The sequence below is a fragment of the Maridesulfovibrio sp. genome, from assembly GCF_963676065.1.
Lineage (GTDB): Bacteria > Desulfobacterota > Desulfovibrionia > Desulfovibrionales > Desulfovibrionaceae > Maridesulfovibrio.
In genome coordinates, this window is sequence record NZ_OY780933.1 from 3,956,201 (window position 1) to 4,013,871 (window position 57,671).

Below are 57,671 nucleotides of genomic sequence, written 5' to 3' on the forward strand. Positions count from 1 at the left end.
ATCCATCCTTGCCGATCTCGACCCGACCCTTGGCGGAGATTTTTCCATGCCGTCAGCAATAGCCAGTGAAGCATACAATGCTCTTGTCTGCGACGACTCTCCCACCATTCGTGCAATGCTGGATCAAAGTCTCGAACAGGCCAATTTTTGCCACACAATTGTTCACAACGGTCAGGAAGCTCAAAATACCCTGAAAAATATCAAAATGATGGCCAGTCAGCAAAACCGTCCGGTCAAAGATTTTGTAGAGATTGTCATTTCCGATATTGAAATGCCACTTATGGACGGATTCACCCTTGCCAAATGGATTCGCGAAGACCCCGATCTGAAAGATCTGCCCATCATACTTTATTCCTCAATCATAACTAAAGAACTGCGCCATAAGGGCGACTCAGTTGGGGCGGATGAACAAATTTCAAAACCGGATCTGCATTTGCTGCCCGAAAAAGCAATCAGGTTAATCGAAAGCAAAAAAAATAATTAACGTTCTGATTAAGAACGCCTTTAGCTTCTCCAGCGGTCTGCATTTTTTGCAGGCCGTTTTTGCTTGCATGAATTTTAATGTACCAATATCTTCCTGGTTCGCAATTTAGCTTATAAGTCATTACCCATTACGGAGAAACACAATATGGAAGATGTAAGAGTATATGGAGACGTAAAAGGTCTGTCTCCAGAAGATTTTGAAGACCTGAAAACGGAATTGCCCTTTGAAAAAGTAGTCTACAAGGACAAAGTCCTGAACGTTGATTACGAAGGTCACTACATCGACATCGATGATTTTCTTGAAGAAATGGTCAAGCGCCTCCCCCCCGAAGGATGGGCCAAAGTTGATTATATTGATCACGTAGATTGGAAACTGACCCGTTATGAAATAGAAAACAACAAGCTGACTTCACGTATTATTAATATTGATGCTGTCCTTGAACCTACAAAAAACGAAGCCGGGCAAAGGTAAGTTCTCGCCAGATGAGAATTCACCATTTTATTTTTTCGCTGAGCGTAAAAAAGCCCGCCTGTCCAAGGACAGGCGGGCTTAAATTTTATTTATCGAAAACTAATAATTTATAATTCGGACGTCAGTGGCTTTCGGCGCAGTGTCTTCGTCTATGACTTCAAAGACAACCTTCTCGCCTACGTTGAGGGTCTTGAAACCGTCGCGCAGTACTTCGGAGTAATGGACATAAATATCCCGCCCGGATTCATCTATAATAAATCCGAATCCTTTGATATCATTGAACCAGCTGACCACACCTTTTAGACTCATAAACTCCTCATCAGTCGGATCAGGATTTAAATCTTCCGCAATATTTATTTTATACGGAAGGTAATCCGACCACGGGTAAGATCATACGGTGAAAGTTCCACTTTTACACGGTCGCCCGGTAGAATACGGATATAATATTTGCGCATCTTACCTGAGATATGCCCCAGAATAATATGCCCGTTTTCAAGCTCGACCTTGAACATAGCATTAGGTAATGCTTCCTGCACAACACCTTCTACTTCAATACCTTCTTCTTTAGCCATGGTTTCCTCCGTATCCAACCACCACTCCAAGAATCGTATCAGTACTATTGCTGCAAAAAATTTTACTAATTTACGGAAGCTAAAGCAATCACTAATGAAGCAAAGCTACGGCGCAGCCTGAAATTTATGCCCGAGTTTTTCGATGGCCTCCAGTATTTCCTCTACCAGAACATTTAAAGAACGACGGTCCACCGCGCTTGTAGGAATTCCGTGAGGGTACGTATTGCGCATTAGTTCACGCTGCTCATCATCCAGCTTATCCCATTTATTGAGCACGAGGATAGAGCTGACTTCACCCAGCTTCATATCGGCGATAATATTATTAACTGCCGCAATCTGCTCGTCCACTTCAGGATGAGAGGAATCGCAGACATGGATCAAGACATCTGCAGCTTCCAACTCTTCAAGAGTCGCCCTGAAGGCTTCTTTCAATTCAACAGGAAGTTGACGGATAAATCCTACCGTATCGGTCAGGATAAGTTCCTGCTCACGGGGAAAACGAATACGCCTGCTTGTAGGATCAAGGGTAGCAAAAAGTTTATCTTCCGCCAGCACTCCGCTATTGGTCAGAGTATTCAGCAAAGTTGATTTGCCCGCGTTGGTATATCCCACCAACGAAACAACCGGTACACCGGCACGAGCACGTCGTTCCCGGGTGAATCCCCGCTGGCGACTCACTTTCTTAAGTTCATTGCCCAGCTTGGTCAGCTTGTCTTTAATGCGTCTACGGTCGATCTCCAGCTTGGTTTCACCGGGACCTCGACCACCGATACCACCCATGAGCCGTGACATAGCACGATTCTTACCCACAAGACGCGGCATGGTGTACTTCAGCTGCGCCATCTCAACCTGCAATTTACCGGCGCGAGTAGTGGCGTGCTGAGCAAAAATATCCAGAATAAGCTGGGTGCGGTCAATAATTTTACGCTCGGTAAGTCTGGCAAGGTTGCGCATCTGGGCGGCAGAAAGTTCCTGATCAAAAAGAATTACTTCCGCATCAGCCTGCAGGGCGATAACTTCCAGTTCGGCTAGTTTACCCTTACCCATAATGAACTTGGGATTAAGCTTGCGTATACGCTGAACCAACCGCCCTTCGACCTTAAGCCCCGCAGTGTCGGCAAGATCTTCCAGTTCATCAAGGGACCGTTCCTGCACAGACTTGGGGTCCTGCGAGACGCTGACAACAATGGCCCGCTCACGTTTGTCCGTGGTATCACGGGTACGATCGGCACGGCGGAACTCATCTTCAAGGGCTTTGATGTGAGCCGGAAGATCCATTTCCACGCGATCCCAGCGCACAGGCGGCAACTGTTCATAAGGTTTATCCCCCGCTCCGGGAGGAAGCAGGTAGGCGTACTGCACAAAATCAGGTTCACCATGCGGATCAGAAGCGACAACTGTTACGCTGTCCAGACGGAGAAACACCATATCCATGAGATCTTCTTCGGACAGGTTTTCCCCTGAAATATGAGTATGCAGAAGCCGTAACCCCCGCAAACGGCCTTCGGACTGGCGGGCACGTGGCAATTCAGGAATGTAAATGGAACCGGGATCACCGACAAGAATCATTTCCGGCTTGCCCTGCCTGTTGATCAGCAGACCTATCTGGCGTCCGATTTCATGACTGAGAAAAGAGAGCTCACGGGCCTGCTCGTTAGTGAATCCGTTGGGATCATTGTATCTGCGGTCCGCAAGGCGGTTGATGCGTTTCAACTCACTGGGTTTAAGCCCCTGAGTATTACCTTTGGCTTTAAGAGCTATGGGAATTCTCCAAGTATGTTGCCTCCGGCGGCTTTAACTCTTTTAAAAAAGGGTTAAAGAATCCCAAAATCTTTTATTTAGGCTTCGCCACTGGTGACTTTAAAATTATTTATTAATGAAGATCTTAGCAAATTTTGCCTACCTACGCCAAACCCCTAAGACAAAAACTATTAACACGTTTGGGAAGGGATGAAGCATTCAGGCGAGAGGGCAAAAAGATAGAGCGCGTCATGAATATGACGCGCTCTGTAAAATACTAAGCGTCGTGATCCGCCAGATATTTGGCGATCATGGAATCGTATTCAGAGACAAGCGCAAAAGTTTCCGCAGCCAGATCCTTTCTGAGTGCGAGAGATACTTTTCCGTCATTCTTTTTCATATCTTCAAGAATACGGGGATAATGTACCGGACTGGGTACAACCAGTACGGAATGAAAATTTTTCGCTGAAGCGCGAAGCATAGTGGGGCCGCCGATATCGATCTGTTCGACAGCGTTTCTCAGATCCTGCCCTTCGCTAACAGCCTTGGCAAAATTATACAGGTTAACACAGACCATATCGATGGTCTCGATGCCGTGCTCTGCAAGAGTTGCCAGATGTTCCGGGTTATCTTTATCCGCAAGGATTCCGCCATGAACACTGGGGTGCAGGGTCTTCACACGGCCGCCCATAATTTCAGGAAAACCGGTAACATCACTAACGGATTTAACATCAAGACCGGAATCAAGAAGCATTTTTCTTGTACCACCGGTGCTGATTAATTCCACACCGAAGCCAGTCAACTCAGCCGCAAATTCAGCAAGCCCGGACTTATCAGTTACACTGAGTATTCCGCGCTTTACAGGCAACATATCCATAACACATCTCCAGATAATTGTTTTTTGTGGAGTTGTGCCGGATTTATGCCGTAAAGGCAAGTTCCGGACCGCAGTTTCTCTCCGGTAGCTGGTCCCCGCCCCTGAACCACACGATCAGAGACGGGACCAACCGGGAGGGGATTCGGCTATATATAATGGACCTGTATGAGCTAAATCTGGCTCAGCAGTTCCTTAGCCGCTTCATTTGCGGGATCCTTCTCGAGGATCATTTCAAGTTGCTCAACAGCTGCGTCCTTCTGGTCCATGCAGACATAAAGGCCTGCGAGAGAATAGCGAACTTCATGCTTTTCGGGATCAACTTCGAGAAACTTCTCAAGGTAAGGAATGGCTTCAGCCATTTTCTCAGCCTCGTGACCGATTCTGATGATGCCGAAAAGCGCAACCATGTTGCTGATATTCATGTCGAGCGCCTTGGAAAAGTTTTCAAAGGCTTCTTCCTGGCGGGAAGTTTCCATCTGGATCAGCCCCATACCGGCAAAACTCTTATCAGTGACTTCCACTTGATGAGCTTTTTCATACAGAGAAATAGCAGTTTCATACTCCCCGCGCTGAACAGCGATGGTGGCAAGACCGATGTACGGGTCAGGATGCACGCCGTTAGATCCGGCAGCCTTCTTGTAGTAATCTTCAGCCTTATCCAGTTCACCCATGAACAGATAACACTCACCGAGTTCCTTGTTAATTTCATAATCTAAATGGCTCATAATTCCCCTCCGGAAATTTTATTTACCGCCGGACAATCCAAAGCGGCATTTTTTGCGACCCCTGAGAGTCTGCCCAACTTTATGCATTTGGTGTGCCAAAACTAAAAGTTGAATTCCTACATTATATATAAGGCTTAAATTTAATGTGCCTGATTTCCGACGCTCACCAGCAGCTGGGCTTATTCATGCATAAATTATATAATAATTTTAAGCATATACAAAGATGGAACACCTTTTGCTAGATAGGGAGCACAAACAAAATCTCAAATTTCCCACCCGGCAGGGACACAGGGAATTTTTTGCAGGAGGATATAAAATGAAAGGACTTTTTGAAAACCACATCGATTTGACAGGTAAAGTACTCGACCTGAGACTCCAGCGTCAAAACCTCGTCTCCTCCAATCTGGCTAACGTCAACACTCCTGGATACAAGGAAAAACGCCTTGAATTCGAGGACGACCTTCAAAAGGCCATGGGGCTCGACGCCAAAGGCAAAATGACCAGAACCAGCAAAATGCATATCCCCACCGCTTTTGATTCAGACAAATTTCAAGGGGACGTTCTTTCCAACTTCGAGCCCAGAGTTATCCATGGTGAAAACCGGGTCGATATGGATAAGGAAATGGTCGCCATGGCCAAAAACACCCTTTACTATAATGCCCTCTCCCAGGTTATCGGGAAAAATTTTCAGGGCATGAATAAAATTATCCAGAGTGGAGCCAGATAATGAACTTCTTCACAGCACTTGATATCGGAGCTTCAGGCCTTAAGGCTCAAAGAGAGTACCTGAACGTTGTGTCCATGAATATGGCTAACGCCAGGACGACAAGGACAGCCGAGGGCGGACCCTACCGCCGCAAAAGTGTTTCCATGGAGTCCAGCCCGGTTCTTTCGCCATTTGAAACTGCCATGGATCAGCAGATGAATCAGCAGCTCCGCGGCGTAACCGTAAGGGGAATTGTTACAGACACCCGCCCCTTCAAAGAAGTTTACGAACCCAACCACCCTGATGCGGACTCAAAAGGCATGGTCAAATACCCGGACATCAACGTGGTTGAAGAAATGGTCAACATGATCAACATCAGCAGATCTTACGAAGCCAACGCGCAGTCAGTGGACTCCGCCAAAAAGATGTTCAACCGCGCACTCCGCATAGGAATGGGTCAGTAGCATCGGGCTGAGTAGTCAGCGACGACTTTCCGACTTTTGAAAAGGAGCAAAACATGTCTATTAAAAACGTAGCAATGCAGGCATACACCAATGCCATTCAGAATCAGCAGCAGTTCGATAAAAAGTTCGACAAGAGTATGAACCTCCATAAGGCGGACCCGAACTCTTTCTCGAACACCCTTACCGATTCACTTAAAGGTGTAAACGACCTGCAGACACAGAAAAAAGAGATGATCTCTGAGTTTGCTGCCGGCAAAACCCAGAACGTACACGAGTTGATGATTTCTCTGCAGAAAGCCAGCGTTGCTATGACCATGACCAGCACAGTACGCACTAAAGTAATGAGCGCCTATCAGGAAATCATGAAAATGCCTTTCTAAAATTGACAGACCTGCTCCTTTACCTGTCAAAAAAAATATCGCTACCATGGGACCTCCGCCTTGAAGGACTCCCATGGTAGCTTTTATACGCTCCGTTTCGAGCCGACATTTTTTTGTCACTATACATTCAGCCTCTTTAAACACCCCCCCATCTACATCATAACTACCACATATAAATTAACTTTTTTCAAGTGGCCCGTACCTTGCTTAAACTATTGAAAAATCGTCAGGAGTTTAAGTATGCCAAATTTCATTGTTGAGTATCTGAGTAAATTTCAAAATTTCTGGTCTGACCGTACCGTCTCCCAGAGAATCATGATCGGTGGACTAGCGGCCACAGTCGTTATCTCATTCATCCTTATGGTTTTCTGGCTCAACCAGACTGAGTACCGTGTGCTCTACACAAAACTGTACTCAGAAGACGCTTCCCGCGTTGTTTCCATCCTGCAGTCCACCAAGGAACCTTACAAGATCGAAGACAACGGTGCCACCATTCTGGTACCCGCTGACAAGGTTTACGATCTGCGCCTGAAAATCGCCGGTGAAGGTGCCCTTCACGGACAGGGAATCGGTTATGAAATTTTTGATGAAGTTCAGATCGGACAGACTGACTTCATTCAGCGCATCAACTACCAGCGCGCCCTCCAGGGTGAATTGGCACGTACTATAAGCGAATTTCCGCAGGTTGAACGGGCCAGAGTGCATCTGGTAATGCCTTCCAAATCCCTCTTTATTGAAGAGCAGATTGAGCCTTCAGCTTCGGTAGTGCTTAAGCTCAGAGAAGGTGAAAAGCTTTCCGACAAGCAGGTCAAAGGTGTTCTTAACCTCGTTGTTATGTCTGTTGAAGGCTTGAAGCCCGCACACGTAACCATTACCGATATGCGCGGACAGGTTCTCTATCAGCCCGAAGATGACGGCGGACTGGGCCTGAACATCACCAACAGCCAGCTTGAATACAAGTCCGGCCTTGAGTCAAAAATCGAACAGCGCATCCAGCGACTGCTCATGCCCATCGTAGGCCCGGACAAAGTTATCGCCAAAGTTAATGCCGATCTTGATTTCAGACAGCGTACCATTAAAAAGGAAGCATACGATCCTGACGGACAGGTAGCACGCTCTGAACAGACCAGTGAGGAAAGCACCCGCGGTACTGCCAACGTTGACGGCGGTGTTCCCGAAGCCAACTTCAGGGGTGACGGATTCACAGGAACCGCTACTACTCAGGACTCAAACCGTGAAACCCGTACCACCAACTACGAAATCAACAAAGAAGAACAGCAGATTATCGTTCCGGTCGGTGAACTGAAGCGCCTCAGTGTTGCCGTTATCGTTGACGGAACATACGAGAAGAATCCTGACACAGGTGAAATGACATACGTTCCCCGCTCCGAAGAAGAAATGCAGCGTATCCGTGAACTGGTCAGCTCCGCAGTTGGATATGATGAAGTACGCGGAGATACCGTAGAAGTCTCAAACATGTCCTTCGGCATGCAGGATCTGTTTGGCGACGAAGGCCTCATGCGCACCATGCTTGAATACGCACAGCGCCTTGGTAAACCTTTTCTTAACGGCCTGCTTATCTTCCTCTTCCTGATCCTCGTTGTTCGCCCGGTTGTCATGGCCCTGATCAAGCCCCGTGTGGCTGAAGAGGAAATTGACGAAGTTGCAGGACTGCCCGAAGCAGGAGAAAGACTCGCAATTGATGACAGCGACCTTGACGAAGAGGCTCTTGATACGGCACGTAGACTGGAGAACGCCAAAGCTCAGGCTCTGCAACTTTCCGAGAAGAATATGGATCAGGCTGTGCAGGTACTGAAGAGTTGGCTGAAGCAGGAGGCAGCTTAAATTGTCAACGCCGTTCACCGGTAATCAAAAAACAGCAATCGTACTTCTTGCCCTTGGGGACAAGTTTACTGCTGAATCATTCAAACGCATGAACCGTCAGGAAATTGCCGACGTGTCAAGAGCCATGCTCGAGATGGATTCAGTCCCTAAGGAACAGGTTCTGGAAGTACTAAAAGAGTTCAACGAAACTCTGGCATACGGAGCTGAGCTTCTCATGGGCGGAGCAGATCAGGTCAAAAGACTGCTCAGCAAATCACTTGACGAAGAAACCGCAAAATTCATTCTGGATAAACTCGATCTCGAAAGCGGGCCTGCCCCGTTTCAGGAACTCCAGAATGTCAGCCCGAAGATTCTGGCTCAGATTCTCAGGAACGAACACCCGCAGACACTGGCCCTCATTATCGGCCATCTGCACCCGGATCAGGCAGCGGACCTTATATCCAACCTGCCCGGCGGCGTAAGAGCCGAAGTGCTCATGAGACTTGCCAAGCTGGAAGCTGTGGCTGAAGAGATGCTCATGGAAGTGGACAGGGTACTGCAAAGTCAGCTTATCGCCATGGGCGGCAAGGAAGGCAAGAAAGTCGGCGGCGTACCTGCTGTAGCAGAAATCCTCAACGCCGTAGACAGATCCACAGAAGAGGAAGTTCTTTCAGAAATTGAGGAAGAATCCACCCAGATGGCTGAAGAAATCAGAAACCTCATGTTCGTTTTTGAAGACATCAAGGGACTGGACGACCGCGCGATCCGCGAACTGCTTAAGGAAGTTTCAAACGAAGAGCTCACCACCGCACTCAAGGGTGCTTCCGACGATTTACAAGAGCTTTTCTTTAAGAACATGTCCGAACGTGCTTCAAACATGATCCGCGAAGACCTCGAAATTATGGGACCTGTGAAACTTTCCGATGTGGAAGGTGCACAGCAGAATATCGTTAAAAACATCCGCCGTCTCGAAGATGAAGGCCGGATTATGATCAGTAGAGGTTCAGGAGATGTCTTTGTCTAAAGCAGAAGACAATAAGTTCTACACCGGTAGGGTTATTATGGGCGTTGATTCAAACAACAAGACCCAGGAAATGACCATACAGGAAATGGAAGGCAAGAAACAGCCGACCTGGAACGAAGACACCGACCGCGAATACTATGAGCGGGTCAAAGTTAAAGCCCAGAACATGGCTAAGGAAATTATTTCCAAAGCCATGGCTGAGGCCGAAACGATAAAAGCCAATGCTCAAGCTGAAGGATATGCCGCAGGCCAGCAGCAGGCCGCCAAGGAAGCCGAGCAGCAAATGATCGGTTTCAGTCAGAACTTGGGCCAGACTCTCAAAGCCATACAGGATCAATCACATAATATAATGATGGCTCAATCAGCAGATGCCATCAGTCTGGTCTTCATGGTCATAGAAAAGACTCTCGCAGTGGAGATGGAAAGCAGAAGACAGGAAATTCTTGGTGCTCTGCTGGACGAAGCTTTGCAACGCATTGATTCACTGACCCAACTGATCATCAAGATATCCCCTGCCGATAACGAAATTATCGGTCCCCTGCTCGAACAGGCTCAGACCGAATTCCCGGACCTCGCCAAATGGCGCATCAAAACAGATCCTGCCATTGAAAACGGCGGAGTCATTGTTGAAACAGCCGATGCCATGATTGAGAACACCGTCACTTCCCGCTGGGAAGGCGTACAGCAGATTCTCGGTCAATTAGCCCCCGAGACAGGAGAATAGCCATGGCCGACATGAAGGGCTGCACTCAACTCCTTTCCTCTCTTGACCCCTGCCGCGGTTATGGCCGCGTAAGTAAGGTTGTCGGCCTCATTGCCGAAGGTAAAGGCATTAAGGCCCCGCTTGGATCGGTCTGCCAATTGATACCGGAAGATGCGGACTCCCCCATCGCAGCGGAAGTCGTCGGGTTCAAAGATGGTGCCTGCCTGTTTATGCCCTACGGCGAAATGCACGGCATAAGCCCCGGAAGCCTGATCGAAAACTCAAAAACACCACCCAAAGTCCCGGTAGGCATGAACCTTCTCGGACGCGCAGTGGATGCGTTCGGAGAACCGATTGACGGCAAAGGGCCGATTATCCCCGAAGCATACAACCCGCTGCACCGCGATCCTCCAAATCCACTGGAAAGACCACGCATCAACGAACCTCTTGATGTAGGGGTTAAAGCCATAAACGGGTTATTGACACTGGGCAAAGGCCAGCGCATGGGTATCATGGCCGGTTCAGGCGTCGGTAAATCGACACTACTCTCCATGATGGCCCGCTACACAGTGGCGGACATCAACGTGATCGCCCTTATCGGTGAGCGTGGACGTGAAGTAGTGGAATTCATCGAACGCGATCTGGGCCCTGAAGGATTGGCTCGCTCCGTACTGGTCATCGCAACATCGGACAAAAGCCCGCTCATCCGCATGCGCGCGGCCTACACCGCGACTGCCATCGCAGAATATTTTCGCGACCTGAACAAAGATGTCCTTTTAATGATGGACTCTGTGACCCGATTTGCCATGGCCGGACGCGAAGTCGGCCTTGCTGCTGGCGAACCGCCCACACGTGGAGGTTACACCCCATCTGTTTTCGCCCAACTGCCGAAATTACTTGAACGCGCAGGAAAAAACCCCAACGGATCTATTACCGGAGTTTATACCGTACTTGTTGACGGTGACGACTTTACCGAGCCGATAGCAGATGCCGTCCGTTCAATTCTTGACGGCCATATCGTGCTCACCCGTGATCTTGCTGACCAAGGACACTACCCCTGTATCGATGTGCTCAAAAGCGTCAGTCGTGTGCGTGGTGATATTGTTCAGGGAGAAATAGTCGCCGCAGGACGTAAGGTCCTTGGGCAGCTTGCAACTTTCAGAAAAGTAGAAGACATGGTCAATATCGGCGCATACCAGAAAGGCGCAAATCCGGAAATCGACACGGCAATAACAATGGTCCCGGCCATCAATGAGTTTCTGCAACAGGTGGTAGAAGACAAGCAGACTATAGAAGAAAGCTTTACCAAACTAATGGAACTCGCATCTGCAAGCTAAAAAAGTGCCTACTCACTCATGCATTTTGATCACACAAGGACCAGCGCAAGCAGATTATTATTGAATTTTTTATAGATCAATATAGATTTTACTGCTAAAAAACATGCATCATTAAACCTGAACATAATCAATGGTGCATGGTGCAATGTTAAAACGATTCCGCGACATTTTTCTGCTGCTTGCTGTCATTATCTTCTTGCCTCCACTTAGCACCGGTTATGCTGCTCCCCTGACCATTACCATGTCTTCAGAGATGCCCCCGTTATCTTTCATCAACAATGAAGGAGAACCTGACGGCCTGCTTGTTGAATTCTGGGAAAAATGGGCAGAAAAGTCCGATACGGAAATTACTTTTAAGCTTCAATCATGGCGTAAAACTGTTGAAGATACTGCTTCCCAAATAAACTATATTCACGGTGGCTTGTTCTACTCTGCAAAACGAGCCCGTAATCTACTTTTCGGCGATTACATTTTTCCCATGGAAGGGGCTCTTTTCGCCTCATCAGAATTAGCCGGCGAAGATAAAATTGACATGCAGCAGATTTCCTGCGGAATAATTAGAGGAGGATACGGCAAAGAATTCATGGCCCGCGAGCAGACCTTTACATCCCTTACTATATTTGATGCAATTTCTAATTTATTGAAAGCGGTTAAGGAAGGACGATTGTCACTTTTCTTAATGGATTATCCTGTTGCGATGTGGCAGCTGGAAAAAATGGGACTTTCGGATTCCTTTGTATGCATAAAGAAACTATACAAACTCAATATATATCCCGCTGTCAGCAAGAAAAACCCTGAGCTAATCAGAAAGATAAACCTTAATATGGCAGCCATCCCGCAAAAAGAAAAACAAGCCATCATAAATAAATGGCTGTATCTCCCTCCAAAAACTAACGACTACCGCACTACCGCGTTATTGCTCACGGGACTGGTCCTCATACTTATGGTTTGTTTTCATCGAAACGAAATAAGAACCATGGCAAAAAACATAAAAAAGCACTTCTGCTCAAAGCTACCCGGAAATTGAACCTGACCAATCAATTGAAAGCGCTGTAACATCGTCATCAAAAACAGGACGGACCCCGGTCTTCTCTTCCAAAATATCCTCAAGAGAATCAAGCTGTATAGATTTTTCAAGCATAAGCTCTTTAGCAATTTCCACAAAAGGATCTATGCTGAAAAAATCATCATTCATACGCCATTCATAACATCCGTCAGTAAATAAAAACAATCGCAAAGAAGACGAGAACAAGCACTCACTGAGATCTATATCAACCGGAAAAAAACCAAACGGCGGAACTTTGGCAGCGAGCGGATCGCCCATCTTGCCATCCAGCATAACTAAAGTCGGACAATGTCCGGCATTCATGTACTTCATCACGCCTTTTTTAAAATCAATATCAGCCGCGAAAAGAGTGACAAAATAGCTATCCGAGCCGATCAAATCCAGCAAGTGGGAATTGATCTGGTCCAGGCTGTCGGCAAGGTCGTTATGTTTCTTACCGTCCGCTTTGAACAGAGTACGCACGATAGCCATAATAAAAGCGGCCTGCGGACCGTGCCCGGAAACATCCGCCATGATGACCCTGATGACCCCTTCGGAAACACTGAAGACATCATAGTAATCACCACTGGCCCTTCCTGATGGGCGGTACATACTTTTGATCTCAAGACCTTCAATAACCGGCACTTTCGTGGGAAGGAGTTTGTCCTGTAGTCTGGCGACAAGCTTAACTTCCTGATCAATTATATTGTAAGCCTTCTGCAGACTTGTATTGGTTTCCTGCAACTGACGGGTAAGCATAACCTGCCGGATAGCAACCCCGACTCTGGCCTTAAGCTCAACAACGTGAAAAGGCTTGGTGAGATAATCATTAGCTCCGCTATTTAAAGCCCGGGCTTTAATCTCCTGCTCGTCCTGTCCCGTAAGGACAATGATGATAACTTCCTGATCACCAATAACATCGCGTATTTTTTTTATAACATCAAAACCATCCATCCCCGGCATCACAAGATCCAGGAGAATAACGCTGGGCTTAAAATTCATATATTGTGTAATGCACTCAACACCATTGGAGGCCGTATCTACATCATAGTCGTCTTCAAGAACACGGATCAAAAAATTACGCATGGTTCCTGAATCATCAACTACTAGAATCTTGGGATTTTTTTCATCCAACTTCATAAGAGAATCTGGGCTCACCTGAAACCTCCGAAAAATAATTGGGCGATATCAAACACAAAACATTTAACCCGATCAGATTACCACAACTTCAAATAGAAATGTAGTATAATCAAGAGCATATTCAAGAACCATGTTCCCCTGATTTATCCGGCAATATATTTGAACAGACACTCCAGCAACTGTCTGCCGCACCCGAGGACCTAAGCGCAAGCAATCGTGTCAGATAAGCAAGTCCGCAATGATTTACATCTCTCCCTTCAGAATCATGACACTCAATAGAGTCGCTGATAAAGCCAAGAGCCTCTGAAATACTATTTATTTCTGCAACAACGTCTTCAAAACATTTATTCATACATATTCCTCTCTATTAAACTATCTAATTAACACCGGAAGCATGCGTAGAAATATATACAAAAAACTATTTTGTCTACATGAATCTGATTTTTTTCCAATAGAGTAGCCTATTTGCAGGACTTTATGCAATCTAATATTTATAAAAGTTTTGATAATTAAAAGATAAAAAATAATCATACACATTTAGTAATCACAAATAAGGCAAAAAATAAACATTTAATACAAACACAACAGTAATAAACATCCACATACAACCACACACACAATAAATACAATAGAAATAAGATAAAATCTTATACATAACCACAATAATATGAGAAAGATAAACAGATTATATAAAATTATAAATCAAATACAACAAGTTCTAGTCTAAAATTTACAATATCTATATATGAACATTCTTTTTATAGATGCATTTAAAAGTCCGGAGCACGTTTTCAACATGTTCCGGACTATTCAAGAGAAAATATTCTTGCAAAAGAATAAATTTCCAATTTATATATTATAGATTTATTGTGTTGTTAGATCACAACCGTATCGAAATACATTTTATTTAGATCAAACATCATTGCTTTACCAGAGAGAGCCGGTTCTTTACCACTTAGTATCTTTAAAATTTCACTACTCTGAATCCCCACAGCTGTAACAATTGCCGGAATGGGAGTGCCAAGTTCTTCCTCCAGCCCATTGTCTGATCCGAAAAAATCAGCGGGAGAAGCATCACCGGGATAAACAGTGGAGACTATTCCGGCCCAACCGGCGACAGAGGCAGTCACCATAGGAATGCCCTGATTTGCCGCAGCTTTCTTCAGCGGTTCCCTGAACTCCAACCCGCCAAGACAATCAGCAACTAAATCAGCCCCGGCTATGAAAGATTCAAAATCATCTGCTTTCATGAAATTTGAACGCACATCCAGAAAAACAGCCGCGTTAACCACCCGGACCATTTCAAAGGCAGCCTCGCTCTTCTTGCTGTCCAGAGTATTTTCAGCTGCCAGCCTTTGCCGGTTCAAGTTGGAGGGCTCAAAATTATCCCCGTCACAAGCGAGAATATTTCCGACCCCGGCCCGGACAAGAGATTCGAGCAGATGTCCACCCAAACCGCCCAAACCGACCAGGGCCACTTTTGAAAAAAACAACCTGCGCTGTTCATCTGCACTGAATGTAGAAAGATTGCGGACATACCTCTCTGGGATAGCTCCGGCCATGAACACACAACGTTCAACACAATTCAGGTCAAGCCCAAGTTTTTCCGAAATCTCACGGATAAGCGCATACGGAGCTATAAGAACCTTTATGCCTGAATCAAATTTTTTTTCGATAAAACGCCCGGCAAGCAATTCTTTTACTTTAACGTCAATACTCATATTCACCTCTTTGCTCGACCACTAAGAATAAACGCGCAATCCGTCCAAGTCAAAATCTACTGTATAGCAATCCTGGTTAGATGACACTTTCTTCAAGGTCTGATAATAATACGCACATGAAAAAAATGATTAAAGACCTTTCAAAAATAGCACGGGAAGCTGGGGCCGCCATTATGGAAGTCCGCAGCAAGGGCTTTGACATCCAAAGCAAGGATGACAAATCACCGGTAACAGCGGCTGACATTGCATCCAACAAAGTTATAACAAAGCACCTGTCCGAACTTTACCCGGATATCCCTGTTCTTTCCGAGGAAGGAATCCAGATTCCGTACAGCCAACGAAAGGAGTGGGACCAGTTCTTTCTCGTGGACCCGCTGGACGGCACTAAAGAATTCATCAAGGATAACGGCGAATTCTGTGTATGCATCGCCCTTATGCGCGCAAACCGTCCTGTACTGGGAATCATTTACGCTCCAACGCAGGATACCCTCTATACCGGGAGCATTGAAACCGGGGCACAAGTGAGTAGAAACGGGGAAACTCCCGCAACGATATCCAGCAATCCCCCGGCTGATGATGAAAAATTGAATATAGTAGGAAGCAGGTCACATCCAGCGCCTGAGCTTCAAGAATATCTGGAAACTCTGAATGTCGGAAAAATGGTACCGGCGGGCAGCGCGATAAAATTCTGCCTTGTTGCCGAAGGAAAAGCGCATCAATACCCCCGCTTTAACCCTACAATGGAATGGGACACCGCCGCGGGACAGGCCATAGTGGAAGCCGCCGGAGGCACAATGTTTGGACTGGACGGGAAAGAATTTCCCTATAACAAAGAAAATTTAAAAAATGCGGGCTTCATTGTAAAAGCCTGATTGGGGATTGATATATGCGTTATGTAATTCTGACTGCCCTGATCCTCCTTGCCGGATGCTCATCATGGCAGAATCCGAGTCTGGATATGTCGGTAAACAGGAGTGAACGTTTCAAAGCAGACCGCACCGAATGCCGTAAACGAGCAGAGAAAATGACTCACTCAGCCCCGGACAACGACCTGCCGAAAAGGACATACACTCAGGATCAGAATTTTTATTCCAATGAAGTTAAGGCTTATCAGCGCTGCATGAGTGCTAAGGGCTGGGTTAAAAAATAAAAAAAGCTTCAGCGATTTACAGCAAAAATGACAGAAACTCACGTATGTCTAACTACGCATTGTTCCTGTCATTTTTTTTTGCGCCTTACATCCGGCACTTCCTGAGCAGTCTGCTTGATTTTGGTTTGCCGGCAAACTCAAAGGATATGTATTCACTTAAGCGTCAAGCTTGAAATAATCTTCCTTGGTTCCCCGGAATGCTACCCGGCCATCCGCAATTTCAAGAACATGAGAGATGGACGGAATCAGCTCTTCCCGATGATGGCTCACGTAAACCATAGCCACACCGGCCTTGGCCAGAAGTTCCAGCAATTGGTAGATTTCCCGACGCGATTCTTCGTCGACACCGGCCAACGGTTCATCGAGCAGCAGCACATCCGGACCGGCAATCAATGCCCGGGCGATAAAAGCTTTACGCAGTTGACCGTAGGAAACCTGTTCCATCGGTCTTTCGGCCAGATCTTCTATGCCGAAAAAACGCATCCACTCCCATGTTTTTTCACGCATTTCATCTGAAATTTCATCCAATATTCCCGCCGAGGCAAAAAAACCGGAAATAACCAAATCAAAAATGGGGATAGGCCTTCCTACCGCTTCACCGAAAGAAGCCTGCATGGAGGCGGAGACCATACCCATACGACCACGCACGGAACGCAGATTGTCCCCTCTTTCAGGCAGACGTTCCATTTCCTCTTCAGCGGCGTAAGCTGCGGCGTCTCCGTAAAGCAGGCGCAACAGGGTAGATTTGCCGGCGCCGTTACGTCCGAGAACAGCCCAGTTTTCCCCGCCGGTCATATGCCAGTCGATGTTGTGCAGCACGGTCTTACCGAGAAAAACAACGCTGGAATCAGTAAGGCGGAACAAATTCCGGCCCGGTTCAATGCTGTTTACTTCCGGCGGTGTGCGCTTAAATTCCTGATCAGCGGCGCAAGCAACTTCATGCCCCTTCCCATCTCTGCAAAGATCTATTTTACCATCGCGAATATAAAGTGTCCGGTTAATGCAGGATGGGAGCTCCTCTTTGCGATGGGCGGAGCAGATGATGGTTGTTCCGTTTGCTGCGGCTGTATCTATCGCCCGCATCAACTGCTGGCGGGACTGCTGGTCCACTCCTTCAAGAAATTCGTCCAGTATAATCACTTCCGGTTCAGCCATGAGCGCGCGGGCTATCAGAATCTTCCGCCCTTCCCCGCGTGACATCTTGACCATGCTGCGTTTGGCAAGATCAAGCATGCCCAGATTTTCCATAAAATCCCGAACCCGGACATATTCGTCCTCATCAGCCAGACGATACAGGAAAGGGGTGTTGTCTTTTCCGGCAAGGACCACTTCCTCACCGGTGACATCCCAGGCCAGCTTTTCAAAAATATCCTGATGCTCAGGAGAAATCATGCGGTAACGTTCCAAAGGTTCCAGCGGACTGCAGGTCATTTCACCTTCTACAAAGAACTCGCGGCAGGCATCATTATCCGGCCAGACTTCCCCGGCCAGAATCATCATCAGCGTTGTCTTACCCGCGCCGTTCGGTCCAAGGACAGCCCAATGCTCCCCCTCACGGATATCCCAGTTTATCCCTTCAAGAACCGGACCCCGGTCCAGGGTAAGTGAAAGTTCCTTCATGGAAACCAATTTAGCGCTCATGTAACCCCACTTTGAAATATACTTAAACTTCTAAAATATAAACCGATACTTCTTATTAGGGCTAAACTTCTACTACTTAAAGAACCCGAGTGCAAGTCACACGAAAAGTAAAATGAGGTAAGGGCAGGACCGAATCATGATCGCAATAAAACAGCATTTAAGTTCAGGTGGTTGATATATTTCCTGTTTGTTTTTATATATAAATAAACCCATCAATCAGGCAGGGTAGCTATGATCAAACCTTCCGGGCGACACATATTCTTATTTTTCGCATTGCTTGTCCTACTCTGTCCGGACCTGCTCAGCGCGGCTGACATCAAAATCCCCGAATATATAGGAAGGATAAACAATCCGTACATCCTCCCGAACGGAACTGGACCGGGCTTCTTCATGTGTACAGTAATCGGACTTGTCACCGGGATGCTCAGCGCGGTCATAGGCGCGGGCGGAGGCCTGCTTGTAGTTCCGGCTCTGATGACAGCCGGAGTCAGCGGGATATACGCTGTGGGATCGGAGCTGTTCCGTTTATTTATTTTCAGCACCATCGAATCTGTGCGCATGGGAATTAATAAACGCATTAAATACACTCTGGCCCTGATCATGACCGTGGGCACTGTTCTGGGAGGAGTGGCCGGATATGCGCTTTGCAAAACCGTCTTCATCGCCGACCCTGCCGGAAGCGATATTTTCATCTCCGTCATGATCACTTTCTGGCTGATTATCTACGCCTTCATTATTATCCCTGACTTCAGGGATGATGCCCGCAAGTACGCCCTGGAAATGCTGAGAAAGGAAAAAGAGAAGGAAAGCCAGCAAGGAGCCGTGAACACTCAGCCGGAACCGCCTGCAAAACCGAAAGAAGCTGAGCAGAAGGAAGACACACAATCCCCGGATAAAGCCCCGGCTGAAGATAAAGCAGATCCTAAACCAGAAGAAGAGCAAAAAACGGATCAACCGAAAACGGAACTCGAGCATAAGCCGCAATTCGAGGATGAATTATACCCCGATGAAGAACCGTGGCCCATCGCCCGCAGTATGCGAAGCTTAAAGATTCCGCCTTACCTTAAATTCCCTTCAACCTTCAAAGAGAAAGAAGATGAACTGGAGCCCGCAGAACTGAAACGGGACGGAACGGAACGCGATCTAGATGCCGAGGATGAGCAGGAGAAACTCGAACGGATTCCCGTGCTACCCATATTCTTTATGACTGTCGTCGGCGGTTTTTTTATGGCTCTGACCGGTTCCGGCGGGGTTATCCTGACCTTCACCATCATGACCAAAGGATTCGGATGCGTTGCCGCCCTTGTAGCCGGAACCGACCTCGCGAGGCTGGCCCTATCCGCTGGCGGGTTGACCATGTCCACATATGGCCTGAACGGTTTCATAAACATCTACTGCATCACGGGATTGATTTTCGGAACTATCACCGGATTGCATCTGGGCAGCAAAGGGCTGAAGAATATTTTGCCGTACCGGGCCAAGGGGCTGGTTGCCCTGCTGGTTATCTCAGTGATTATCAACCGAGTACTAGCCCTACCTACCCTGCTGCGGAAGGCAGGGGCTTCTATTGATCCTGAACTAGCAGGCACCTTTGATTCCAGCGGAACATACATCCTGATGATCGGAGCCGGAATCTTCGGGGGCTGGATAACCTTCGCATTCCTCAGTCACTTATATAAATCCCTGCAACCGGCATCGAAACAGGGGGCAAGCAAATGACCTATTCAGTCAAAACCCTGATTATCGCTGCTATGCTTTTTGTCTCCAGCATGCTCATAATAGGAAGCATGCATCTACCCCTGTTTAATGGATCGGATGGATTTGAAAGGATGGAAAATGCCTTCAACTCCCTGCGTAAGGGATTAAAACCGCCGTTCCAAATAATTGAATCTGAAAATACCGAATACCTCGGAAAAAATATTAACATGACACTTGTCTTCAGGGATAGGGACGAAGCGCGCATAGCCACCATGATATTCCTGCGCAACAAGCTGACAGTTACTCCCAAGGACCGCAAGGTTAACATCCAGGGTGATCTCGGTTACACCTTGAAATTTTTTATGAATGATATCTACCTGCTCTACATGAACAGTTTTAAAAAGCTGAAAAGCAGGTACTCCATGCCGGCCACCCAATCCATGTACTATCTCAACCGTATTTTACAAAAAATGGCCGCAGCCATGGCCGAACAGCAAAAATATCCGCAGGAAAAATTGATCAGAAAGATACGCGAAAAGCTGCTCATTCCTGCCTACAACCTGCGTGAAGCAAAGCCGGTAAGCGAGACTTCCGGCTTCACATTCCTTACACTGGGAACTCTTGGAATTCTGCTTTTCGCTATACTCTGGGATGTTGTGAACTTCCTTTTTTTCGGCACACTGGAATCCGAAGATTTCATGAAATGGGTGCGCGTAAAACTTGGACGAGAGATGTCCGATGAGCAGAAAAAAAGAATCGCAATAAAAAAGATGAAAGCGGCCAAAGCCAAGAAAAAACAAAAATCTGAACAGATCAAAAGAATTAAAAGCAAAAGGACCAATAAGGAAGCATTACAGAAAAAAAATAACCCCGGAATCAAAACAGATGAACCGGGCGCTGAAAAAAAAGCAGCAAAAAAAAGAAAGGTGTCTACCGAGGATAAAACGAAAGCACGTAAGAAAATAAGTGATGAGACACCGAAAATAAAACCGACAGAGGCGAAGAAGAAAGCCGCAACGAAGAAAACTGCCCGGAATCATGAAAAGGACACTACTGAAAAAAAGAGGTCTGCTTCCAAAAAGAATGCGGACGGCAAGGTGATGAAAAAAAATGCTTCCGACAAAAAACAAACAAAGCCCACTTCACAAACCAAGAGCAAAAAAGTAACTACTCAACAGGGGAGAAAAAAAATTGCGGCCCCCTCCAAACCGGAGGCGCCTAAAAAGGCTAGAAAAAAACCAACGGCTCAGAAAGCCGAGAAGAAACCGGACAAACGGACCCGGACCGCATCGAAAGAGATAAAACCTGATGAGCAATAAACAGTCTAAAGCTCCCGTCGCGTTCTTCCGTATCCTTGAGTATGAATCTTCATTTCTGGATACCGCAGTAGCCATGACACTCGAAGAATGCGGGTTGAAGATTAATCTTGGAACAAAAGTACTGGTCAAACCGAATCTTGTATCACCCAAAAATCCCTTGGCCTGCACTCATCCCAACGTGACTATATCCCTTTGCCGCTACCTTAAAGATTGCGGGGCACAGATCACAGTTGCGGATTCTCCGGGCTACGGTAGTGCGGCTCAGGTTTCCAAAGCCATCGGCATGACTTCTGGATTACGCAGACTCGGACTGAAACCACGGAGCCTCGGCCGCCCCACTCCGCTCAAGCTCTCTTTCGGCGAAACCATAGGGATTTCCCGCGATGCCCTTGAAACGGACATGATCATCAATGTCCCCAAACTGAAAGCGCACGGACAGTTCGTACTAACCGGCGCGGTGAAAAATCTTTTCGGTACGGTGGTGGGCTTCCGCAAAGCCTATGCGCATACCCGCTTCGGAGAAACCCCGGGACTGATGGAAAAAATGATCATAGAGGTAGCCGCGTCTATGCCACTGGCCTTCAACCTCATGGACGCCATCTATCCTATGCATAAAATGGGACCAATCAACGGCAAGCCATACTCAATGAGTTTGCTGGCCGGTTCACCCAACCCTTATGCTCTTGATACGGCACTTTACATGCTGCTGGGGGTGAGTCCCAAAAAAATACTGCTCTGGCGGGAAAGCGTAAACCAAAATATTTTCGGTCACGACCCGGACCACATTGAATATGTAATAGAACCCCCGGACAACTTTGACACCACGGATTTTATACTCCCGGAGAAACTGAGTCCCATGGAATTTGAACCGGTCCGCTTTGTAAAGGGGCGCATAAAATCCCTCTTCAGCAGGTTCAGTTAAGCCTTCACCCGTGTTGATCTATAAATAAAGAGATTTCCCGCAAATGACCCAGAACAATATTTTTCGCATACTGCTGACTGTTACCGGACAGGTTCAAGGAGTAGGATTCAGGCCCTTTGTTTACAAAACGGCCCTTAAGCACAGCCTTTCCGGCACAGTGCTTAACAGCCCGGAAGGAGTGCTCATTGAATTGCAGGGAAATGAGGATCAACTGGACGGATTCGAACAATCATTTAATGATGACCTGCCACGGCTGGCCCGTATTGTTTCGCTGAAAAAAACAAATCTGGATATCATAGAGGACGAGCAAAAATTCTGCATTCTGGCCTCAACCGCCGGAGAAGGTCACTGTGTATTGATCAGCCCGGATGTGGCTACATGCCCGGACTGCTTCGCGGATATGAATGATCCGCAGAATCGTCGCTATGAATACCCTTTCACCAACTGCACCAATTGCGGCCCGCGCTACACCATTACTAAATCCATTCCCTACGATAGGCCGGTAACTTCCATGGCCTGTTTTGAACTTTGTGACGATTGCCGTGAGGAATATGAGAATCCACTGGACCGCAGGTTCCATGCCCAGCCTAATGCCTGCGCTGAATGCGGCCCCGAAGTATGGCTGACCGATAATCAGGGCAATAAACTCGCAGCTCCTGAAACAGCTTTGCGGGAGCTGGCAAAAGCGCTGGCTGCCGAAAAAATTGCCGGGGTGAAAGGACTGGGAGGATTCCATCTGGTCTGCGATGCATCCAATCCCGATGCGGTGCGCACCTTGCGGGAACGCAAAAACCGTCCGGATAAACCGCTAGCGGTTATGGTCCGCGATGTGGATGAAGCGCGCAAGCTTGCCGACCTCACCGAGAATGATATTGAGCTGCTGGAAGGATTACAGCGTCCCATCGTGCTGGCTCCCAAGGGAGAACGCTACTCGCTGGCTCCGGAGATTGCACCGGATACGGATTTTATCGGTTTAATGGTGCCCTACACACCGCTGCATCAGGTTCTGCTCAAACATTTTTCCGCTCTTGATGAATCAGGCCGACCGGCGGCACTGGTTATGACTTCCGGGAACATGAGTTCCGCTCCTATCTGCATCGGAAATCGCGAAGCCCTGAAACGGCTGAACCATATTGTCGATGTATTTCTATTTCATAACCGGGACATCCTCATCCGTGTCGATGATTCTGTGGCCCGCTCGGTACCGGAATATTCAGAATCAAGAAGAAACGAAGATAAATCACGCACGGTTTTCATGCGCCGGGCCAGAGGCTACACCCCTTCCCCGGTTTTTCTGGCTCAGGACGGTCCCTGTGTTCTGGGTACCGGTCCGGAGCTGAAAAACACACTCTGCCTGACCAAAGGAGATCAGGCTTTCAGCAGCCAGCATATCGGAGACATGCAGAATCTCGAGACCTCCAATTTCTGGAAAGAAATCCGGTTGCACCTGCAATCCATCCTCAAGGTCAAACCGGAACTCATCGTCCACGACCTGCACCCGGATTACCTGACAACCTCACTTGCTGAAGAAATTTCACAGGCTGAAGACATTAAGACAACAGCCCTGCAACACCACTACGCCCACATATATTCCGTACTTGCCGAAAACAGACATCAAGGCCCCGCGCTGGGGCTGGCATTGGACGGAACCGGGCTGGGTGAGGACCGCAACATCTGGGGCGGCGAATGTCTTATGGTTGATAATGAACAGTTGATCCACCGCAGGCTGGCGCGCTTTTCTTATCTGAAATTACCAGGCGGCGAAGCTGCTGTGCGCGAGCCGTGGCGCATTGCCCGTGCGGCGGCCAAAGATTTAGGCCTCGATGCGGACCTTGTTCCGGTACCGGAGCAACTGCGCGGCGGCCTGAAAATGTTTGATCAGGTTCTGGGAAAAAATATCAACTGCCCACTGACCAGCAGTTGCGGGCGGCTCTTTGACGCGGTTTCTGCAATGCTTGGACTCTGCTCCGTAATTTCATACGAGGGACAGGCTGCAATAATTCTTGAAAAAATTCAGGATATGAACGAACAAGCGGCATACAGCTGCCCACTCGATCACACATCAGAACCATGCGAGATCCGCACTGCTGAACTTTTCAAGCAGGCCTTTACGGATGTCAGTAACGGTACACCTCCGGCAATCATCAGCCGCCGCTTCCACCGGGGACTGATCACGGGACTAGCTGATTGCGCCAAGCTAATCGCTGACAAAACCGGCATTAAAACAGTGGGATTAAGTGGAGGGGTGATGCAAAACCTGACCATCGCTGTCGAGTTGCCCGTGGAACTGCAAAAACGCGGTCTAACCCCGCTGGTCCACCGCTACCTGCCACCAAATGACGGATGTATCTCTCTCGGTCAGGCAGTCTATGGGCAGGCACTGCTCAACAACCAGTAGTTTTATGAGCCGTCCTAAAATAGATTGACGGTTAATTGGTTTACTACAGGGCTGTGGGGGTACCCCCACAGCCCTGTTTATGTATTTGGTTCGGTGTTTTCATTTTCAAACTAAGATGAGGACGTTCAGAATTATATATTTCAATAGACTCTTTTACGAGTGAATTTAACTCATCAAAACTAGTGCATTTAAACACCAAAAATTCTTGTTTTAAAATTCCATTTATACGTTCAGCTAACGCATTTTGGTAACAATCATACCCATCTGTCATAGATGGGACCATTTCGGCTTTCTTGAGCTTGTTTTGATAAATGGACGATGCGTACTGCAATCCACGATCTGAATGGTGGATTGTTTTGTTTCGCGTTTTTCGGTTTTTGATAGCCATATCTAAAGCTTTAGCGGTCCCTTCGGCACTAAGATCAGAACTCAAATTGTGACCTACAATTTTTCTGCTAAAAGAGTCTGTAATTAGTGATAGATAGTATGTTTTATTTAACGTTTTTACGTAAGTTATATCACTAACAAAGACTTCTTCTGAATACTGAGGCTTAAACTCCTTCAATAAATTAGGATGTTTTTTGAGCCAATGCTTTGAATTTGTAGTTTTTGTGTAATTTTTTCTTGTTTTTATCAGTAAATGCTCTCTGCGCAATAATGCGAAAAAGGCATCCCGTCCAAGCTTGATTCCACGAGCTACAAATTTCTCACGCAATAAAAAATAAAGCTTACGCGTTCCCAGCCGAGGCATTCTGGCCCGCAGACTCAAAACAAGTTTCTTTACTTCTTGGAACTGTTTTTCCCGTACCTTATGGCGTTTTTCAGCCTGATATATCGATTGCCGACTCACCCCGAGCTGTCTACAGCAAGCAGATAAACTTATTTGCTTTGTTTCCTGAAGACCTCGTGCAGCTCGGGGGTAAGTTTTTTTCTTATGGAAGTACCCAGTTCTCTGTCAGAAATATCAATCATTTCGTTGAGAAGCATAGTTTTGATCTTCTCTTCCTGAAGCTCTTTTTCAAGACGCTTGATCTTTTGTGCTGGAGTCTCTTTAGATTTTGGCATTCTTTTCAGATGTACCATAGGTTTGCTCCAGTCAAGGGTTCCGTGCTTTCTCAGCCAGACTAAAACAGTGCTGCGGCCTTGAATCCCGTATGTCTTTTGGGCTTGCTTGTAGGTCATTTCGCCTTCTTCTACCATCGCAACAACCGCTAATTTAAAGCCCATTGTGTAATCGCGCTGACTTCGCCTTACTCTTTGACTTTCTTCCTTTTTCATAAAATAGGTCCTTTGGGTGTAAACCTATTTCAGGACGGGACATTATATAAAAAAAAGCCTCTACCTAATCCGGTGGAGGCTTTTTGCTATTGAATGCACTCTGGATTTCTACCAGCCCTTATGACTGAGAATATCCTTAACTTTTTCCTCGGTTTTTTCTTCCACGAGGATCATTTTCTTAGCCTGTGCTTTTTTGATTTTGTCGGTAAGCACATTTATATCGGCCGGTTTTTCAACAAAGTCCATTGCGCCGAGCTTCATTGCCTGAATGCCTTTTTCAACTGTTGCGTGACCACTAAGCAGGATAACCTGCATTTCGGGTCTGGTTTTCTTAATATGTTTAAGAGCTTCAATGCCATCAATTCCGGGCATCTGAAGGTCGAGCACGATTGCATCAAAATTTTCCGCATCAACTTTGTCGAGGGCTTCCTGAGGATTGGTACATGCGGTTACATTCATACCGCGCAGTTCCATACGTTCGGCCAGACCTTCAACAAATTCCTTTTCGTCATCAACCAGAAGTACTTTTTCTGCCATCTTCTCTCTCCACCTGCATGACGCAGCTTTAAGGTAATTAAAATTTTACAGTTAATTTATCCCGAGGGCTTTCTGATATTTCAGCACCCGCTTGTTCGGCAATAGCCCCCAACTCGGCCAGTTGCTCTTCAGTCAACACTTCAGTCAATCCTGAAATTGAAACGAAACATCCACCTCCGGAAGCTTCGACATCAACACCGAGTTCACCGTCTTTTCCGGCGCTATCCATAGAATATTCCAATGCTTTGGCTATAAGCATCTGAGTTGTGAACGGGTCTCCCTTGCCGTTAACCTGTCCACCTTCGCGAAGGCTTATCTTGACGCATTTACGCGAAGCCATCCGGGTCAGTAAGGAGATTACCAGAGAGCTGAGTTCGTGATAATCTATTTCACATTCCGGGATATCGACGCTATGGGCAAAGCGGTTCATATTCTTGATTATAGTATCTCCCCTCTTCACCTGATTCTGAATTTTTCCGGCCAGCTTGACCAGTCGGGGGGGATCTAGTTCCAGCCCCTTTTCAACCATCAGCGAAAGATCCTGCAGCAGACCTGCATCCTCATTGATAATTGCGAGCACATTCTTAAGGTCATGGGAAATAGCCGCACTTATCTGCCCGAAAAAACAAAGGTCGTCACGCCCCTTAAACGGTGTAGCTGATCCCATGATAAACTCCTTGTGAATGTTTATTCAGAACCCAGAGCCAGATTAATTTTTTCAATCAGCTCTTCAATCTTTACGGGCTTTACCAGATAGCATTCCGCCTCTGAAGCTCCCGCTTTGTAGTCCTCTTCCGAGCCATGTCCTGAGAGGAAAATATATTTCATCCCGGACCTGATTTTACTCAGCTCGGCCCTCAGCTCCAATCCGCTCATGCGCGGCATTTTTACATCAAGGACCGCGAGGTCGTACTCATTATCTTTAACCTTGTCTATAGCTTCCGCTCCGGAACTGGCCCAATCGGCATCAAATCCCCGGAAGGAAAGTCTCTCCGCCAACGCTGAAACCAGTTCGGCCTCATCATCAACTAATAAAATCTTCATACTAGGAACTCTCCCCATTAACCTTGTGAACGACAGGCAGCGAAAAGCTGAACTCGGTTCCTTTGCCCAGCTTGCTCTTTACTTTCATTTCTCCACCCAGATCCTGAACCAGACCGTAGGTGATGGACAAACCGAGACCGGTTCCGCCCGATTGTTTTTTTGTTGAGTAAAAAGGCTCAAATATTCTTTTCATATCAGAGTCGGGAATTCCGCACCCGCTGTCTTTAACTGAAAAGGACACCAGCTCTCCTTTCCGCTCAACCCGAACCAGCAGGGCTCCCCCGTCCTTCATCGCTTGAAAGGCATTGTTGATCAGGTTCAATAAAACCTGCTCCAGTTTACCACGGTCAGTTATTACTTCAAAAATATTATCATCAACATCCACAGTGACATCAATACACCTGTACTCCGCTTCCTTATTCAGGAAACTTAACACAGTTTCGATAACTTTGCGCGGATATACAGGACGGAATTCCATATCACTCTTGCGGGAGAAACCCAGCAAACGCTTGGTGATCCGGCCGCAGCGTTCAACGGAATCAAGTACGGAATCCACAAGCCCGAGCATACGGTCATCAGCATTATAATCCTTGCTGAAAGTGAACAGGTCTTTGAGCAGGCCCGCCTTTTCATTAATAATGGCAAGGGGGTTATTGATCTCATGAGCAACTCCGGCCGCCAGCCGACCTATGGAGGCCATACGGTTATGGTGTTCCATCTGCTGCAGTGTTTTCGATCTGGTCATGTCGGCTATGTAGATGCGTTCCACAAGGTAAGTGGCCACAGCCCACATAACCAGAATAATGACTGCGATACTTACGGAGGTAAACCAGATAACCGTATCCCGGGATCTTTGCCAGCCCCCCATAAAATCCTCCTCGGTCTTTACGTAGAGGAGAACAAAGGGGGTATTTTTCAGATAGGCATACCCGACCATGGCCGGATCTCCATGGTGATATGAAATTTCTTCCACTTTGGTACGAAAGGATTTTTCAGGCAGCTCAAAACCTACCTTGGAAAAAATTTCGCCATTCCATTTCGAGGGAGTCTGCAGCACGCCTTCCCGATTGACCAAAAAGACATCCTCACCCTCGGAAAGATCACGCGAAGACAAAATCCCGTTAAACTGCTTCGTATCAAGGGTGGCGCGTAAAATTCTATAACGGTTCTTTTCACCGCTGAGCACATGCTTAACGGCAATAACAAGGTGCGGACTGTCGCGAAATCCCAGAAAGACTTCGCTCACATAAATGCCCTGCTCCACAGTCTGCTTGAACCAGTCCTGACCTGCGTAATCCCGGCCTTCAAGATTGTATGGGCCGACATAGGAAATCTGCTTTCCTTCAGTATTTATAACACTGAGATCAACAAATCCGCCAAAACTGTTCTTAAGCGAATCAAGCATACCGGATAATTTCTCACGATCATTGAAGGAACGGAAATCGTGCAGTTCAACCAGCAGTCGTAATGCTGATTTCCGTTCCTCCAGAAAGTAAGAAATCGAGCGGCGGGTATTGGACGTGGTCCTCTCCGCCCCAAGAGTATTCTCGGATATAATCGCTCCCCGGGTGACACTGAAATCAATCGCGGCCATGATCAGAATAGGAACAAGTGATACAACAACCAGAATCCCGATACACAACTGCCACATTCGTTTATAGTCAAACAGCTGCTTGTAAGGTCCTGCAGACCTTGAGTCCGCACTCAAAAATTCCGGTTTGAATATTCCTTTCAGGTCCATGACCACTCCCGGCTAATTTACTGATTAAGAGTTACGCACCTTGGCGTAAGCCTCTTTAAGGGTGTTGCTGAGCACATCAATATCCACAGGCTTATTCAGGTAAGCGAACGCGCCAAGCTCCATGCAGGTCTTGCGGTCTTCATCTGAACCGTGACCGGTAAGGATTATGATTTCCATTTTAGGAGAAGTGGACTTGACTCTGCGCAGCACCTCAATACCATCAATGCCGGGCATTTTGAGGTCAAGAATCATTACTTCAGGTTCATCATCCTCGACTACGCTCAAAGCGGACTCACCATCGAAAACAACAGCAGATCCGAGATCGCGCAGGAGAAGCCGTTCAGACAGTGTCTTGACGAATTCGCGTTCATCATCAACCAGCAGCACGCGGGAAGGAAGCTCGAAATCCACGCGGCGATAGATATCGGCCTCGTAGAATTCCTTGCCTACAGTCACTTCCACTTCCTTAACCCCTTCAATGGGTTCGGTGATTTCACGCAGTTCCTTCTCAAGGCGTTCAATCATGAGCACTTTTTTATTGATGGCAAGATTAACCTTGCCGTTTTCAGCTGTTACGGAAACATTATGCCCGGTGGAAACAAGCTCAGTTTCAACTCTGGCGGCAAGAATAAAATTCTGCACGGCCTGCTTTGAAGCATCGGTAACTTCAACTGCTGCGTTACGCAGTTGCTCGGTGATCAGCGCTACGGATTCGTCCACGCCGGTTTTGCCGGCTGGGATAACCATATCGTAGAGGGACGCAGACCATGGATCATTGCTGCCAGTCACCTCACGAACCCATACAGTGCGGTCCTCGTCAGTATGGAGGATTTCCTTTCCAGCCAAGTTTGCGGAAAGCCCCGACTCATTGCGTGCGATTTCCAACCTCTTCGGAAGGTCATCGATAATGCACACTTTGAGAACATGGCTTATTTCCTGTGAAAGCAGTTGCGTCACCATACCGGAAACCAGCAGGGGGTGTTCTTCTGCCAGTTTACGGGCAAGAGCCAACCGGAGCCATGATACCGCACGTTCTTTTTCACGACTGAATTTATTGAAAATAGAAGTTTTATGGGAGAAAGCCTTGGCAACAGCACTTTCACTCATCCCTCCGAGGGCAGCCGCATCAGCAACGAGGTCACTGTCTGTGACCAGCCTGAAATCGATATCATCAAGCAGACGTTTAATAATTGCATCCGCCTGACAAAACAGGCCACTGAAGATAAACAGATCAGACATTATCAACCTCCACTAAGCGTTACCGCTGATACGGCAGTAAGTTGTGAGCGGACAATCAGACTCGGTGCCGTCATGATGAGCCTGTGCATGAGTACTGCACAAAGCAGTATCGGTATCGACAAACACATGATCCTTACCGATCTTCTCAAGCAAATGAGTACGCTCGAGAACATCCATAACACTTTCGTTGACTCCTGAGAGGGATATATCCCGTCCTCCGCTTCTGACAGTATCAACAATAAGGGACAAGGCTTCCTCGCCCGATGCGTCAATATCGTTCATGCCGCTACATACAAGGATAATGTGCCTCAAATTGGGCATATTCAGCAGTCTGTCGGTAATCTGATCTTCAAGAAAGCTCGCATTGGCGAAAAACAAAGGACCGCCGAAACGCACAACCGCAATGTGATCGCATTCACGCAGGCCGTGGGCACTGGCATCACGCAGGACTTCATCCTTAGCCTTGGACAATGCAACAACGCGGGGGCGCATGCTTTTGTACAGAAACACACCAAGTGAGAGGGCCACACCGATCATTATACCCTTGTCAAGGTGCGGAGCAAAGGCCAGAGTCGCAACAAATGATATAATTGAAATGGCACCATCGTATCTCTGGGCCTTCCAGGCATGGATGAAACCGGATGCGTTGATAAGCCCGATTACAGCCATCATGATAACAGCCGCCAGAACTGCCTGCGGCAGATGGTAAAGCAGCGGTGTGAAGAACATCAGGGTTACAGCTACGATAGCAGAAGTGAATACACTTGAAAGACCGGTCACGGCGCCGGCCTGCAGGTTAACCGCAGAGCGGGAAAAAGAACCGGAAGCAGGATAGGCGGAACCGCATGCACCAATCATGTTGGCAAGTCCCTGACCGATTAGTTCCTGGTTGGGATCAAGTCTCTGACCGGTTTTCGCAGCCATGGCCTTTGCGATGGAGATAGCCTCCATAAAACCGAGCAGTGAAATAATCACCGCAAAAGGCAACAGTTTGAAAATTACTTTCAGATCTAACTCAGGTACAGCCAAAGCCGGAAATCCCGAAGGAATATCCCCGACAACCGCACCGCCGCCCATCATTTTAAGGGAGCCGGGGTTAAGTTCTTTGTTACCTACTTTGATACGCCAGGTACGTCCGTCGGTGGTCAGCCCGGCAGGCACTTTATCTTCCACGTAAAAGGCAGTACTTCCGTCCGCCTGTTCTACCCCGGAAAACAGAAGATTACGCAATGCTGCACGCTGTTCATGTGATTTATGCTTAAGCAGGTTTACCTGATAATTGACCACGGAAAGATCGTGCTCCGCATCATAATAATCGATCTGATTCTTTTCAGCTTTGGCTTTGTCTTCGAGAGCTGAAATTTCAGTACGCTTGACCGCTAAGGCTTCAATGCCTGCAACAGACTTATTAAAATCCTTGATCAAGGTCTGAACCCCGGCATCCTGAATTGCGGAAATCTCGACTCTGGCATCATGGTTAAAACCGGTAGCCCATGAGAGCAGCGTGGTAATGACAACCGCACAGAGCACATTGGGGATCTTCGGATTTATCCGCTTAAGCCCCACCATAATCGCAAAAGCCAAAACCCCCATACCAAGTGTCGGTAAGTGGGTATAATGAATGGCCCCCTTGATAACCCTCATGATTGTTTCAAAATGCAATTCGGCTTTATCCACATAGACGCCGAACATCTTCGAAAGCTGTGAGGAAGCGATGATAATTGCCGCGGCATTGGTAAATCCGTTAACGACAGGATGAGACAGGAAGTTAACCACCAAGCCAAGGCGCAATACGCCGAGCAGGAACTGGAAAGCACCTACCAACAGAGCCAGCAGTAATGCGTAGGCAATATAACCTTCGCTGCCGGCTGTGGCCAGAGGCTCCAGTGATGCTGCTGTCATAAGAGAGACAACAGCAACCGGTCCGGTTGCCAACTGCCGACTGGAACCGAACAAGGCTGCCACCATGGGCGGAAGCAACGAGGCGTAAAGCCCATAGTAGGCAGGCATGCCCGCCAGCTGCGCATACGCCATGGACTGGGGAATAAGAACAAGAGCAACGGTCAGGCCGGAAATTATATCCGCCCTGAAAGCGCCGCCGCTGTACTTTTTGAACCAGCCCAGAAAAGGAAAAATTCTAGTAAGCATGAGATAAACACCCCTAATTAGATTTCAACATCCTGCGGACAGACCTGATCAATTCATTGTACAGGGCCCCCGCATCGTAGAGATTAAAATTTTTGAATCTCACTAAACCATCTACCATCGTGAAAATAATGAGTGCACTCTTTCTGGGGATAACATCGGAAATGGAACCATCTTCCAACCCCTTTTGGATAGCCTGTTCAAAAAGAATGACCAGACAATTATAAATGGCTTCAAGATGTTCCCGGAATTCAGGTCGGCTTTCGGCGAACTGATACAAAAAGTGTCGGTGCAAAAGAAGAAACTGATACTCCATACGTCCTGCAAGAAGAAGGTAAAACGCAACCACCTCTTCCATCATTTCAAGACCTGACCCGGGAGCATGGTGATCCATGTGGGCCTCAAACTCTTCAAGTATCCTGTACTTGCTGGCTTCAAGGATCTTCAACAGAAGGTGTTCCTTGTTCTTGAAATGATAAAAAATAGTTCCTTCCGCCGCTCCGGTCATCTTGGACAATTCCTGCATGGAAGTGTCGGTAAATCCCTTATTGGCGAAAAGAATGGTGGCAGCCTCCAGTATTGCCGCCTTCTTTTTGGACATCTTAGTCATTATTTCTCCTCTTTCAAAAAAAACCGACTGAGCACTCAGTATTAACACAAAATAATCTGGATCGAGGTTCAATGTCAACCCGTCATTTTTTTCACAAGTACTTAGTAAATAACGTATAAACAACTGTTTTTAAATAAATTATGTGCAAAATCATATAAATTTAATACATGATCTTTTTTTCACATACGCTCAATTAAGCAAAAAACTGAGGCAGCACTCGGTTTTTATTAAACTTTTTTTAAAATTTTAAAAAAAAAATTAAATTCTAAAAAAAAGAAACCCGGTCCAATGCGTATTGGACCGGGTTTCTAACGAAACTATATTTAAAAAAATTATTTGAAATCGTTCAGCACTCCACCGAGCACCTCAAGATATTTCCTCAACATATCCGGCATTATGTCAGCCATGTGTCCAACCCGGAAAATCGGAGATTCACCTTGCTCTGCAAGTTCCTTATTGATCTTCCCGTAGCCGGGATCAAAAAGATAACCATGCCCGCGCATGAGCTCCTTAACTTCCTTCAGCTTCTCAATGCTCATATGAGCAGGAGTCTTGAAGGTAGTGAGACTGGGAGAACGAAATCCTTCCTGCGCAAAAAGTTCATAGCCTTCCATGGTTTCCACCCACTTATGGGCAATGGACCGCATTTCCTCATGGCGCTTGAAGCGTCCTTCTACGCTCTCTTCATTAACTATATAATCCAACTGAACACACATCTGGTTGGCGAGGGTGCCGTTGGGTGTGGTCAGTGTCTGGTTGATCTTAGCTTTGCCAAACTGTGCTATTATATCGGTAGTGTAACCGCGATTAGTAACAGACTCAGCCTTTGCCAAAGCCTTCTCACTCACAAAACCGATGCCGAAACCTGCAGGAAGCCCCAGCGATTTCTGGGTGGATGTGCAATACATTAAAGGCTTACACTCATTTATCATCGCCGGAGCACCACCAAAAATGGAGACTCCATCGATGATCGCCTCAGCACCGTGAGCATGGATCATTTCGCAAACCGCAACAACATCATTGACCACTCCCGTGGATGTTTCGTTGTGGGTAAAAGTCACCAGATCCGGCTTATGCTCCTTAAGCGCAACTTCTAATTCTTCCAGATTGATGGCGCTGCCGTAGGGGAACTTTAGCTGTACGGCATTCTTCCCGTTAAGCACTGCCATCTGGTGAAACAGATCTCCGAAGGCGCCGACTGAAACGTTAAGGACCTTCTCGGAATCCGCAACAAGGGAACGGACCGAAGCCTCAAGAACATTGGTACCTGAACCATTAAATATAATCGGGGTGTACCCTTCAGGATTCCCGGCAATGGCTTTCAGATTGTTCATTATCGATCCGAACCGCTTGGGATTCTCGGAATCCCTGTGTCCGAACTCAGGAAGCAGCCCGGCTTTACGCACTTCCTCACGCAGAAGGATGGGCCCGGTAATAAAAAGCTGAAGTTCTGCAAAATCGTCACCGATCATTTATAGACCCTCTCTTTTCCATATTTATTAATTTTTGAGATATTTATTACGGATTACGAAATGAGACCAAGAAATTTAAATTTCGATAAATATTGAGTTGGAAATAATCATTCAGTTCAACCATTTCTGTCAAGCATTAACAACATACAGACCTTTACATTCTGTGGTGCGGTAACTATATATGTACTGATCCGGCATTTATTTTAAAGTCCCATGTCATTGGCAGAAAAAGGGCTTTTACCGGTCAATCAAAAACTATTTAGCATTTCCCAATCCTCTGTCTTCCAAAACATAGACAATTAATTCAGAGAGTTATTAAGATAGGCTTAAATTTTTTAGGCTAAAAAAATCATTATTTTGCAAAATAGTTGCTTGATTTTAACCACTGTGGTCACTATATTCCCTTTTTTCTTCACAGGATGGTGTTCTGCCTCCCTGTAAAACAAAAACTATTCACGGTAAGATATTATGCCTCAATTAGGTCCCCATATTTCCATTCCCGCCGAAGCCCTGTTGCAACGGGTGCTCGGCCTTGATCCCTTTGAATTTAAAGGTTGGCCTGAAGATGTACGCACCCTTGCGGAAAGCATCGCAGCCGAACTTTTTCTTGTACGATACAATCCGTTTATCGATCCTGAACTGGTTCGTAAATCTGTATCCCGCACCCTTACTTTGGCCCGCCCGACCCTTTCCGGAGAATTTCCGCAACGCTTGACCCGTGCTGTTGAAAATTTCTGGCTCAAGCAAGATGCGGACAAGGAATTTAAGGACAGGTTCATTGAAAAGTTGAAAGAGATTCTGCCCGAGCACTGTATCGGTCTTGATCCGCACACTATTGTCCAGTCCGCAACAGACGCGACCGACCTGCGTATTGAATTACCCATCGCAGTACTCTTTCCTGAAGAGACCGAGCAGGTCCGTGCCATTGTACGCCTTGCAAATGAAATGCAGTTCGGCCTGATCCCGCGCGGCGGGGGAACCGGAGCTACAGGTGGCGCCATCCCGGCCCTTGACCGCACAGCCGTGCTCTCTCTTGCCCGGTTCAAAAAGATTCTGAGCGTTGATACCGAAAGCATGACTCTTTGCGCACAGGCAGGAGTCATCACCCTTGACGCCATCAATGCTGCGGACAAAAAAGGTGTACTTTTCACCGTTGACCCGGCATCCAAAGCCGGATCTTCCCTTGGCGGTAACATTTCCGAAAACTCAGGCGGACCGTTCGCCTTTGAGTATGGCTGCACGATTGATAACATCATCAGCTATAAAATGGTTATGCCCAAAGGAGAACTCATTGAAGTTCGCCGTAAGGGACATCCCGGACACAAAATTTTCGCCCATGAAAACGCCACCTTTGAAATCTTTGATTCCAAAGACCGCCTCATTGATACCATTGAACTGACAGCTGAAGAAATCCGCACAACCGGACTCGGCAAGGACGTGACCAATAAATATCTCGGCGGACTGCCCGGCGTACAGAAGGAAGGGGTCGACGGCATCATTACTGAATGCTGCTTTGCCCTTTACCCCAAGCCCAGCAACTCAAGGGTGCTTTGCCTCGAATTCTACGGCAGATCCATGCGCAACGCCATGATGGTCATTAAAGACATCGTCGCCCTGCGCAATACCATCCGTGAAGAAGGCGACCTTGTAAAAATCTCAGCACTTGAAGAATTCGGTCCCAAGTACGTGCAGGCTATTAAATATGTTAAGAAGTCTGACAAATACGAAGGTGATCCCATCTCCGTGCTCATTCTGCAGTTGGATTCCGATGATGTGGATGCCCTGCAAAGTGCGGTAGATACCATCCTTTCCATTGTCCAGCCATACGACAGTGTGGACATATTCGCCGCCCGCGACGACAAGGAAGGGGAAATTTTTTGGGAAGACCGCCACAAGCTTTCGGCAATCGCAAAGCGCACTTCCGGCTTCAAGGTAAACGAAGACATTGTCATTCCTCTTGAAGTAATACCGGACTTCTCGGACTTCCTTGAAGATCTGAACCTGATTTACCTCGCCAAAATATACCGCCGTTCCCTGCTTGCAGTCAAAGAACTGAAGGGATTCCCGATTGAAGAGCCCAAGGTGGAACTGGCCCTTGAGAGAACCACCAACATTCTCAAAGGCAAAATTACCGGAATGGACATGAGTGATCAGGAGCTGGAAGGGCAGGTTCATTACCTCTTTCAGGAACTACGCGACGAATTCCCCAAACTGGATTCGGACATCAACTCTATCCTCAAGAAGCTTAAAGAAAAGCGCATCGTCATCGCCAACCATATGCATGCAGGCGATGGTAACTGCCACGTGAATATCCCGGTCAACTCCAATGACCCGGACATGCTGCACAGTGCCCACGAAGCTGTCGACGATGTTTTCAAAAAAGTCCTTGAGCTCAAGGGAGAAGTTTCCGGTGAACACGGTATAGGTATCACCAAAATCGATTACCTTTCCGAAGCAAAGATCGAGGCCATCAAAACCTATAAGCTCAAGGTGGACCCGCTCAATATTCTCAACCCCGGTAAGCTGACCCGCAGGGATCTTCCTTCTCCGGCGTACACATTCTCGTTCAACAGGCTCATCAATGACCTGAACAAGACCGCCATCAAGGACAAAGAGCACCTGATGGAGCTGCTCCAGAATATTCAGACCTGCACCCGTTGCGGAAAATGCAAACAGGTCTGCCCCATGTATTTCCCGGAACAGGGACTTATGTACCATCCGCGTAACAAGAATATCGCGCTTGGCGCATTAATCGAGGCCATCTACTACTCTCAGGTTCAGCTCGGTGCACCGTCCGCGCATCTTATGACCAAACTGCGTAAAATCATGGAGCACTGCACCGCCTGTGGTCGCTGCACTTCTGTCTGCCCGATCAAAATTGATTCTGCCGGGGCCGCACTGCAGATACGGTCTTTCCTCGATTATAAAGGAACCGGCGGGCACCCCATCAAGAATGCTGTTCTCGGCTTCGTTGCCAAGGACCCGCAGAGCAGGCTGCCCAAAACCGCTAAATTCCTGTCCCTGTCCGCAGGACTGCAGGCCAAGGCAATCGGGCTTATTCCCGGACACTGGCGCAGACGCATGGAATCCCCCATGCTGCACAGCAAGACACCGGCCATGGATTTCCGCAATTTAACCGAATCCATAAATTTGAATCAGGGTTCCATGTTCATGCAGAACACTCCGGCACCGGACAGTGTATACTACTTCCCCGGCTGCGGAGCCTCCCTGTTCTCAAAAGATATAGGCATGGCCACGCTGTACCTGCTGCTTAAGTCCGGCGTAAATGTAATAATGCCCGCAAAGCATCTTTGCTGCGGTTATCCACTGTTGTCCAGCGGTTGCATTGAGGCTTACAAAACCAACCGCCACCGCAACATAAGTGACATACAATACCGTATAGCCAAGGCTTCCATCGCAGGGATGCATGTTTCCACCCTGATTACCGCATGTGGAACCTGCCGCGAATCCCTTGAGTCCTATGAATTCAGGGAACTCGGATACGATATAAAACGCAGTGATGCGTTGCAGTATCTGCTTCAGAATCCCGGCGAACTTGATTTCAACGCAGTCTCTGCCACGCAGGAAGTTCTGTACCATGCCTCCTGCCATAACGAATGGACTGACGTGAAGAAAAATAAGGCCCCGGAAATCTACCGTAAAGCTGTCGCTGATCTTCTAGGAGCGGAGGTAACTCTTTCTCCCGGATGCTGCGGCGAATCCGGTCTGGGATCAATCACCAGTCCTGAAATCTACAACAAGCTGCGGGACCGCAAAGGAACCCAGCTTAAAAAAGATCTTCAGGGACACGACAAAAACACACCAATACTGGTAGGCTGCCCGTCCTGCAAAGTGGGTATCAAGCGTAATATGCAGACCCTCAAAAAGCAGAACCGGGTACTCCATACCGTGGAATACCTGGCTGAAGTCATCGGCGGACCCAAATGGCGCAAAGATTTCAAGAAGGAACTCGAACGCGCCACCCGACAGGATGAATTGGTATTGATTTAAAAGAGACATCCTTATATGAAAGCTCTAGGTATAGACTTCGGAACTAAGCGCGTGGGTCTGGCGATTACCGACCCGGATCAAATGTTCGCGTTTCCGTTAAAGGTAATGCAACGAACTACCCGCGACGCTATGTTCTCTGAATTACTTGAGATTATAGATAATGAAAAGGTCGGCGACATTGTCGTCGGCCTTCCTCTTTCTATGGCCGGCGAAGACACCCTGACTACACGGCAGGTGCGTAACTTTGCTGCTTCACTGGAAAGAAGAGTTGATTTACCCATCCATCTTGTTGATGAAAGACTCAGTTCAATTGCTGCGGAAGATGAACTTAAGGAGGCCGGACTTTGGGACCGGAAAAGGAAAAAAAATCTGGACAGTCAGGCGGCGAAGATAATTCTGGAAACGTGGCTCGCCCGAGCTTGATGCTGCGTTTTGTGATGCCTGCCATTGCCTTGGGGTGTATGGCACTAATGCTGGTAGGAGCTTGGTTCATCTACCGCAACTGGACTTTTATGAATATCCCCCCGGAACAGGAAGGGCGTGAGGTTCTTTTCACTGTAGAACAGGGCCAGCCTCTGTGGACAATTGCCACCGATCTAGGTCGGGCCGGGCTGATCACGGATGTAAAACAGTTCCGTGAATATGCGCAGGTACAGGGCAAAGCCTCAAAAGTACGGGCAGGAGAATTCAGCCTTTGGTCCAACATGACTGCCCCGCAGATCCTTGAAACCCTGACCACCTCTTCCGGCATCCTGCATAAATTTTCCGTCCGTGAAGGACTCACATGGTGGAATACGGCGGAAAAAGCAGACCAATCGGGACTCACAGACTACGCGTCTTTTAAGAAGGCAGTATACGATCCGGAACTTCTGGCTGAATTTCATATCCCCGCCAAAAATGCGGAGGGATACCTTTTCCCGGAAACCTACCTGCTGACCCGGCCCAAAAAGGAAAGCGGCAAAGTCATAGTCAAAACTATGCTCAAAGAATTCCGTGAAGCGGCAAACAAGGCATGGAATGGTAAAATCCCCTCCCCGGCAGAAGTATACAAGACAGTAATCCTTGCTTCCCTTGTAGAGAAAGAGACAGGTGATGCAAGTGAGCGCAGAACAATTGCCGGGGTTTTCGTAAACCGTCTGAACAAAGGTTATCTACTGCAATGCGACCCTACCATCATCTACGGATTGGGAGAAACATTTGACGGAAACCTGCGCAAAAGACACCTTACTGATAAGTCCAACCCCTATAATTCTTACCAACACAGGGGGCTCCCTCCCGGACCGATATGCTCTCCGGGGCTTGAATCGCTCAAAGCAGCCATTAACCCCGAGAAACATTCATATCTATACTTTGTAGCCAAAGGAGATGGATCACATTACTTCAGTAAATCTCTCAAAGAGCACAACGCCGCGGTTAAGAAATACCAGCTTCGCAGAAACAGAAAAACTTACCGCTCATATAATTAGATTCCACCCACATCTCTAAAGAAAAGACGGTCTTGAATAAGAATACTCAAGACCGTCTTTTCTTTTTTAAATTCTGCCGAATACTGCACATTAAATCTTTTCCCGAGCCTCCTGCTCTGTCTCATAAACAGAAGCTATTTGGGTAATACCCATGGAATCCAGTACACAGCGAAAATTATCTGAAAGACCGGCTATCAGCACATCACAGCCGCGGGTGCGGGTCTTTTCAACCAGCTTAAATAAGCAATCCATCGCCGCCCCGTTGATGGATGACTTTTCCTCAAAAACCAATAGAAAACTCCCTTTCGCGGTGGCAAGAGCCTCATCAAAAACATCAAGCAGCAGCCCCTCTGATTTGGAGGTAAGGTTCCCGGTTACCTTGATTAAAGCAAGGTCTTCTTCAAGGGTGAGGCTGATATCGTTCTGCCTGCTTCGGGAAAATTTAATCCTGTCTGCAGAGAGCTGAAGTGCTTTTTCCAGTTCTTCACGCTTGACCGGTTTATTGAGAAAATCCGTTGCGTCAAGATTAAGGGCCTTAATGGCAAGATCCATATCTCCATGCCCGGTGATGACGATGACTTCCGAGTCCGGCGACATGGATTTAATCTTGCCCAGAACCTGCAGCCCGTCCATACCCGGCATTTTAATGTCAGTCAGGACCAGATCCGGCCTTTCCGTATCAAACAAGCTGATTCCAGATTCTCCGTTTTCAGCGGTCAGAACCTCATGCCCGTATGCGGTAAGCAGCATCCGAAACATGTTCAGAGTCGCTTTTTCATCATCAATTACAAGAATTCTACTCACACCCAACCCCTGAATATACTGTCTATTTAACGTTAAAATATAACTATTTTTTAATTTTCATCCGGGGCAGCCGGGAAAGATATAATGAAAGATGCTCCTTTTCCCGGTTCACTTTCAATATCTATGCAGCCCTTATAGTCTCTTACTATGCCATAGGTAATGGCAAGACCCAACCCCATGCCATATCCTACCTCTTTGGTACTGAAGAATGGTTCAAATATCTTATTACGGACTTCATCAGATATACCGGCTCCGGTATCTGATACACGGGCACAAACCATCCCATCATTCTCATAAGTATATATATTAATGAAATCTTCGTTGCTCGGTTCAATTTTTTCCCGCTTTTCGGAAATAGCATCGCGGGCATTGTTCACCAGATTAAGAAAAACCTGCTGCAACCGGTTATCCTCTGCAACGACCTTTGGCAGACTGTCTCCAAGATTCAGGCGTATATAGATATTCTGCAACTCAAACTGCTTGGTAACCAGTGCCAGAACCCCGCTCACCGGTGCATTGATATCCACCTTCTCCGTCTTTAGACCGGACTTCCTCCCGAACGCACGAAGGGCACTGATAATCTCTGCTGCGCGATCAACCTGCGTACTGACTTCACGTGCTACCTCCGCAAGCTGTGAACCGGGAATATCACGTCCCTGCTCTGCCATAAAGGCTAGGTATTCACTGCCGATTTTGATGGCATTGAGCGGCTGATTAACTTCATGGGCCACCCCGGCGGACATTTCACCAAGTGATTTCATTTTGGCGGCCTGCACCAATTGGGCGTCTTTTTCAATAATCTCTGTCACATCGTTGACTGCCACAATCATGGAAGGCTTGCTTTTATAAGTAATGGGACAGACATGCATGTTCACATAAACCGGATTACCACCCTTACGATAATGAATTATTTTAGGATAATAGACACATCCGGAAGGGCCTCCGTACTCTTCGAAAGCCTTTATGCATTCTTCGTTGGCTTCGGGTCCGAGTCGTAAAAACTGCGCCCCTATCAACTCAGACCGGGAATAACCGTAAAGTTCTGTAACCCGCGGGTTGGCGTCGATAATTGTAAAATCATTACATGAAACCACCAGAACCGGGTCCGGCCCGCTATCGAATAAAGATTTATATTTCTCCTCCGATTCACGCAACCTGCGCCTGTAAAGCTTGATAGACCAGACCATGTTACGGAAACTGTCCGCCAGTTGGACAACTTCGTCACCCTCCCGCTTGTAGTAAAAATAGCAATCCCGGCACTGTTGAAGGTTGGTATGACCATCCATCTCGGGGTTTCCGCCATAAGTGGAAAGATCAAAATGCCAACAGGGAAAATCTGTATTGTAATACGCCGGACAATTGGAAGCACTCCAGTCCGCTCCACCGGCAAGCAGATCAGGACTGATATCAAAATTCCCGCGTGAAAGTTCATCTGATACCCGGGTCAGAGTGCTGACAGGCTGAGTGATATATTTAGCAAGGCGGTAGCTGATCAAAAAAATGATGATTACCACAAAGGAGATGAAGCCGAGAAAAGTGAACCTGAGAGTTGAAACCAGCTGATCGATATGAATCTTGTTCAGCCCTACATGGACAGTACCTATGCGGTAAAGACCTTCCTTGATGGGCACCGCAATATCATAGGCCGAAGTCCTGCCCAGATCGACACGGCGCACAGATTTCTTCTCACCTTCGGGAATCGGATTAGCAAGATCAAGTCCCTTGGGAAAGGGCTTAGTAAATGTGTGACAAAGAACTTCCCCATCCTTGCCCAGTATATAAATGTAAGTGATCAGATGCTGTCTTTCGCGCAGAGTGGCTTCTTCAAAAGCAAGACTGAGCAATCTGGGATAATCCTTATCCAGAATGTAACCGCCTCCGCGCTCAGCGATGGAATAAGCAATGGCCACCCCGCGCAGTTCCAGTTCCTTGGTCAGGGAAGAGACTAAAATCCAGCGGGCCAGCAAGGCGATGACAGCACTGATGATCAGGATAACCCCTAGAGTTGAGAAAAAGATCTTATTCTTGAGAGTCAGCCCGGAAAAACGTTCCATGAGCTTCTCTTTTGAAACAGAAATCATTTTGTGACCCTCTGTTTCAAAAGACCCCAATCACTGATCAACTCAAATTTTCCATTCCTGAAACGGGTAAAATACACCTTATCCATACCCTGATGGTCCATCGCACCATACGAAACGGTGACCCCCGGAGCTATCTCATATTTGTTCATGGATTCAATGGCCTTGATAAAACCATTACGGCTGAGCTCCCGGCCGCTGCGTTGTAGACCCTCTACAAGTATGCGGGCATTGAAAAACCCCTCCAGCCCTACAAGGCTGGGACTATCCTCTGGGTAATATTTATCAAGCAGTCTGATGTAGTCAGAGGCCTCGGACTCCGCAAGGTCATTATCATCGGCAAAAGGCGGAACCACCTGCGACATGATAATCAGTTCATCCTGAAAATTAAGTTTACGCGCAAATTCACGCGCCCCCATGAATGATACAGTATAGTAAACCGGGCTGATTCCTTCCCGTTGCAGACTGTTCATAAACTTTATACACGGTCCGCTGGTACCGATCATGAAAACTGCTTCGGCTCCGGAATCCTTTATGCGCGCCACTCCCTCGCTCACGTCAAGAGAACCTCTGGTATAGGAGCCCCTTGCCACCGGTTCAAGGCCGTAATCTTTCATGGCCAGCTCAGTACCGGTCAAACCATCAAAACCGAATGCGTCATACTGGTAAAAAACTGCTATTTTTTTAATACCGAGATCTTCAACCATATGACGCACGGCCTCTCTTGTTTCCTGATAGTAGGAGGGCCGGATATTAATTACATAACGGCTGAACGGTTTTCGCAGGGCGTCCGCCCCGGTGAACATACCAAGCAGGGGGATACGGGCATCAGTCACCAGCGGCAGAACCTCTACGGTAGTAGGAGTTCCCACATAGCAGAACAGAGCGAATATCTTATCCTCAATGATCAGTTTCTGTGTATTTATCAGACATTTCGGAGGATCATAAGAATCATCATAAGCAACCACTTCCACCGTCCGGCCGTGTACACCGCCGTTAGCATTAACATAGCTCAGGTAAGCCAGTGCCCCATGCAGGGTCTGAGTTCCCAGATAACTGGCATGGCCTTCAAGGGCCAACGAAGACCCCAGAACTACTTTATCAGCATAAATTCCGGCGTTTTCGTTTTCCTCAACCTCAATGGATACGGTGCTGTCGCACGCATACAGCAACAGAAGCAGGATCAAAAATAATATTTTCTTCATAAATCAGATCTAGTGTTCAGGATGGTTCAGACTCATGGCCATAACCGCCTGTCCCTTAAAGAGAGAACTCCGTTTACGTGGCGGAACCTTCAGGCTACGCAAGAATTGAAAACTCAACCGGGTCATCCCCCGGCCCATGGCCCGGGCTGCACGCACCTCAGCATAAATAAGGTGCGGCTGAAAAACCTTACGGCCAGGGTTATAGATCAACATGCACAAAATGACTTTATTATTACGGGCAATTACATTGCCCCCCTTGCGAACCACGGCAGTAAGCGCGATACCGCCTTTTGATATATCGAGCACCTGCTCTGCGGATGGATTGGGAATTCTGAATTTACGATTATCGATGAGCACATCCGGTTCGGATTTATCCAGAATATAATCCAGATCGTAATCGTCCGACTCAAGCTGCCAGATTTTAATCTTGATGTAGCGCTGGTCCGCAACCTTGCGCCGGGCAAAAACTCTTCTCTTGATAAAACCGAAAGATGAGCGGCGAGTTATGACCATTCCTTTTTCATCAGATTTACTCTTTACCTGACCGATGAAGGCATTAACTTTCTTTTCGCCCCGCAGCATTTCAGAGAATATGCATTTTACCTGAGTGCCGGGATCAATGAATTCTCCACTAACCAAATCCTTAAAAGTAACCACCACATCGAGACCTTCAATCCCGCTGACGTTAACCACGGCCGCAAGAGAACGCTGACCGGAGCGCTCGACCAATACGTCCAGCTGCATTTTACTCATGACCAGCTTATTTAGGATATCTTCATCGCTGGAAACCTTCCACGGTTCGTTTCCGGCAGAGATATTCCGCGCGACTCTCCTCACATGCTTTTCTTTGTCATTCAGTTCCTGATAATCAATTTTTAAACCGAAAGGAGTATTTTTCAGCAACGTGTAAATAAATTTTCTCCAGCTGTATTTTTTCACCCAGTAGCAGAACAACAGCACCAGAATACCTGCAGCCAAAAACACAAAAAAGATTTTAACTTCTCCGGGCATGGGAGGCAGGCCGTGGAAAGTATCCTGGATAGTCCCCAGAAATTTTGAGTCTACTTTCGACTGTATCATAAGAACGTTTTTACTGTAAAAATTAAGAGCAACTTCACCAACCTTGCGGCGTACAGGCTCAGTTCAAAATAATAAATCAAAACAAGAAAAGAACAATCTATGGGACAACTATACTCTTATTGTGAATAAGGATATACACTACATTTTATAAAATTATTTAATTATTTTTTTCATAAACTACCTCTTGCCGAGGTCGAATACAATATGTAAATATGATTTCAGTTTGGTAGCAAAGGAGGAAGGTTTATGGTCGGAAAAATTCTAGTTGTGGATGATGAAGTACACATCCGGATGCTTCTAGAGCAGACTTTGGAAGAACTTGAAGACGATTTCGACGTCGAGTTGCTGTCAGCTGAAAATGGGGAAGAAGGGTTGGACTGTATTCGCGAAGAACGTCCGAATCTGGTTTTTCTGGATATCATGATGCCGTACATGAACGGCTATGAAGTCTGTCAGGCTGTCCGCGAGGATGAAGAACTTTCAAATGTAACAATCATACTCCTGACTGCAAAAGGACAGGAGGCTGACCGTAAACACGGCCTCGAACTCGGAGCCGAACGTTACATGACCAAACCTTTCGATCCAGACGAAATTCTTGAGGTAGCCAAATCAATTCTGAACATAAAGGACTGATGAACCCCACATGAATGCAGGACTGAATCCGGAAATAAATCTAAAAAGAATTATTAAGCCCAAAAAGCTGAAATCCTTCTTACAAAAAGCGCTGCCGCTACTCCCCGAAGACTCGGTTCTCTGCGTCTATTGTGATGAGTTTCCTATTTTCTGTGATGAGCCCGTAAGCCATTCCTTTGCAGAAACAATCCACAGCCCTATCAAGACACCGACCGGTGCGAATCTCCACCTCGGCACTTTCATTCACAACCGTGCAGAACTTTCAGGTCCGCAACAGAATCACATCAGGTCCATACTGGAATTTACCGCCTTTTCCATCTCAAATTATATTGAATCCGAAACCGCCAGAAGGTTGATCGGGGAAGAAACCTTATCCAAATACAGGGAACTCGCCCTCCTGCACCGCTCCATAGTGGAACTGAACAATTCCCTGAGACTGAAAGATGTAATTACCGCCCTTACCAACGAATGCAAAACTTCAGCATTACCAGCTGAAATGGGTGCGGTTTTCCTGCCGGAAGAAGAAGGATTCACAATATTTGAAAGTTTCGGCAATGTATCCACAGATGAATTGAAAAATCTTGTGGAGTGCGCACTTTTCAAAGACATCATCTCCAGCCTGCGCGGCGAAATAATTAACGATGTCAGCAAAGATAAACGCTGTCAGGGTAAATTATACGGCAAAATCCGCTCCATGCTGATCATGCCCATTCCATCGCCCAATGTCTGTGAGGGAGTCCTGGTGCTGACCTCACCCGAAACAAACGCTTTCAACGCGGCCAATCTTAAGCACGTTGGCACCCTCTCATCAGTTGCCGGAATTTCCATCAGTAACGCATACAATTTTGAATCCATACGAGTGCTTATGGATGCACTTCTCAAGGCACTGGCGGAAGCAATCGACGCAAGGGATCCCTTCACCGCCGGCCACTCAGAAAGAGTCGCGTATCTCGGAGTTTCATTTGCGAGACAGATTTCGCAGGATAATGAAAAATTTCAGGACATAAATTTTACTGATGAACAGCTCAGGGAAATTTTCTATTCCGGCATTCTGCATGATATCGGCAAAATAGGCATCAAGGAAGAAGTCCTGACCAAGAAAACCCGGCTGCCCAAATCCATGATTGATGTAATCGGCATGCGCTTAAAACTTTTCGGCATCCACCACATGCATGCGTGGGAAGATGATTATAAACGCCTCAAACGCATCAACTCGTCTTTAAGCCCGAATAAAGAAGACCTTGATTTTGTTGATTCCATGAGTTTCATAAATTTTAAGGTAAACGGCTCCACCATCCACATGCTGCAACCGGAGGAACGGGAGTGCCTGACCGTACAACAAGGAAACCTGACCGATGAAGAACGCATGGAAATAGAACGACATCCGGCAGAAAGTAAAAGAATCCTTGAACACATTCCCTTTCAGGACGATCTTTCCCAACTGCTGACTATTATCGGTCAGCATCATGAAAGAATGGACGGTTCCGGCTATCCGGAAGGCATAACCGGTGAACGAATTCTTATCCAGAGCCGCATTCTGTCTATTGTGGACATCTATGATGCAATAACTCAGGAAAGACATTACAAACCCGCAACCCCAAAAGAAAGAGCTCTGAAAATCCTTGATCTTGAAGCCGGAGAAGGCAAGCTGGACCGGGATTTGGTAGACCTGTTCATTAATAATATTTCTGAAATCGAAGCTGGAGCCGAGTCAATCGATCTTGATCGTCCGGTCTCTACGAGGTTCTGTAAAATACCAAACTACAATATGAATTAACTTACCCCGGACAATTATCCCGGAGTATTTTTTTTGTCCGCAACCAGCCAGAAGATTCAGTGGGAAAAGGGAATCCCAAGGCTGCAAACTCTTGGAATTTCCGGTATGAATAAAACCTTATCCGCCATCGTTATATTTCTACTCACAGTAACCTTGTTCTGCTCCTCTGCAGAGGCCAGGCCTCAAAAGCCTTTCCTGCTCGGAATGTCTGCAGCCTTTACCGGACACAGCAAAGCGCTGGGAATCGAACTTTATCGAGGGGCACAAGCTTACTTTGATAAGGTTAATGAACAGGGAGGAATCAACGGGCGCAAAATTGTTATCAAATTCATGGATGACGGATACAACCCCGAGCCGGCTATCCGCAATACTATCAAATTTGTCAAGATAGACAAAGTAGACTGCCTTTTCAGTTATGTGGGCACTCCCACAGTTACCCGGGTTCTTCCAGTCATCAAACATTTCAACTCCAACAAACCGGAATACCTGTTCTTCCCCTTTACCGGTGCCCAGCCGCAACGGGAATTTCCATATGAAGAGTATGTATTCAACCTGCGGGCATCATATCGGCAGGAAACATGGGGACTGGTCCATAATCTTTATATGATAGGACGTAAACGCATAGCCGTGCTTTATCAGGCCGATGCATACGGAAGAAGCGGTTGGGACGGAATCCGCAAGGCATTAACGGAAAAAGGCTTAAATATTGTTGCTGAATCAACGTACAGACGGGGTGCTGCCTTTAAAGATTCGATGAAGAGGCAGGTAGAAATAATCAAAAAAGGCAAACCGGATGCCGTTATTTCGGTAGGGACATATGAGGCCTGCGCGGCTTTTATCCGCGATATGCGTGACGCAGGGCTAAATATACCGATCTGCAATCTTTCATTCGTGGGCAGCGAAAACATGCTTGAGCTGCTGTCCAAGCTTAATAAAGATACGGGCAAGGATTATTGCGCCGACCTGATCAATGCCCAGACCGTCCCCAGTTATGAAGACACCAGCCTTCCGGCTGTCCGGGAATACAGGGAGGCCATGGCCGAAGACCCACAGCTACCGGCAGGATTCGGCAAAGGCTACCAGCCCCTTAAATATAGTTTCAGCAGCTTTGAAGGCTTTCTCAATGCCAAGGTCATGACCCAGATTCTGAAACGGGTTTCCGAGCCTCAATACAGGGGGAACATCCAAGCTGCGACTCTGTCCATCCGCAATCTGGATATTGGGATCGGTACTGATATCAATTTCGGACGCGGCAGGCATCAGGGAATGGACGAGGTTTACTACTCCACTGTTTCCCATGGAAAATTCGTACCCCTCAATGATTGGAGGAGGTGGAGCAAATGAAAATGTCAAAAATTTTCCAGAAAACTCTGCTCCTGAACTTTGTTCTCTTCGGTGTTATTTCCACTTCCATGTCTCTGGTCTCTGCTCTGACCCTGCATGACCATATGGTGGCCGAATACATCAGTAAAGGTAAAGCCATCGCCAGCAGTATTGCCAGCTCAAGCGTGGAAATTCTGCTCAACAGAGACGCATCTACCATCCAGTCCATGATCAACCAGTTCAAAGACAGCGATGGAGCTGCCTATGTATATGTTCAGGATTCCAACGGAGAGATTATATCGCATACTTTTGTGCCCGAGGTTCCCGAAATACTAAGCGGAACCAGCATTCGTCCTGAATCGATTTCCATCCGTGAATTGGACATTCCCGAAACCGGTGAAGTAATCGATATTACCAAACCAATTCTTGCGGGTATGGCCGGTTATGTCCATGTGGGTATGGACAAGGAAATAATCAACAAATATGTCTGGGCGGCCATCGCCAAACTTCAGGTGGTCATGTTTTTCATATTCTGGGGCAGTGTCTTCATCCTTTATATGATGGTCAAACGCATTTCAGAGCCGCTCAACCAACTCACGGAATACGCAAAAAAGCTATCGGATCACGACTTTACTGCTGACATCGAGATCACTTCCAAAGATGAGATCGGTCTGCTCGGCGGAACCATGAAAAATATGGCCGACGAACTGACGACATTGATATCCGGACTGGAAAAATCGGTTAACTCGGCAACCAGTGAGCTACAAGATACCCTGACCTACATGGAAGTCATTATGGACAACCTTGCGGACGGGCTGCTTGTGGTGGACATCAACGGCAAGATTTCCGTGACCAACCCGGCCCTGACCGACTTATTCGGCATCACTGAAGATGAAATAAGGGACAAAGAGATTAATACATTTTTTCCTCAGGAAATGACCACCCTTTTTGAACTGGCCAAAGGCAGTGACCATGAAGCCTTTTCAGCTGAAATCCATCTGCCTAACCGCAAGACCGGGAAGGCTGTTGCCACACCTATTCATAAACTTAATTCTGAAGAAGAGTATAACGTCTGCCTCGGAGCGGTAATACTGGTCCGTGATATTACTTATGAAAAAGAAGTTGATAACCTGAAGACGGATTTCATCTCCACAGTATCCCATGAACTGCGCACGCCCATGACTTCAATCCTCGGGTTTGCTAAAATCATCAGGAAAAAACTGGAAAAATCTGTTTTTCCTATTTGCGAAGCACCCGATAAAAAAACACAACGCGCAATCACTCAAGTGCAGGATAACATCGAAATCATTGTTTCAGAAGGTCAGCGACTAACTGAACTAATCAACGATGTGCTCGATATCGCCAAAATGGAGTCAGGCAAGATCGACTGGAAAAAAGTCCCTATCGATATTACCGAAGTTATCAATACTTCCGTTCAGACCACTACCCCGCTCTGGAAACCAAACGACCTGAAAATGATGATTAATGTGGAGGAAGACATCCCCACCATGTACGGGGACAGGGACAGGGTTTTGCAGGTTCTGGTCAACCTGATTTCAAATGCGGTGAAATTTACGAATTCCGGTTCCATCACCTGTACGGCACGCGCGCACAATGATGAAATTTTGGTCAGCGTCAGTGATACCGGGAGCGGTATTTCCCCTGAAGACCAGAAAAAAATATTCGAGCGATTCAAGCAGGCAGGAGACACCCTGACCGGAAAACCCAAAGGGACCGGACTGGGGCTGCCGATCTGCAAACAGATTGTAGACCACCATAAAGGACGCATCTGGGTGGACAGTAAGCTGGGCGAAGGTAGTTCCTTTCATTTCACCCTTGCCATTGATACACCGGATCAAAGCACTCCTGCACCGGTGACAAGAAATGTTAACCGGGAAACAAATCCGGGCTGTTCCGGCAGTCCGCTGATTATGGTTGCCGATGACGATCCGGCCCTGAACGAATTCCTTTCACAGGTACTAGAAGAGGAAGGATACCGGATCATAACTGTCACCAATGGACAGGAAGCGGTGGATGTAGCAAAAAAATGCATGCCGCAATTAATCACCATGGACCTTAAAATGCCCGTTATGGATGGGGCTCAGGCCATTACCGCACTGCGACAGGATCCATCGACCAGACACATCCCGGTCATTGTAATAAGCGCCCTTGCCGAAGGGCAGCAGGCAGGAGGAGACGCCGCACTGATCAAACCGATTGATGAGAAAAGGCTTGTCGAAACCATCCACGGCCTGCTGCAGGAAGACCTGATCATGACCGATCCATGCATGGTACTCGGTAAAGAGAACGATCATCAAACAGAAAACCTGCTGGTAATTTGTCCGGGTAAAATTAATTATTGTCCTCCGGCAGAGCTTTGGAACCGCGTCTCTTCGGGATTCAAAGGCACCATATTCATAACTGCGGAACTTAGTTCCAGTCTCGATCTTGACAGGTTATCACAAACCCCTGACGTGCAGATTGTTATTTTACCTGAAAACTGATATTTTATATTCTATGGAACAACCAACAGAATATGGAATAAAAAAATTCGCCAGTTGCAAAAAATGCTCATACACAGCTCCGCTTGCCTCATTCAGTAGGCAAGCGGGTCTTTTCACAGCTAATCTGATTCTAATTTGCCCTGTATGCGAGTTGACATTCCCCGCAGACAAAAACTCACTGTTTGATAGCTCTAAATCGTTGCCAGACGCGATGGTCATTATTTCAGGGGGACAGACCGGAGTTGATCGAGGCGCGCTAGACGCAGCCATCGAGTGGGACATTCCGCATCACGGCTGGTGTACAAAAGGCCGCAAGGCAGAAGATGGGCGGATTCCGGCCCGATATAATATGCAGGAAATCGACGGGTGGCAGTACTGGAAAAGGACTGAAAAAAACATCCTTTCTTCAGACGGAACTCTTGTTTTTCCCGGTAAACAGAAATCCAAAGGAACTGCACTTACAATAAGGCTAGCCCACAGACACGGAAAACCGCTAGCCGTGATTAATCCTTACGACCCGTCCGCTGTGGAAACCATTCGCTCATGGATAGCCAACTTCAATATCAGAGAGATTAACGTCGCAGGCCCAAGAGAAAGCGGTGCTCCGGGGATATCGCTACTGACCCGAAATTTATTGGGTGATATATTCTCTACACGGCAGGGACAAAAACAGAATTTTCAAGAAGCGCTTTAAGCCTGGCGAGACTTTCCCATAAGCGGGCTTCATTTTGATCCAATGCAGCCTGCCTCAGGGTGGTCAACTCGTCAGCGTAGGAGTCAAAGCCATAAGTCATTGCCGCGCCCAATGAGGAATGCCCGCTTTCACGAATACTCTCATAATTCCCTGAATTAAGGGCATCGGCGATATCGCACAGATCAGAACTGAGGGATTTTTTGAGTACTGGAACCAGATCAAAAAGGTCGGGGTCAACATATACTCTGAGTCGTGATGATTGTGGCAAGTCAGCTCCTTATATTTCGCTCTTAATCTCATAACATCACATAAATACGTAATCACTATTTTTGAAAATAATTTTTGAAATTCATATTATATTTTCAAATAATTTCCCTACAACACAAATTCGCCCTTTTCTCCACCTCCATTTGGACTTGACTTGTCATCCTCACTTATTAATATATGAACAGTTGTTCATATGTAAACAAATAGGATTTAAACATGACAAATAATATCGACTGCTGCTCCGGTCATAATCCCACACCGGGAGCTGTGGATCTGGTTAAAAGCAAAAGTTGTTCCAAAGAAACAATGGATGATCTGGCCGCAACATTCAAGATACTGGGTGAACCGCTGAGAATCAAAATTCTCCATGCCTTATCCATCAGTAATCTATGCGTCTGCGACTTATCAGAGCTACTGGGTATGAGCCACTCAGCTGTATCGCATCAACTGCGCATCCTGAGAACGGCCCGAATGGTCCGCTTCGAGAAAGACGGGCGCAGAGCCATATACAGCCTTAAAGATAAACATGTAGAAATCATAATGCGTACCGCACTGGCCCATATGCAGGGTGACGGCTGCGACTCTATCACCGAGGATAAATAAAATGATCGAGATACTACTATCAATAGAACATGAAGCATGGGGAGTTCTTCTGGAATCAGCACCGTTCATGCTTCTGGGATTTTTCATTGCAGGCCTGCTGAAAGCTTTCGTCGGTCCTGAATTTATCAGCAAGAACCTCGGCTCAGGCAAAACTTCAGATGTGTTTAAGGCTTCTATTTTAGGAGTACCTATTCCGCTGTGCAGTTGCGGGGTAATCCCGGCTGCAGCTCAGCTGCGACAGCAGGGTGCAAGCAAGGGAGCCACGACTTCATTCCTGATTTCAACGCCTGAAACCGGAGTTGATTCAATAGCTGTCACCTATGCCCTGCTTGACCCTGTAATGACTATATTCAGGCCGTTTGCTGCTTTTATTACAGCAGTTATAGCGGGAATTCTGGTGGATAAGGACGCTAAGAAAAATCAAAAACCGGAAGTAGTAGCCGAATTGATTCCAAAGGCGATCCTGTTTCCCAAGGCAAATGAAAATGTAGAAGGCAACGGATGTTCAGGAGAATGCGAGTGTCACTCCCACGAAGATCATCAACATGCGCAATCAAGCTGCTGCGACTCTGAAACTGACAGCGGATGCGGCTGTGAATCAGGATGCGGATGCGGGAATACGCACGATGAGGAACGCCCTGAATCATTTTGCGGTAAGCTTTCTTTCGGCATGAAATACTCTTTCGGCAACCTCCTGCAGGATATCGGAATCTGGTTTCTCGGCGGGGTGATTTTAGCTGGGATATTCGGAGCCTTGATCCCCGATGGATTCATTGAACGCAACCTCGGAGACGGCTTTCTCCCCCTGCTGATCATGCTTGCCGCGGCAGTCCCCCTTTATGTCTGCGCCACTGCGTCTACTCCCATCGCCGCTGCACTGGCCTTGAAGGGTCTATCTCCCGGAGCGGCGCTGGTATTTCTTCTGGCCGGACCAGCTACAAATGCTGCCTCATTTACTGTTGTCGCAAAGCTGCTTGGAAAGCGCTCTGCCTTCATTTATCTTGGCACTATTATCGGGTGTTCCCTTGCGCTTGGCGTCTTCGTTAACTGGCTCTACTACTCAATGGGACTCAGTGTTACCAACTGGGTTCAACCCGGAGTTGAGGACAGTCACGGACTGCTTTCCATCATATGCGCACTCATTCTGCTTGCATTAATCGTCATTCCCAAGGTAATAACACTACTGAAAGGTGAATCATTGCACGGGCATTCGCATTAATAAAGATCTAACATTTGGGGATGAGAACAATGACAGGCGAAGGTGTCGAAGCGATAATTGTTATGCTGGTCATCATCCTTGCCATCTTCAAGATGGTGAAAAAAACCGGATGCGGACTGGGCCAGACCCAAGTCCGGGATGACTCCGAAAAAAAAGAGATGGACAGTGATGAATAAAAATAAAGCCGGAATCGAAACCCAGCTTGAAGAGTTGCGCGGATCGGAAAACTTTATCGGCTTTTGCGCCTTTGACCTTTTCCTGAATGATGACGAATCCAAGCGTAAGGACGGCATATTAAAGATATCACGACACAACCTCGCTCCGGAAACCGGATTCTTAAAGTTCACTTTCATTGTCGACGTGTATGGCGACAAAGTAATCCGCAAGCAGGTGCTTGACCTCTTCGCCCGTTTTCACGACAGCGAACTTAAATCGGAAACCGACCCCGATTTTATGTACATCAAGCCTCCTGAACCGGAATCACAAGCTGATAAATCATGGTTCATAGGCGAAGTCTTCTTCCACTTTGATTCCGTAAAGGGAGCTTCCAGAGAGAATGTATACCGTTTTTTCCTGCCCTTCCTGACACTGCGCCTGCCAATTGAATTCAGTGATCTGCAATGGTGGGAAACTGATGAAGAAGCTACTGAGCACAAAAAATCAGCCATTAAGGCTATAACAGACTTTATTAAAAATAAATTCTGATACGCAGCAGGCATAATCCTGTTGGCTTGCCGCCACTTGCACATTAAAAAGAAGAAACTCCCCGATAACAGTTGTTACCGGGGAGTTTTTAATTCTTTAGCTTAAATAAAATTAGTACTTGAAGCCGATCAGATCGCGGATCTCTTCCATATTCTGCTTGGCTTTAGCCTGTGCTTTGGCGGTGCCTTCGTGGAGGATCTGCCAGACGATATCGGGATTCTCATCGAGATGACGACGGCGTTCCTGCATAGGCTCAAGGAACTTGGCCATATTTTCAGCCAGCAGTTTCTTACACTCAACGCAGCCGCGAGTTGCGTTACGACATCCTTCCTCTATCTCAGCGCAAGTTTCTGCATCGGTGAGCAGCTTGTGATAAGGATAAAGGTTACAAACATCAGGATCACCCGGATCAGACTTACGCAGCCTGTTCTGGTCGGTGAGCATGGACATTACTTTAGGGCGGACCTCTTCAATGGGTTCTCCCAGAAAGATACCGTTATCATAACTTTTAGACATCTTGCGGCCATCCAAGCCGGGAAGCTTGGCGTCCTCGGTCAGCATGGCATCGGGTTCGATAAAATATTCACCGTTCAGATGGTTGAAACGGCGCGCAATCTCGCGGGTCAACTCCAGATGCGGCAACTGGTCCTGCCCTACGGGAACCTGTGCAGGCTTGTACAAAAGGATATCCGAAGCCATAAGCACGGGATAGCCGAGGAAACCATAGGTATTCAGTTCCTTCTGGACCAGCTCCTGCCTGATTTCCTTGTAAGTGGGGTTTCTTTCCAGCCAACCCAGCGGGGTGAGCATAGACAGGATCAAATGCAGCTCAATGTGCTCTTTGACCTGAGACTGATGAAAAATAACACATTTTTCAGGATCAAGACCTGCTGCAATCCAATCCTTGACCAGTTCAGGAACAAAACCGCCAATCTTGCGGGGATCGGAATATTCGCTGGTCATTGCGTGCCAGTCGGCAACGAAAAAATAACATTCATGATCTTCCTGAATTCTGACCCAGTTAACCAGAACACCAAAATAATGACCGAGGTGCAGACGTCCGGTGGGCCTCATGCCTGAAACTATGCGATTGTTTGTCTTACTCATTTTAAATTCTTGTATGCTTAGCGGTTCTACTGAACCAGAAAATTATAGAAAAAACCCATGGCCGGACTGATTATCCTGCCAAGCAGTCCGAACATTGCCAGTACGATGACGATAACAAATCCGTACCGGAACGACATAAATTTGAATGCGGTTTCACGGGGCAGAAATCCGGCAATAATCTTACTACCGTCCAGCGGTGGAATTGGCAGCAGATTAAAAAAGCACAAAGCCAGATTAATAATGACCCCTGCATTGGCAATCATCATCGCGGGCACAAGAATCTTGAGCATCAGCGGTGACAGACCGTTTGCATCCATTGAACCAATGACCTTTACGACAATTGAGAACAATACCGCAAGTACCATGTTTGCCGCCGGACCAGCCAGAGCGACAATCATCATATCCCGCTGAGGATTTTTGAAATACATGGGATTAACCGGAACAGGCTTGGCCCAGCCGATCATACGGGTAAGCACAAGGGCAAGTGTCCCCAAAGGATCAAGATGCTTTATCGGATTCAAGGTAAGGCGTCCTGCCTGTTTGGCAGTGGGATCGCCCAGAAGGTATGCTGCAAAGCCGTGAGAGGCTTCGTGACAGGTGATTGCCAGCAGAAAAGGTAAAGCAAGGATGCTTATTTCTTTGATTGTATTGGCGATGTCGAACATTTGTAGTTGCTTGTTCGCTTTTTTAGAAGTGATAAATGGCAGGCCAGGAGGGATTCGAACCCCCAGCATTCGGTTTTGGAGACCGACGTTCTAGCCGTTGGAACTACTGGCCTGCATTTATGGCTTGGGACGTCTCTGCCGTCAAAGCCAAATGGGTACTAGCACCCTCATTTCGCTTTGGCAAGTAAAAAAGGAGCCTATCTCCATAGACTCCCCAAAAAAAAATTAATTATTTTAGTACTCAGCCAGTAAAAGCAGTACAAAAATCAGCTTAAAGCCTGCGCCACTTTTTCCTTCAGCTCGCTTAAATCAACGGATTTTACCACATAATGATCGGCCGCAATGGACTTCATATCATGCTTGAAGCTGTCATAAGCGGTACTTAGGATAACCGGCAAGGCCTGATCCTGCTGGCGGATTTCCTGCAACAGATCAAGTCCTGAACGATTAATCCCGAGTTTAATGTCCAGCACAACCAGATCAGGATTTTCCCGATTGATAACCGTTAGGATATCCTCAGTGCCGTCCGAGGTGGCCACTTTGTAGCCCCCGGCTTCCAGTTCTTCTCTGTAGAGCATTCTTATATGCTTTTCGTCGTCAACGACTAATATTGTCTTCTGAGCCATGTGCAACTCCTTGAAAGTCGTTTTTCAATATTCTAAGTCTAGTTCATTATTAAAGCGTGGGTCAACATTTATAGACTTTTTTTTGATTGATGCCATCCGGCAGTTTGCCACTTCCGGGCCATGAATTAAATCTATCATAAAATAACAGTCTTTTACCAATCTGGCTGCAATTTTTTAAATTTTTCGTTTATTGTAACCTCAAACCGAAAAATTCTATCTCGCCATAGTAGGAAAAGCTTGCTGAAAACAGACTTAAACGCTAATTCCCAAAGCCTCGGACATGATCATATCACATAATCAATTAAAAGGAATCTGCCCATGGTAATTGTCAAAATCGAACCGGAAGGCCAGACAATAGAGTACACAAAGCTTAATACCGTCCTGCAACTGCTTAACAAACAAGGGTTGCATCATACCGACGCGCTGGTAATCCGTAATGGAGAACTCCTCACTCAGGATGAACGCATATTCCAGGGTGATGAGATAGAATTAAGAAA

The 57,671-nt window shown here is 47.1% G+C and carries 55 protein-coding genes and 1 tRNA gene (2 of these 56 running past the window's edge); 29 read left to right on the forward strand and 27 right to left on the reverse strand.

Annotation, left to right across the window (positions count from 1 at the left end):
• Together ACKU35_RS17855 and ACKU35_RS17860 are read left to right on the forward strand one after the other, a co-directional pair.
• Nucleotides 1-484, forward strand: partial view of a chemotaxis protein gene (locus tag ACKU35_RS17855; protein ID WP_319761415.1) — the 3' portion only. 467 nt of this gene lie to the left of the window's left edge; 484 of the gene's 951 nt are visible here — the last part of the coding sequence; its start codon lies beyond the left edge, outside the window; the stop codon is at nt 482-484.
• Between the two features lie 144 nt (nt 485-628).
• Nucleotides 629-955: a hypothetical protein gene (locus ACKU35_RS17860; RefSeq protein WP_319761417.1), complete on the forward strand. Its 327-nt coding sequence runs from the start codon at nt 629-631 to the stop codon at nt 953-955.
• Nucleotides 956-1,054: 99 nt separating this feature from the next.
• Here the strand turns inward: ACKU35_RS17860 and ACKU35_RS17865 are convergent, their stop codons facing one another.
• The 5 genes from ACKU35_RS17865 to ACKU35_RS17885 all read right to left on the reverse strand — a co-directional run bounded on the left by ACKU35_RS17865 (nt 1,055) and on the right by ACKU35_RS17885 (nt 4,869).
• On the reverse strand, nt 1,055-1,264 hold the full coding sequence (locus ACKU35_RS17865) for a cold shock domain-containing protein (RefSeq protein WP_319761419.1): 210 nt from the start codon (nt 1,262-1,264) through the stop codon (nt 1,055-1,057).
• 44 nt (nt 1,265-1,308) lie between these two features.
• Nucleotides 1,309-1,527 carry a translation initiation factor IF-1 gene (gene infA, locus ACKU35_RS17870; protein ID WP_319761420.1) on the reverse strand — a complete coding sequence of 73 codons (219 nt, stop codon included), beginning with the start codon at nt 1,525-1,527 and terminating at the stop codon, nt 1,309-1,311.
• Nucleotides 1,528-1,632: 105 nt separating this feature from the next.
• On the reverse strand, nt 1,633-3,240 hold the full coding sequence (gene hflX / locus ACKU35_RS17875) for a GTPase HflX (protein WP_319761422.1): 1,608 nt from the start codon (nt 3,238-3,240) through the stop codon (nt 1,633-1,635).
• A gap of 304 nt (nt 3,241-3,544) precedes the next feature.
• The gene (locus ACKU35_RS17880; RefSeq protein WP_319761424.1) at nt 3,545-4,144 is read right to left on the reverse strand and encodes an IMP cyclohydrolase; all 600 of its coding nucleotides are present in this window, start codon (nt 4,142-4,144) and stop codon (nt 3,545-3,547) included.
• 170 nt (nt 4,145-4,314) lie between these two features.
• Complete coding sequence (locus ACKU35_RS17885) at nt 4,315-4,869, reverse strand: tetratricopeptide repeat protein (RefSeq protein WP_319761426.1); 555 nt, start codon at nt 4,867-4,869, stop codon at nt 4,315-4,317.
• 316 nt (nt 4,870-5,185) lie between these two features.
• Between ACKU35_RS17885 and flgB the strand changes: the two genes are divergently transcribed.
• From flgB to ACKU35_RS17925, 8 genes are all read left to right on the forward strand, one after another.
• Nucleotides 5,186-5,596 (forward strand): flagellar basal body rod protein FlgB, encoded by a 411-nt coding sequence (flgB, locus tag ACKU35_RS17890; RefSeq protein WP_319761428.1) that lies wholly within the window; start codon nt 5,186-5,188, stop codon nt 5,594-5,596.
• Nucleotides 5,596-6,039, forward strand: a complete 444-nt coding sequence (flgC, locus tag ACKU35_RS17895; RefSeq protein WP_319761429.1) for a flagellar basal body rod protein FlgC — start codon at nt 5,596-5,598, stop codon at nt 6,037-6,039. The genes flgB and flgC overlap by 1 nt, the downstream gene beginning before the upstream one ends.
• Nucleotides 6,040-6,092: 53 nt before the next feature.
• Nucleotides 6,093-6,419, forward strand: coding sequence for a flagellar hook-basal body complex protein FliE (fliE, locus tag ACKU35_RS17900; RefSeq protein ID WP_319761431.1), 327 nt, complete (start codon nt 6,093-6,095; stop codon nt 6,417-6,419).
• 240 nt (nt 6,420-6,659) lie between these two features.
• Nucleotides 6,660-8,264: a flagellar basal-body MS-ring/collar protein FliF gene (gene fliF, locus ACKU35_RS17905; protein ID WP_319761433.1), complete on the forward strand. Its 1,605-nt coding sequence runs from the start codon at nt 6,660-6,662 to the stop codon at nt 8,262-8,264.
• Between the two features lies 1 nt (nt 8,265).
• Nucleotides 8,266-9,267, forward strand: a complete 1,002-nt coding sequence (gene fliG / locus ACKU35_RS17910; protein WP_319761435.1) for a flagellar motor switch protein FliG — start codon at nt 8,266-8,268, stop codon at nt 9,265-9,267.
• The gene (locus ACKU35_RS17915) at nt 9,254-9,991 is read left to right on the forward strand and encodes a FliH/SctL family protein (RefSeq protein ID WP_319761437.1); all 738 of its coding nucleotides are present in this window, start codon (nt 9,254-9,256) and stop codon (nt 9,989-9,991) included. Before fliG ends, ACKU35_RS17915 begins: the two co-directional genes overlap by 14 nt.
• Nucleotides 9,992-9,993: 2 nt before the next feature.
• The gene (locus tag ACKU35_RS17920) at nt 9,994-11,307 is read left to right on the forward strand and encodes a FliI/YscN family ATPase (RefSeq protein WP_319761439.1); all 1,314 of its coding nucleotides are present in this window, start codon (nt 9,994-9,996) and stop codon (nt 11,305-11,307) included.
• Nucleotides 11,308-11,452: 145 nt separating this feature from the next.
• On the forward strand, nt 11,453-12,334 hold the full coding sequence (locus ACKU35_RS17925) for a transporter substrate-binding domain-containing protein (RefSeq protein ID WP_319761440.1): 882 nt from the start codon (nt 11,453-11,455) through the stop codon (nt 12,332-12,334).
• On the opposite strand, the gene ACKU35_RS17930 is transcribed toward ACKU35_RS17925, so the two are convergent.
• The 3 genes from ACKU35_RS17930 to ACKU35_RS17940 all read right to left on the reverse strand — a co-directional run bounded on the left by ACKU35_RS17930 (nt 12,320) and on the right by ACKU35_RS17940 (nt 15,213).
• The gene (locus ACKU35_RS17930; protein ID WP_319761442.1) at nt 12,320-13,510 is read right to left on the reverse strand and encodes a SpoIIE family protein phosphatase; all 1,191 of its coding nucleotides are present in this window, start codon (nt 13,508-13,510) and stop codon (nt 12,320-12,322) included. The two genes, ACKU35_RS17925 and ACKU35_RS17930, sit on opposite strands and share 15 nt — an antisense overlap.
• A gap of 103 nt (nt 13,511-13,613) precedes the next feature.
• A complete protein-coding gene (locus ACKU35_RS17935) occupies nt 13,614-13,844 on the reverse strand; it encodes a hypothetical protein (protein ID WP_319761444.1) in 231 nt (76 codons plus the stop codon).
• A gap of 523 nt (nt 13,845-14,367) precedes the next feature.
• A complete protein-coding gene (locus tag ACKU35_RS17940; RefSeq protein ID WP_319761446.1) occupies nt 14,368-15,213 on the reverse strand; it encodes a ThiF family adenylyltransferase in 846 nt (281 codons plus the stop codon).
• A gap of 116 nt (nt 15,214-15,329) precedes the next feature.
• Here ACKU35_RS17940 and cysQ point away from each other — a divergent pair, with 116 nt between their 5' ends.
• Nucleotides 15,330-16,085, forward strand: a complete 756-nt coding sequence (cysQ, locus tag ACKU35_RS17945; RefSeq protein WP_319761449.1) for a 3'(2'),5'-bisphosphate nucleotidase CysQ — start codon at nt 15,330-15,332, stop codon at nt 16,083-16,085.
• Between the two features lie 14 nt (nt 16,086-16,099).
• Nucleotides 16,100-16,363 (forward strand): hypothetical protein, encoded by a 264-nt coding sequence (locus tag ACKU35_RS17950; protein WP_319761451.1) that lies wholly within the window; start codon nt 16,100-16,102, stop codon nt 16,361-16,363.
• Between the two features lie 156 nt (nt 16,364-16,519).
• Here the strand turns inward: ACKU35_RS17950 and ACKU35_RS17955 are convergent, their stop codons facing one another.
• Nucleotides 16,520-18,004 (reverse strand): ATP-binding cassette domain-containing protein, encoded by a 1,485-nt coding sequence (locus ACKU35_RS17955; protein WP_319761453.1) that lies wholly within the window; start codon nt 18,002-18,004, stop codon nt 16,520-16,522.
• Nucleotides 18,005-18,235: 231 nt separating this feature from the next.
• On the opposite strand from ACKU35_RS17955, the gene ACKU35_RS17960 reads away from it, so the two are divergent.
• From ACKU35_RS17960 to hypF, 4 genes are read left to right on the forward strand one after another with little or no spacing between them, the layout of a single operon-like run.
• Complete coding sequence (locus ACKU35_RS17960) at nt 18,236-19,723, forward strand: TSUP family transporter (protein WP_319761454.1); 1,488 nt, start codon at nt 18,236-18,238, stop codon at nt 19,721-19,723.
• Complete coding sequence (locus ACKU35_RS17965; RefSeq protein ID WP_319761456.1) at nt 19,720-21,021, forward strand: hypothetical protein; 1,302 nt, start codon at nt 19,720-19,722, stop codon at nt 21,019-21,021. Before ACKU35_RS17960 ends, ACKU35_RS17965 begins: the two co-directional genes overlap by 4 nt.
• Entirely contained in the window at nt 21,011-21,943 is a 933-nt protein-coding gene (locus ACKU35_RS17970) for a DUF362 domain-containing protein (RefSeq protein WP_319761458.1), read from the forward strand. Before ACKU35_RS17965 ends, ACKU35_RS17970 begins: the two co-directional genes overlap by 11 nt.
• Nucleotides 21,944-21,986: 43 nt before the next feature.
• The gene (gene hypF / locus ACKU35_RS17975) at nt 21,987-24,341 is read left to right on the forward strand and encodes a carbamoyltransferase HypF (protein WP_319761460.1); all 2,355 of its coding nucleotides are present in this window, start codon (nt 21,987-21,989) and stop codon (nt 24,339-24,341) included.
• Between the two features lie 43 nt (nt 24,342-24,384).
• Here hypF and ACKU35_RS17980 read toward each other — a convergent pair.
• The 9 genes from ACKU35_RS17980 to ACKU35_RS18020 form a co-directional block, all read right to left on the reverse strand.
• Nucleotides 24,385-25,619 (reverse strand): IS3 family transposase gene (locus tag ACKU35_RS17980; RefSeq protein ID WP_319759405.1). Its coding sequence is split into 2 segments (ribosomal slippage): nt 24,385-25,265 and nt 25,265-25,619, totalling 1,236 coding nucleotides; the frame shifts between segments, so codons are not numbered across the junction.
• Between the two features lie 108 nt (nt 25,620-25,727).
• Complete coding sequence (locus tag ACKU35_RS17985) at nt 25,728-26,156, reverse strand: response regulator (protein ID WP_319761462.1); 429 nt, start codon at nt 26,154-26,156, stop codon at nt 25,728-25,730.
• A gap of 37 nt (nt 26,157-26,193) precedes the next feature.
• Nucleotides 26,194-26,823, reverse strand: a complete 630-nt coding sequence (locus tag ACKU35_RS17990) for a sensor histidine kinase (protein WP_319761464.1) — start codon at nt 26,821-26,823, stop codon at nt 26,194-26,196.
• Nucleotides 26,824-26,843: 20 nt separating this feature from the next.
• Nucleotides 26,844-27,200: a response regulator transcription factor gene (locus ACKU35_RS17995; protein WP_319761466.1), complete on the reverse strand. Its 357-nt coding sequence runs from the start codon at nt 27,198-27,200 to the stop codon at nt 26,844-26,846.
• Nucleotide 27,201: 1 nt separating this feature from the next.
• Nucleotides 27,202-28,941, reverse strand: a complete 1,740-nt coding sequence (locus tag ACKU35_RS18000; RefSeq protein WP_319761468.1) for a sensor histidine kinase — start codon at nt 28,939-28,941, stop codon at nt 27,202-27,204.
• 24 nt (nt 28,942-28,965) lie between these two features.
• Nucleotides 28,966-30,180 (reverse strand): response regulator, encoded by a 1,215-nt coding sequence (locus ACKU35_RS18005; RefSeq protein ID WP_319761470.1) that lies wholly within the window; start codon nt 30,178-30,180, stop codon nt 28,966-28,968.
• Nucleotides 30,181-30,192: 12 nt separating this feature from the next.
• Nucleotides 30,193-32,328, reverse strand: a complete 2,136-nt coding sequence (locus ACKU35_RS18010) for a SulP family inorganic anion transporter (RefSeq protein ID WP_319761472.1) — start codon at nt 32,326-32,328, stop codon at nt 30,193-30,195.
• A 13-nt stretch (nt 32,329-32,341) separates the two neighbouring features.
• Nucleotides 32,342-32,935, reverse strand: coding sequence for a TetR/AcrR family transcriptional regulator (locus tag ACKU35_RS18015; RefSeq protein WP_319761474.1), 594 nt, complete (start codon nt 32,933-32,935; stop codon nt 32,342-32,344).
• A 332-nt stretch (nt 32,936-33,267) separates the two neighbouring features.
• Entirely contained in the window at nt 33,268-34,407 is a 1,140-nt protein-coding gene (locus tag ACKU35_RS18020) for an aminotransferase class V-fold PLP-dependent enzyme (RefSeq protein ID WP_319761476.1), read from the reverse strand.
• Between the two features lie 468 nt (nt 34,408-34,875).
• On the opposite strand from ACKU35_RS18020, the gene ACKU35_RS18025 reads away from it, so the two are divergent.
• Genes ACKU35_RS18025 through mltG form a run of 3 tightly spaced genes read left to right on the forward strand, consistent with a single transcriptional unit; the run spans nt 34,876 to nt 39,884 of the window.
• A complete protein-coding gene (locus tag ACKU35_RS18025) occupies nt 34,876-38,418 on the forward strand; it encodes an FAD-binding and (Fe-S)-binding domain-containing protein (protein ID WP_319761478.1) in 3,543 nt (1,180 codons plus the stop codon).
• 15 nt (nt 38,419-38,433) lie between these two features.
• Nucleotides 38,434-38,841: a Holliday junction resolvase RuvX gene (gene ruvX / locus ACKU35_RS18030; RefSeq protein WP_319761480.1), complete on the forward strand. Its 408-nt coding sequence runs from the start codon at nt 38,434-38,436 to the stop codon at nt 38,839-38,841.
• Nucleotides 38,763-39,884, forward strand: coding sequence for an endolytic transglycosylase MltG (gene mltG, locus ACKU35_RS18035; RefSeq protein ID WP_319761482.1), 1,122 nt, complete (start codon nt 38,763-38,765; stop codon nt 39,882-39,884). Before ruvX ends, mltG begins: the two co-directional genes overlap by 79 nt.
• A 90-nt stretch (nt 39,885-39,974) precedes the next feature.
• Here mltG and ACKU35_RS18040 read toward each other — a convergent pair whose 3' ends face one another.
• Genes ACKU35_RS18040 through ACKU35_RS18055 form a run of 4 tightly spaced genes read right to left on the reverse strand, consistent with a single transcriptional unit; the run spans nt 39,975 to nt 45,051 of the window.
• Nucleotides 39,975-40,688: a response regulator gene (locus ACKU35_RS18040; RefSeq protein WP_319761483.1), complete on the reverse strand. Its 714-nt coding sequence runs from the start codon at nt 40,686-40,688 to the stop codon at nt 39,975-39,977.
• 50 nt (nt 40,689-40,738) lie between these two features.
• Nucleotides 40,739-42,769, reverse strand: a complete 2,031-nt coding sequence (locus ACKU35_RS18045) for an ATP-binding protein (protein WP_319761485.1) — start codon at nt 42,767-42,769, stop codon at nt 40,739-40,741.
• Entirely contained in the window at nt 42,766-43,971 is a 1,206-nt protein-coding gene (locus tag ACKU35_RS18050) for an ABC transporter substrate-binding protein (protein WP_319761487.1), read from the reverse strand. The genes ACKU35_RS18045 and ACKU35_RS18050 overlap by 4 nt, the downstream gene beginning before the upstream one ends.
• 9 nt (nt 43,972-43,980) lie before the next feature.
• The gene (locus ACKU35_RS18055; protein WP_319761489.1) at nt 43,981-45,051 is read right to left on the reverse strand and encodes a hypothetical protein; all 1,071 of its coding nucleotides are present in this window, start codon (nt 45,049-45,051) and stop codon (nt 43,981-43,983) included.
• A 246-nt stretch (nt 45,052-45,297) separates the two neighbouring features.
• On the opposite strand from ACKU35_RS18055, the gene ACKU35_RS18060 reads away from it, so the two are divergent.
• The 5 genes from ACKU35_RS18060 to ACKU35_RS18080 all read left to right on the forward strand — a co-directional run bounded on the left by ACKU35_RS18060 (nt 45,298) and on the right by ACKU35_RS18080 (nt 51,982).
• Nucleotides 45,298-45,684 carry a response regulator gene (locus tag ACKU35_RS18060; protein ID WP_319761491.1) on the forward strand — a complete coding sequence of 129 codons (387 nt, stop codon included), beginning with the start codon at nt 45,298-45,300 and terminating at the stop codon, nt 45,682-45,684.
• Nucleotides 45,685-45,694: 10 nt separating this feature from the next.
• The gene (locus ACKU35_RS18065) at nt 45,695-47,461 is read left to right on the forward strand and encodes an HD domain-containing phosphohydrolase (RefSeq protein WP_319761493.1); all 1,767 of its coding nucleotides are present in this window, start codon (nt 45,695-45,697) and stop codon (nt 47,459-47,461) included.
• A gap of 33 nt (nt 47,462-47,494) precedes the next feature.
• Nucleotides 47,495-48,805 carry an ABC transporter substrate-binding protein gene (locus ACKU35_RS18070; RefSeq protein WP_319761495.1) on the forward strand — a complete coding sequence of 437 codons (1,311 nt, stop codon included), beginning with the start codon at nt 47,495-47,497 and terminating at the stop codon, nt 48,803-48,805.
• Complete coding sequence (locus tag ACKU35_RS18075) at nt 48,802-51,288, forward strand: ATP-binding protein (protein ID WP_319761497.1); 2,487 nt, start codon at nt 48,802-48,804, stop codon at nt 51,286-51,288. The genes ACKU35_RS18070 and ACKU35_RS18075 overlap by 4 nt, the downstream gene beginning before the upstream one ends.
• Nucleotides 51,289-51,499: 211 nt before the next feature.
• Complete coding sequence (locus tag ACKU35_RS18080; protein ID WP_319761499.1) at nt 51,500-51,982, forward strand: putative molybdenum carrier protein; 483 nt, start codon at nt 51,500-51,502, stop codon at nt 51,980-51,982.
• Here ACKU35_RS18080 and ACKU35_RS18085 read toward each other — a convergent pair.
• Nucleotides 51,939-52,250 (reverse strand): hypothetical protein, encoded by a 312-nt coding sequence (locus tag ACKU35_RS18085; protein ID WP_319761500.1) that lies wholly within the window; start codon nt 52,248-52,250, stop codon nt 51,939-51,941. The two genes, ACKU35_RS18080 and ACKU35_RS18085, sit on opposite strands and share 44 nt — an antisense overlap.
• A 215-nt stretch (nt 52,251-52,465) precedes the next feature.
• On the opposite strand from ACKU35_RS18085, the gene ACKU35_RS18090 reads away from it, so the two are divergent.
• Genes ACKU35_RS18090 through ACKU35_RS18105 form a run of 4 tightly spaced genes read left to right on the forward strand, consistent with a single transcriptional unit; the run spans nt 52,466 to nt 54,776 of the window.
• Nucleotides 52,466-52,852, forward strand: a complete 387-nt coding sequence (locus tag ACKU35_RS18090; RefSeq protein WP_319761502.1) for a metalloregulator ArsR/SmtB family transcription factor — start codon at nt 52,466-52,468, stop codon at nt 52,850-52,852.
• Nucleotides 52,853-52,856: 4 nt separating this feature from the next.
• Nucleotides 52,857-54,071 carry an SO_0444 family Cu/Zn efflux transporter gene (locus tag ACKU35_RS18095; protein ID WP_407944212.1) on the forward strand — a complete coding sequence of 405 codons (1,215 nt, stop codon included), beginning with the start codon at nt 52,857-52,859 and terminating at the stop codon, nt 54,069-54,071.
• 29 nt (nt 54,072-54,100) lie between these two features.
• Nucleotides 54,101-54,247, forward strand: a complete 147-nt coding sequence (locus tag ACKU35_RS18100) for a hypothetical protein (RefSeq protein ID WP_319761506.1) — start codon at nt 54,101-54,103, stop codon at nt 54,245-54,247.
• On the forward strand, nt 54,240-54,776 hold the full coding sequence (locus ACKU35_RS18105) for a hypothetical protein (RefSeq protein ID WP_319761508.1): 537 nt from the start codon (nt 54,240-54,242) through the stop codon (nt 54,774-54,776). The genes ACKU35_RS18100 and ACKU35_RS18105 overlap by 8 nt, the downstream gene beginning before the upstream one ends.
• 111 nt (nt 54,777-54,887) lie before the next feature.
• On the opposite strand, the gene trpS is transcribed toward ACKU35_RS18105, so the two are convergent.
• The 4 genes from trpS to ACKU35_RS18125 form a co-directional block, all read right to left on the reverse strand.
• Entirely contained in the window at nt 54,888-55,883 is a 996-nt protein-coding gene (gene trpS / locus ACKU35_RS18110) for a tryptophan--tRNA ligase (RefSeq protein WP_319761510.1), read from the reverse strand.
• Nucleotides 55,884-55,909: 26 nt separating this feature from the next.
• Nucleotides 55,910-56,548, reverse strand: coding sequence for a site-2 protease family protein (locus ACKU35_RS18115; RefSeq protein WP_319761512.1), 639 nt, complete (start codon nt 56,546-56,548; stop codon nt 55,910-55,912).
• Nucleotides 56,549-56,584: 36 nt separating this feature from the next.
• Nucleotides 56,585-56,661: transfer RNA gene (locus ACKU35_RS18120), tRNA-Trp, on the reverse strand.
• A 153-nt stretch (nt 56,662-56,814) separates the two neighbouring features.
• Nucleotides 56,815-57,174: a response regulator gene (locus ACKU35_RS18125; protein WP_319761514.1), complete on the reverse strand. Its 360-nt coding sequence runs from the start codon at nt 57,172-57,174 to the stop codon at nt 56,815-56,817.
• A gap of 318 nt (nt 57,175-57,492) precedes the next feature.
• On the opposite strand from ACKU35_RS18125, the gene ACKU35_RS18130 reads away from it, so the two are divergent.
• On the forward strand, nt 57,493-57,671 hold the 5' portion of the coding sequence (locus ACKU35_RS18130; RefSeq protein ID WP_319761516.1) for a MoaD/ThiS family protein. The gene runs 19 nt beyond the window's last position; only the first 179 of its 198 coding nucleotides appear in the window; it begins with the start codon at nt 57,493-57,495; its stop codon lies off the right edge, out of view.

Excerpts from the sequence above, each read along its gene's own strand:
- ACKU35_RS17860 (WP_319761417.1), top strand. The coding sequence starts at position 629 with ATGGAAGATGTAAGAGTATATGGAGACGTAAAAGGTCTGTCTCCAGAA.
- ACKU35_RS17865 (WP_319761419.1), bottom strand. The coding sequence starts at position 1,264 with ATGAGTCTAAAAGGTGTGGTCAGCTGGTTCAATGATATCAAAGGATTC.
- infA (WP_319761420.1), bottom strand. The coding sequence starts at position 1,527 with ATGGCTAAAGAAGAAGGTATTGAAGTAGAAGGTGTTGTGCAGGAAGCA.
- ACKU35_RS17880 (WP_319761424.1), bottom strand. The coding sequence starts at position 4,144 with ATGGATATGTTGCCTGTAAAGCGCGGAATACTCAGTGTAACTGATAAG.
- ACKU35_RS17885 (WP_319761426.1), bottom strand. The coding sequence starts at position 4,869 with ATGAGCCATTTAGATTATGAAATTAACAAGGAACTCGGTGAGTGTTAT.
- flgB (WP_319761428.1), top strand. The coding sequence starts at position 5,186 with ATGAAAGGACTTTTTGAAAACCACATCGATTTGACAGGTAAAGTACTC.
- flgC (WP_319761429.1), top strand. The coding sequence starts at position 5,596 with ATGAACTTCTTCACAGCACTTGATATCGGAGCTTCAGGCCTTAAGGCT.
- fliE (WP_319761431.1), top strand. The coding sequence starts at position 6,093 with ATGTCTATTAAAAACGTAGCAATGCAGGCATACACCAATGCCATTCAG.
- fliF (WP_319761433.1), top strand. The coding sequence starts at position 6,660 with ATGCCAAATTTCATTGTTGAGTATCTGAGTAAATTTCAAAATTTCTGG.
- ACKU35_RS17915 (WP_319761437.1), top strand. The coding sequence starts at position 9,254 with ATGTCTTTGTCTAAAGCAGAAGACAATAAGTTCTACACCGGTAGGGTT.
- ACKU35_RS17920 (WP_319761439.1), top strand. The coding sequence starts at position 9,994 with ATGGCCGACATGAAGGGCTGCACTCAACTCCTTTCCTCTCTTGACCCC.
- ACKU35_RS17925 (WP_319761440.1), top strand. The coding sequence starts at position 11,453 with ATGTTAAAACGATTCCGCGACATTTTTCTGCTGCTTGCTGTCATTATC.
- ACKU35_RS17935 (WP_319761444.1), bottom strand. The coding sequence starts at position 13,844 with ATGAATAAATGTTTTGAAGACGTTGTTGCAGAAATAAATAGTATTTCA.
- ACKU35_RS17940 (WP_319761446.1), bottom strand. The coding sequence starts at position 15,213 with ATGAGTATTGACGTTAAAGTAAAAGAATTGCTTGCCGGGCGTTTTATC.
- cysQ (WP_319761449.1), top strand. The coding sequence starts at position 15,330 with ATGAAAAAAATGATTAAAGACCTTTCAAAAATAGCACGGGAAGCTGGG.
- ACKU35_RS17950 (WP_319761451.1), top strand. The coding sequence starts at position 16,100 with ATGCGTTATGTAATTCTGACTGCCCTGATCCTCCTTGCCGGATGCTCA.
- ACKU35_RS17955 (WP_319761453.1), bottom strand. The coding sequence starts at position 18,004 with ATGAGCGCTAAATTGGTTTCCATGAAGGAACTTTCACTTACCCTGGAC.
- ACKU35_RS17960 (WP_319761454.1), top strand. The coding sequence starts at position 18,236 with ATGATCAAACCTTCCGGGCGACACATATTCTTATTTTTCGCATTGCTT.
- ACKU35_RS17965 (WP_319761456.1), top strand. The coding sequence starts at position 19,720 with ATGACCTATTCAGTCAAAACCCTGATTATCGCTGCTATGCTTTTTGTC.
- ACKU35_RS17970 (WP_319761458.1), top strand. The coding sequence starts at position 21,011 with ATGAGCAATAAACAGTCTAAAGCTCCCGTCGCGTTCTTCCGTATCCTT.
- hypF (WP_319761460.1), top strand. The coding sequence starts at position 21,987 with ATGACCCAGAACAATATTTTTCGCATACTGCTGACTGTTACCGGACAG.
- ACKU35_RS17985 (WP_319761462.1), bottom strand. The coding sequence starts at position 26,156 with ATGGCAGAAAAAGTACTTCTGGTTGATGACGAAAAGGAATTTGTTGAA.
- ACKU35_RS17990 (WP_319761464.1), bottom strand. The coding sequence starts at position 26,823 with ATGGGATCAGCTACACCGTTTAAGGGGCGTGACGACCTTTGTTTTTTC.
- ACKU35_RS17995 (WP_319761466.1), bottom strand. The coding sequence starts at position 27,200 with ATGAAGATTTTATTAGTTGATGATGAGGCCGAACTGGTTTCAGCGTTG.
- ACKU35_RS18000 (WP_319761468.1), bottom strand. The coding sequence starts at position 28,941 with ATGGACCTGAAAGGAATATTCAAACCGGAATTTTTGAGTGCGGACTCA.
- ACKU35_RS18005 (WP_319761470.1), bottom strand. The coding sequence starts at position 30,180 with ATGTCTGATCTGTTTATCTTCAGTGGCCTGTTTTGTCAGGCGGATGCA.
- ACKU35_RS18010 (WP_319761472.1), bottom strand. The coding sequence starts at position 32,328 with ATGCTTACTAGAATTTTTCCTTTTCTGGGCTGGTTCAAAAAGTACAGC.
- ACKU35_RS18015 (WP_319761474.1), bottom strand. The coding sequence starts at position 32,935 with ATGACTAAGATGTCCAAAAAGAAGGCGGCAATACTGGAGGCTGCCACC.
- ACKU35_RS18020 (WP_319761476.1), bottom strand. The coding sequence starts at position 34,407 with ATGATCGGTGACGATTTTGCAGAACTTCAGCTTTTTATTACCGGGCCC.
- ACKU35_RS18025 (WP_319761478.1), top strand. The coding sequence starts at position 34,876 with ATGCCTCAATTAGGTCCCCATATTTCCATTCCCGCCGAAGCCCTGTTG.
- ruvX (WP_319761480.1), top strand. The coding sequence starts at position 38,434 with ATGAAAGCTCTAGGTATAGACTTCGGAACTAAGCGCGTGGGTCTGGCG.
- ACKU35_RS18045 (WP_319761485.1), bottom strand. The coding sequence starts at position 42,769 with ATGATTTCTGTTTCAAAAGAGAAGCTCATGGAACGTTTTTCCGGGCTG.
- ACKU35_RS18050 (WP_319761487.1), bottom strand. The coding sequence starts at position 43,971 with ATGAAGAAAATATTATTTTTGATCCTGCTTCTGTTGCTGTATGCGTGC.
- ACKU35_RS18055 (WP_319761489.1), bottom strand. The coding sequence starts at position 45,051 with ATGATACAGTCGAAAGTAGACTCAAAATTTCTGGGGACTATCCAGGAT.
- ACKU35_RS18060 (WP_319761491.1), top strand. The coding sequence starts at position 45,298 with ATGGTCGGAAAAATTCTAGTTGTGGATGATGAAGTACACATCCGGATG.
- ACKU35_RS18065 (WP_319761493.1), top strand. The coding sequence starts at position 45,695 with ATGAATGCAGGACTGAATCCGGAAATAAATCTAAAAAGAATTATTAAG.
- ACKU35_RS18075 (WP_319761497.1), top strand. The coding sequence starts at position 48,802 with ATGAAAATGTCAAAAATTTTCCAGAAAACTCTGCTCCTGAACTTTGTT.
- ACKU35_RS18080 (WP_319761499.1), top strand. The coding sequence starts at position 51,500 with ATGGTCATTATTTCAGGGGGACAGACCGGAGTTGATCGAGGCGCGCTA.
- ACKU35_RS18090 (WP_319761502.1), top strand. The coding sequence starts at position 52,466 with ATGACAAATAATATCGACTGCTGCTCCGGTCATAATCCCACACCGGGA.
- ACKU35_RS18100 (WP_319761506.1), top strand. The coding sequence starts at position 54,101 with ATGACAGGCGAAGGTGTCGAAGCGATAATTGTTATGCTGGTCATCATC.
- ACKU35_RS18105 (WP_319761508.1), top strand. The coding sequence starts at position 54,240 with ATGAATAAAAATAAAGCCGGAATCGAAACCCAGCTTGAAGAGTTGCGC.
- trpS (WP_319761510.1), bottom strand. The coding sequence starts at position 55,883 with ATGAGTAAGACAAACAATCGCATAGTTTCAGGCATGAGGCCCACCGGA.
- ACKU35_RS18115 (WP_319761512.1), bottom strand. The coding sequence starts at position 56,548 with ATGTTCGACATCGCCAATACAATCAAAGAAATAAGCATCCTTGCTTTA.
- ACKU35_RS18125 (WP_319761514.1), bottom strand. The coding sequence starts at position 57,174 with ATGGCTCAGAAGACAATATTAGTCGTTGACGACGAAAAGCATATAAGA.